The sequence below is a fragment of the Leptospirillum ferrooxidans C2-3 genome (assembly GCF_000284315.1).
GTDB lineage: Bacteria > Nitrospirota > Leptospirillia > Leptospirillales > Leptospirillaceae > Leptospirillum > Leptospirillum ferrooxidans.
The window spans coordinates 1,554,960-1,612,630 of the sequence record NC_017094.1 but is presented as its reverse complement, the minus strand read 5'-3'; the positions used below and the strand labels follow the sequence as shown (position 1 = coordinate 1,612,630).

At 49.5% G+C, this 57,671-nt stretch carries 55 protein-coding genes (1 of these 55 only partly in view); 43 read left to right on the top strand and 12 right to left on the bottom strand.

The window, feature by feature from the left end:
• The first annotated feature begins 378 nt into the window (after positions 1-378).
• The 10 genes from LFE_RS08225 (at position 379) to LFE_RS08185 (ending at position 5,799) form a co-directional block, all read left to right on the top strand.
• On the top strand, positions 379-774 hold the full coding sequence (locus LFE_RS08225) for a GNAT family N-acetyltransferase (RefSeq protein WP_158310257.1): 396 nt from the start codon (positions 379-381) through the stop codon (positions 772-774).
• Entirely contained in the window at positions 771-1,334 is a 564-nt protein-coding gene (locus LFE_RS08220; RefSeq protein WP_014449762.1) for a cysteine hydrolase family protein, read from the top strand. Before LFE_RS08225 ends, LFE_RS08220 begins: the two co-directional genes overlap by 4 nt.
• A gap of 147 nt (positions 1,335-1,481) precedes the next feature.
• Positions 1,482-1,733, top strand: coding sequence for a hypothetical protein (locus LFE_RS13160; protein WP_014449761.1), 252 nt, complete (start codon positions 1,482-1,484; stop codon positions 1,731-1,733).
• Positions 1,717-2,394 carry an alpha/beta hydrolase family protein gene (locus LFE_RS08215; RefSeq protein ID WP_148272598.1) on the top strand — a complete coding sequence of 226 codons (678 nt, stop codon included), beginning with the start codon at positions 1,717-1,719 and terminating at the stop codon, positions 2,392-2,394. Before LFE_RS13160 ends, LFE_RS08215 begins: the two co-directional genes overlap by 17 nt.
• A gap of 76 nt (positions 2,395-2,470) precedes the next feature.
• Positions 2,471-3,229: a GNAT family N-acetyltransferase gene (locus tag LFE_RS08210; protein WP_014449759.1), complete on the top strand. Its 759-nt coding sequence runs from the start codon at positions 2,471-2,473 to the stop codon at positions 3,227-3,229.
• Entirely contained in the window at positions 3,226-3,903 is a 678-nt protein-coding gene (locus LFE_RS08205) for a pyridoxamine 5'-phosphate oxidase family protein (RefSeq protein WP_014449758.1), read from the top strand. The genes LFE_RS08210 and LFE_RS08205 overlap by 4 nt, the downstream gene beginning before the upstream one ends.
• A gap of 38 nt (positions 3,904-3,941) precedes the next feature.
• Complete coding sequence (locus LFE_RS08200; protein WP_014449757.1) at positions 3,942-4,421, top strand: nuclear transport factor 2 family protein; 480 nt, start codon at positions 3,942-3,944, stop codon at positions 4,419-4,421.
• Positions 4,422-4,465: 44 nt separating this feature from the next.
• Positions 4,466-4,828, top strand: coding sequence for a nuclear transport factor 2 family protein (locus LFE_RS08195; protein WP_041774251.1), 363 nt, complete (start codon positions 4,466-4,468; stop codon positions 4,826-4,828).
• 65 nt (positions 4,829-4,893) lie between these two features.
• A complete protein-coding gene (locus LFE_RS08190) occupies positions 4,894-5,346 on the top strand; it encodes a GNAT family N-acetyltransferase (RefSeq protein ID WP_014449755.1) in 453 nt (150 codons plus the stop codon).
• A gap of 21 nt (positions 5,347-5,367) precedes the next feature.
• Positions 5,368-5,799, top strand: coding sequence for a hypothetical protein (locus LFE_RS08185; protein WP_014449754.1), 432 nt, complete (start codon positions 5,368-5,370; stop codon positions 5,797-5,799).
• Between the two features lie 490 nt (positions 5,800-6,289).
• On the opposite strand, the gene LFE_RS08180 is transcribed toward LFE_RS08185, so the two are convergent.
• On the bottom strand, positions 6,290-7,639 hold the full coding sequence (locus tag LFE_RS08180) for an IS1380-like element ISLefe1 family transposase (protein WP_014449753.1): 1,350 nt from the start codon (positions 7,637-7,639) through the stop codon (positions 6,290-6,292).
• Positions 7,640-7,857: 218 nt separating this feature from the next.
• Between LFE_RS08180 and LFE_RS08175 the strand changes: the two genes are divergently transcribed.
• From LFE_RS08175 to pnp, 10 genes are all read left to right on the top strand, one after another.
• The gene (locus LFE_RS08175; protein ID WP_014449752.1) at positions 7,858-8,538 is read left to right on the top strand and encodes a hypothetical protein; all 681 of its coding nucleotides are present in this window, start codon (positions 7,858-7,860) and stop codon (positions 8,536-8,538) included.
• A 442-nt stretch (positions 8,539-8,980) separates the two neighbouring features.
• Positions 8,981-9,958, top strand: a complete 978-nt coding sequence (locus LFE_RS08170; RefSeq protein WP_014449751.1) for a chemotaxis protein — start codon at positions 8,981-8,983, stop codon at positions 9,956-9,958.
• Positions 9,959-9,962: 4 nt separating this feature from the next.
• Complete coding sequence (locus tag LFE_RS08165; RefSeq protein ID WP_014449750.1) at positions 9,963-10,592, top strand: DUF4337 domain-containing protein; 630 nt, start codon at positions 9,963-9,965, stop codon at positions 10,590-10,592.
• A gap of 311 nt (positions 10,593-10,903) precedes the next feature.
• A complete protein-coding gene (locus tag LFE_RS08160) occupies positions 10,904-11,398 on the top strand; it encodes a ribosome maturation factor RimP (RefSeq protein ID WP_014449749.1) in 495 nt (164 codons plus the stop codon).
• 39 nt (positions 11,399-11,437) lie between these two features.
• Entirely contained in the window at positions 11,438-12,781 is a 1,344-nt protein-coding gene (gene nusA / locus LFE_RS08155) for a transcription termination factor NusA (protein WP_050989508.1), read from the top strand.
• Positions 12,782-12,795: 14 nt separating this feature from the next.
• Positions 12,796-15,381, top strand: a complete 2,586-nt coding sequence (gene infB, locus LFE_RS08150) for a translation initiation factor IF-2 (protein WP_014449747.1) — start codon at positions 12,796-12,798, stop codon at positions 15,379-15,381.
• A 449-nt stretch (positions 15,382-15,830) separates the two neighbouring features.
• On the top strand, positions 15,831-16,184 hold the full coding sequence (rbfA, locus tag LFE_RS08145; RefSeq protein ID WP_014449746.1) for a 30S ribosome-binding factor RbfA: 354 nt from the start codon (positions 15,831-15,833) through the stop codon (positions 16,182-16,184).
• A 15-nt stretch (positions 16,185-16,199) separates the two neighbouring features.
• Positions 16,200-17,192: a tRNA pseudouridine(55) synthase TruB gene (gene truB, locus LFE_RS08140; protein ID WP_014449745.1), complete on the top strand. Its 993-nt coding sequence runs from the start codon at positions 16,200-16,202 to the stop codon at positions 17,190-17,192.
• Between the two features lie 30 nt (positions 17,193-17,222).
• On the top strand, positions 17,223-17,492 hold the full coding sequence (gene rpsO / locus LFE_RS08135) for a 30S ribosomal protein S15 (protein WP_014449744.1): 270 nt from the start codon (positions 17,223-17,225) through the stop codon (positions 17,490-17,492).
• A 133-nt stretch (positions 17,493-17,625) separates the two neighbouring features.
• A complete protein-coding gene (pnp, locus tag LFE_RS08130) occupies positions 17,626-19,758 on the top strand; it encodes a polyribonucleotide nucleotidyltransferase (protein WP_014449743.1) in 2,133 nt (710 codons plus the stop codon).
• A gap of 382 nt (positions 19,759-20,140) precedes the next feature.
• Here the strand turns inward: pnp and LFE_RS08120 are convergent, their stop codons facing one another.
• Positions 20,141-21,574, bottom strand: a complete 1,434-nt coding sequence (locus tag LFE_RS08120; RefSeq protein ID WP_014449742.1) for an RNA-guided endonuclease InsQ/TnpB family protein — start codon at positions 21,572-21,574, stop codon at positions 20,141-20,143.
• 23 nt (positions 21,575-21,597) lie between these two features.
• Here LFE_RS08120 and tnpA point away from each other — a divergent pair, with 23 nt between their 5' ends.
• Positions 21,598-22,044: an IS200/IS605 family transposase gene (gene tnpA, locus LFE_RS08115; RefSeq protein WP_014449741.1), complete on the top strand. Its 447-nt coding sequence runs from the start codon at positions 21,598-21,600 to the stop codon at positions 22,042-22,044.
• 606 nt (positions 22,045-22,650) lie between these two features.
• Here tnpA and LFE_RS08110 read toward each other — a convergent pair.
• The 6 genes from LFE_RS08110 to LFE_RS08085 form a co-directional block, all read right to left on the bottom strand.
• On the bottom strand, positions 22,651-23,109 hold the full coding sequence (locus LFE_RS08110) for an IS110 family RNA-guided transposase (protein ID WP_050989507.1): 459 nt from the start codon (positions 23,107-23,109) through the stop codon (positions 22,651-22,653).
• Positions 23,110-23,159: 50 nt separating this feature from the next.
• Complete coding sequence (istB, locus tag LFE_RS08105) at positions 23,160-23,972, bottom strand: IS21-like element helper ATPase IstB (protein WP_014448550.1); 813 nt, start codon at positions 23,970-23,972, stop codon at positions 23,160-23,162.
• A complete protein-coding gene (istA, locus tag LFE_RS08100; protein WP_041774666.1) occupies positions 23,965-25,437 on the bottom strand; it encodes an IS21 family transposase in 1,473 nt (490 codons plus the stop codon). Before istA ends, istB begins: the two co-directional genes overlap by 8 nt.
• A gap of 83 nt (positions 25,438-25,520) precedes the next feature.
• The gene (locus LFE_RS08095; RefSeq protein ID WP_014449739.1) at positions 25,521-25,796 is read right to left on the bottom strand and encodes a hypothetical protein; all 276 of its coding nucleotides are present in this window, start codon (positions 25,794-25,796) and stop codon (positions 25,521-25,523) included.
• Between the two features lie 266 nt (positions 25,797-26,062).
• Entirely contained in the window at positions 26,063-27,520 is a 1,458-nt protein-coding gene (gene ltrA / locus LFE_RS08090) for a group II intron reverse transcriptase/maturase (protein ID WP_014449738.1), read from the bottom strand.
• Between the two features lie 554 nt (positions 27,521-28,074).
• Positions 28,075-28,434 carry an IS110 family transposase gene (locus LFE_RS08085; protein ID WP_014449737.1) on the bottom strand — a complete coding sequence of 120 codons (360 nt, stop codon included), beginning with the start codon at positions 28,432-28,434 and terminating at the stop codon, positions 28,075-28,077.
• 674 nt (positions 28,435-29,108) lie between these two features.
• Here LFE_RS08085 and LFE_RS08080 point away from each other — a divergent pair.
• The 13 genes from LFE_RS08080 to LFE_RS08020 all read left to right on the top strand — a co-directional run bounded on the left by LFE_RS08080 (position 29,109) and on the right by LFE_RS08020 (position 43,391).
• A complete protein-coding gene (locus LFE_RS08080) occupies positions 29,109-30,356 on the top strand; it encodes a M16 family metallopeptidase (protein WP_014449736.1) in 1,248 nt (415 codons plus the stop codon).
• A gap of 1 nt (position 30,357) precedes the next feature.
• A complete protein-coding gene (locus tag LFE_RS08075; RefSeq protein WP_014449735.1) occupies positions 30,358-31,077 on the top strand; it encodes a pyridoxine 5'-phosphate synthase in 720 nt (239 codons plus the stop codon).
• Between the two features lie 42 nt (positions 31,078-31,119).
• On the top strand, positions 31,120-31,503 hold the full coding sequence (gene acpS, locus LFE_RS08070) for a holo-ACP synthase (protein ID WP_014449734.1): 384 nt from the start codon (positions 31,120-31,122) through the stop codon (positions 31,501-31,503).
• Positions 31,500-33,110, top strand: coding sequence for a bifunctional ADP-dependent NAD(P)H-hydrate dehydratase/NAD(P)H-hydrate epimerase (locus LFE_RS08065; RefSeq protein ID WP_014449733.1), 1,611 nt, complete (start codon positions 31,500-31,502; stop codon positions 33,108-33,110). Before acpS ends, LFE_RS08065 begins: the two co-directional genes overlap by 4 nt.
• Positions 33,097-33,891, top strand: coding sequence for a uracil-DNA glycosylase (locus LFE_RS08060; RefSeq protein WP_014449732.1), 795 nt, complete (start codon positions 33,097-33,099; stop codon positions 33,889-33,891). The genes LFE_RS08065 and LFE_RS08060 overlap by 14 nt, the downstream gene beginning before the upstream one ends.
• On the top strand, positions 33,888-34,169 hold the full coding sequence (locus LFE_RS08055; RefSeq protein WP_041774247.1) for a hypothetical protein: 282 nt from the start codon (positions 33,888-33,890) through the stop codon (positions 34,167-34,169). The genes LFE_RS08060 and LFE_RS08055 overlap by 4 nt, the downstream gene beginning before the upstream one ends.
• Entirely contained in the window at positions 34,159-36,681 is a 2,523-nt protein-coding gene (mutS, locus tag LFE_RS08050) for a DNA mismatch repair protein MutS (protein WP_158310256.1), read from the top strand. The genes LFE_RS08055 and mutS overlap by 11 nt, the downstream gene beginning before the upstream one ends.
• Positions 36,682-36,720: 39 nt before the next feature.
• Entirely contained in the window at positions 36,721-37,260 is a 540-nt protein-coding gene (locus tag LFE_RS08045) for a PEGA domain-containing protein (protein WP_041774246.1), read from the top strand.
• Positions 37,261-37,388: 128 nt separating this feature from the next.
• Positions 37,389-38,549 (top strand): hypothetical protein, encoded by a 1,161-nt coding sequence (locus tag LFE_RS08040; RefSeq protein ID WP_014449729.1) that lies wholly within the window; start codon positions 37,389-37,391, stop codon positions 38,547-38,549.
• Between the two features lie 116 nt (positions 38,550-38,665).
• Positions 38,666-39,895 (top strand): YncE family protein, encoded by a 1,230-nt coding sequence (locus LFE_RS08035; RefSeq protein ID WP_014449728.1) that lies wholly within the window; start codon positions 38,666-38,668, stop codon positions 39,893-39,895.
• A 16-nt stretch (positions 39,896-39,911) separates the two neighbouring features.
• On the top strand, positions 39,912-40,733 hold the full coding sequence (locus tag LFE_RS08030) for an enoyl-ACP reductase FabI (protein ID WP_014449727.1): 822 nt from the start codon (positions 39,912-39,914) through the stop codon (positions 40,731-40,733).
• A gap of 281 nt (positions 40,734-41,014) precedes the next feature.
• Positions 41,015-41,953: a QcrA and Rieske domain-containing protein gene (locus tag LFE_RS08025; protein WP_014449726.1), complete on the top strand. Its 939-nt coding sequence runs from the start codon at positions 41,015-41,017 to the stop codon at positions 41,951-41,953.
• A gap of 55 nt (positions 41,954-42,008) precedes the next feature.
• Positions 42,009-43,391: a cytochrome b N-terminal domain-containing protein gene (locus tag LFE_RS08020; RefSeq protein WP_014449725.1), complete on the top strand. Its 1,383-nt coding sequence runs from the start codon at positions 42,009-42,011 to the stop codon at positions 43,389-43,391.
• Here LFE_RS08020 and LFE_RS08015 read toward each other — a convergent pair.
• The gene (locus tag LFE_RS08015; RefSeq protein ID WP_014449724.1) at positions 43,372-43,635 is read right to left on the bottom strand and encodes a glutaredoxin family protein; all 264 of its coding nucleotides are present in this window, start codon (positions 43,633-43,635) and stop codon (positions 43,372-43,374) included. The two genes, LFE_RS08020 and LFE_RS08015, sit on opposite strands and share 20 nt — an antisense overlap.
• A gap of 277 nt (positions 43,636-43,912) precedes the next feature.
• Here LFE_RS08015 and LFE_RS08005 point away from each other — a divergent pair, with 277 nt between their 5' ends.
• Entirely contained in the window at positions 43,913-44,275 is a 363-nt protein-coding gene (locus tag LFE_RS08005) for a Rid family detoxifying hydrolase (protein ID WP_014449722.1), read from the top strand.
• Positions 44,276-44,430: 155 nt separating this feature from the next.
• On the opposite strand, the gene rpmB is transcribed toward LFE_RS08005, so the two are convergent.
• Positions 44,431-44,622, bottom strand: coding sequence for a 50S ribosomal protein L28 (rpmB, locus tag LFE_RS08000; protein ID WP_041774923.1), 192 nt, complete (start codon positions 44,620-44,622; stop codon positions 44,431-44,433).
• Positions 44,623-45,046: 424 nt separating this feature from the next.
• On the opposite strand from rpmB, the gene LFE_RS07995 reads away from it, so the two are divergent.
• From LFE_RS07995 to LFE_RS07980, 4 genes are all read left to right on the top strand, one after another.
• Positions 45,047-46,150, top strand: a complete 1,104-nt coding sequence (locus tag LFE_RS07995) for a GGDEF domain-containing protein (protein WP_014449720.1) — start codon at positions 45,047-45,049, stop codon at positions 46,148-46,150.
• Positions 46,151-46,221: 71 nt separating this feature from the next.
• Entirely contained in the window at positions 46,222-48,354 is a 2,133-nt protein-coding gene (gene recG, locus LFE_RS07990; protein WP_014449719.1) for an ATP-dependent DNA helicase RecG, read from the top strand.
• On the top strand, positions 48,336-48,740 hold the full coding sequence (locus LFE_RS07985) for a hypothetical protein (RefSeq protein WP_014449718.1): 405 nt from the start codon (positions 48,336-48,338) through the stop codon (positions 48,738-48,740). Before recG ends, LFE_RS07985 begins: the two co-directional genes overlap by 19 nt.
• Complete coding sequence (locus LFE_RS07980) at positions 48,737-49,687, top strand: Ppx/GppA phosphatase family protein (protein WP_014449717.1); 951 nt, start codon at positions 48,737-48,739, stop codon at positions 49,685-49,687. The genes LFE_RS07985 and LFE_RS07980 overlap by 4 nt, the downstream gene beginning before the upstream one ends.
• A gap of 17 nt (positions 49,688-49,704) precedes the next feature.
• Here LFE_RS07980 and LFE_RS07975 read toward each other — a convergent pair whose 3' ends face one another.
• On the bottom strand, positions 49,705-51,408 hold the full coding sequence (locus LFE_RS07975; RefSeq protein WP_014449716.1) for a tetratricopeptide repeat protein: 1,704 nt from the start codon (positions 51,406-51,408) through the stop codon (positions 49,705-49,707).
• A 273-nt stretch (positions 51,409-51,681) separates the two neighbouring features.
• On the opposite strand from LFE_RS07975, the gene LFE_RS07970 reads away from it, so the two are divergent.
• Complete coding sequence (locus LFE_RS07970; RefSeq protein WP_014449715.1) at positions 51,682-53,028, top strand: tRNA nucleotidyltransferase/poly(A) polymerase family protein; 1,347 nt, start codon at positions 51,682-51,684, stop codon at positions 53,026-53,028.
• 12 nt (positions 53,029-53,040) lie between these two features.
• Here the strand turns inward: LFE_RS07970 and LFE_RS07965 are convergent, their stop codons facing one another.
• Positions 53,041-53,523 (bottom strand): TlpA family protein disulfide reductase, encoded by a 483-nt coding sequence (locus LFE_RS07965; RefSeq protein WP_014449714.1) that lies wholly within the window; start codon positions 53,521-53,523, stop codon positions 53,041-53,043.
• Positions 53,524-53,841: 318 nt separating this feature from the next.
• Here LFE_RS07965 and LFE_RS07955 point away from each other — a divergent pair, with 318 nt between their 5' ends.
• The 3 genes in view from LFE_RS07955 to LFE_RS07945 are tightly spaced (at most 35 nt apart) and all read left to right on the top strand, a layout consistent with a single transcriptional unit that may run on beyond the window.
• Positions 53,842-56,919, top strand: coding sequence for an efflux RND transporter permease subunit (locus tag LFE_RS07955; protein ID WP_014449713.1), 3,078 nt, complete (start codon positions 53,842-53,844; stop codon positions 56,917-56,919).
• Between the two features lie 35 nt (positions 56,920-56,954).
• Positions 56,955-57,581 (top strand): hypothetical protein, encoded by a 627-nt coding sequence (locus LFE_RS07950; RefSeq protein WP_014449712.1) that lies wholly within the window; start codon positions 56,955-56,957, stop codon positions 57,579-57,581.
• 26 nt (positions 57,582-57,607) lie between these two features.
• Positions 57,608-57,671: the start of a Fur family transcriptional regulator gene (locus tag LFE_RS07945; RefSeq protein ID WP_014449711.1), read on the top strand. Its footprint extends 455 nt past the window's final position; the window shows 64 of its 519 coding nt (coding positions 1-64); it begins with the start codon at positions 57,608-57,610; its stop codon lies beyond the right edge, outside the window.

Genomic DNA, 57,671 nt, shown 5'->3' with positions numbered 1-57,671 from the left:
GCGGTGACGTTCATGACGGGAGAGATCAATATGCCAATCTTTCCCGCTACCCGGTAAGGAAATTCCTTCGGAAGAGATCCGGACATGGTCGATATCAGGGATCTTTGATCCCCATAATGAAAAAGGACCCTTTATCCTTCGCTACCTCTCCGATATTGATGATGGGACCCTGTCGATGGAGAATCTTGTCCGGATGGTGAATTCGTTGAACTGGTACTGTCTTTTTCTTGGATGCTCCTCTACTTCACGACTTCTTGCCGGCATTTGCCATTTTGTGCTTGTAGGATGATAAAGCTTCGACCGCTCGTTTTTGCTGATATAGGGACTATAAGGGGCTGGCCGCCTTACCCGATGGGCTTTGAATGCATGGATTATGCCTTGAGAAGCAAAGGCTGGCTGGCTGGATATATGACGAAGCCGGATACTTGGTGTTTTGCCGCTGAAGAGGCAAGCGAACTTGTGGCTTTTACAATTCTGTCCAAAACGGGACCACTTGAGGCCGAGTTTCGCATTGCTTTGCGGGCCGATCAAATCGGGCAAGGGTTTGGAAGAGCCATTGCAACCCAGACGCTTGCAAAAGGCTTTTCGGAAATCGGGCTTTTCAGAATCCATTTCATCGTGAGAAAAATCAACCCAGGAGCCATTCGATTATACGAACGTCTTGGTTTTGTCGGGAGAGGGGAGTGTTCCAAAAACATCGATGGGAAGGAGACGCTGTTTCTGGTCATGGATATATCGAATGTGTCTTATCAAAAACAGAGGTTGCCCGAATGAACCGCGCATTATTGGTGATTGATGTTCAAAACGAGTATTTTTTCGGAAAACTTCCGGTTTCTTACCCTCATGGGGGCCTGGAAAACATTTTGAAGGTAATGGATGTAGCGACAGAAAATCATGTTCTTGTTGTGGTGATACGACATGCGGCCAAGTCGGAATCTTCTCCTGTCTTCCTGAAAGGGAGTCTTGAGTGGGAGCTTCATCCCGAGGTTGAAAAGCGTCACCGGGACGTGTTGATCGAAAAAAACTGGCCAGACAGTTTTTTTGAAACCACACTGGAAGAGTATCTCAAAAGCAACAAGATCGACCATATTACCGTGTGCGGGTACATGACGCAGATGTGTTGCGATACAACGGCGCGACGCGCCTTCCACTCAGGCTATTCTGTCGAGTTTCTTTCTGATGCTACAGGAACTTTATCCTTTAAAAACGAAGCTGGTTTTGTAACGGATGAAGAACTGCATCGGTCAATCCTGGTCATCCAGGCGAGTCGCTTCAGCAAGGTCATGAAAGCCGACGAGTGGATCGAGGGGATAATCCGAAGACAAGTCCTATAGAATAACCGTTAGAGGGTGGATGGGATCATGTTTTCAGCCGAAACAAGTCAGTCCTTGGGCGTATAAGAGGATATTGCTGAAAGTAGAAATGAAAAAACAGAACGCCATGATTTTCCAGGAAAACAAGACATCAGGAAGGATTTCGGGATGAGACGGACCCGGAAAATAACGATACTGCTTACTGTCCTGGCTGTCTTGCTTGTTCTCGTTCCGACCGTTGCCATCCCCATGATCCGCCGCATGGAAACGCATCACCAATTTTTGCTTGTTCATGGAATGAACGGGCAAGTAAATAGAGTTGAGGTTTACTGGCAGGAGCCATCTGCAGAAGCCGAAGAGGGGAAAAAATCAAAAATACCCGGTCATTATCTATGTGCATGGGATGCAAAAAGGGGATAAGCCAGGAGGACTGGTGTTTGTCAAATCGGGCATTCTTGGCTCTGATGCGAAGAGGGGATATTTCTCCGTGGCGATATCGCTACCCGGTTATGGACAATCGGATGGTGCTCCGGATTTCTGTGGAATGGCCTCACAAAAAAGTCTCGATGCAGGATTGACGTATTTTCGCCAGCGCCCGGATATTGATCCAAAGCGAATAGGGATCGTCGGCATCAGCTGTGGGGCGACTGTTGCGGGGATGGTGGCCTCACGAAACAAAGTTGCTGCTTTGGTGCTGATTTCCGGGTTCTATGATTTTAAGGAGATGGTTCAAAAATGGCAGACCGCCAAATGGAAGATTCCTTCCGGCATCAAAAAAGAACTGGAACATAATATCGCGATGGATGGGGGGATCGAGAACTCCACGGCTCTTCGCTCCCTGCTTCCCCATATTTCACATCTGACAATGCCCGTCCTTGTGATTGCGGGGGGACAGGATCGCATTATTGATGCCGGACAAAGTGAAACGCTGCACCGTCTCCTGGACGGGCAAGGCACTCCGAATATCTTTATCCTTGACGGTACGGCAAACCACCATATTCCAGTGAAGGATTGGCGCAAGCCAGAAAAGGACTTTCTTGATACCCGGCTCTCGAATTCCCTTCGATCGCCAAAGCACTGAAGATACTTCATCAATCTTTATCCTCTTACCCGCAACGGGTAAGAGGATCGATCTCAACCCGTCACGGAGAATGGAAATGGACTCTTTCCTCAATCACCTTGGGCAACCTGTCGGATTTCCGGTCGATAACTGGCAAGCTCCGGATCCGCCGTCACGGGCGCCCCTTTTGGGGCGCTATTGCCGGATCGAACCGCTCGATACCGGACGTCATGCCGTCGATCTCTTTTTTGCCTACGGACTCGATTCGGAAGGTCGTCTCTGGACATATCTTCCCTATGGCCCTTTTGAGACATTGAAGGACTTTTCCCTGTGGATGGAGGAAGTCTCAAAGCCGTCTGACCCGCTCTATTTTGCCATCATGGATTCCGCTACGGGAAAAGCGACTGGGATCGCGGCCTTCTTGCGAATTGATCCAAAAAACGGATCGATCGAAGTCGGATGTCTTTGTTTTTCTCCGTTGCTCCAGCGCACTGCCATCGCGACTGAAGCCATGTTTCTGATGATGGAGTATGCTTTCTCCCTCGGATTCCGGAGGTGCGAATGGAAATGCAATGCGCTCAATGCTCCTTCACGCGCTGCGGCCGAACGGCTCGGGTTTATATTCGAAGGTTTTTTCAGACAGGCAACTGTCGTCAAGGGACATAATCGTGATACCGAATGGTACTCGATTCTCGATTGTGAATGGCCCGATTTGAGGGTGAAGTTTCTCAAATGGCTCGACCCGGAGAATTTCGATTCTTTCGGGCAACAAAAAAACCGGCTTAACCTTCGAAGGAATTCCCCGGAAAGGGATTCCAATATCGACCGGATTGACCGTCAAGAGGAGAAGGCATGACCGATCTGAATCATTTTGCACCATCCGGCAGGATCACTTTTAAACGGAAGCCTCAGAGAGGAACCTACGACCGGGATGCCATTTACGCAATTCTGGATGAAGCGTTCCTGTGCCATGTGGGATTTGTGAGGGAAAAAGCGCCATTTGTGATCCCGATGGCTTATGCCCGGATCGGAGATATGCTGTATCTGCATGGTTCCCATGCCAGCCGGCTTGCCGATGAGGCGCGGACCTGTCAGGAGATCTGCGTCACGGTGACGCTTCTTGACGGACTGGTTCTGGCTCGCTCGGCTCTCCATCATTCCATGAACTACCGTTCTGTGATGATTGTGGGCCCCTGCTCTCTTGTTAAGGAGAATGAGGAAAAGCTCCTTGCCATGGGATCTCTTGTGGAGCATATTCTGCCGGGACGAACGGCCGATTGTCGACCACCGGATGACTCTGAAATTCGTCGGACGGCCATTATCTCCCTCCCCATTCATGAAGCTTCGGCGAAGATCCGGTCCGGCCCTCCTGAAGATGCCGAGAAAGACTTGGACCTTCCTTTTTGGGCGGGAGTGGTGCCGCTTTCCTTCGTTCCGGGAATGCCTGTTCCAGATAAAACAGATGACAATATGCCTGAACGGTCTGCTCTCTACGTCCAGACACTGAAGGAACGCTCAAAAGTTCGCTGAAAAGAAGCGGGTCTTGTTGTGACCAGAAAGGGATTTCAATGACCATTCATGATGAAGCAAGACCACCCTTTCCTCCCTTTACCAAAGAAACGGCTCTCCAGAAGGTCCGGATGGCGGAAGATGGGTGGAACTCAAGAATTCCTGAGAAGGTGGCCCTTGCTTATACGCTCGATAGCCAATGGAGAAATCGCTCCGAGTTTCTGGTCGGACGAGAAGAGATTGTCAGGTTCTTGGCCCGAAAGTGGAATAGAGAGCTTGAATATCGATTGATCAAGGAGCTTTGGGCTTTTGATGGGTCGCGTATCGCTGTGCGATTTGCCTACGAATGGCACAACGATTCGGGAAGCTGGTTTCGTTCCTACGGAAACGAGAACTGGGAATTCACCATGAACGGTCTGATGTCCCGGCGACTGGCATCCATCAATGATCTTCCCATCGGGGAGGAGGAGCGGAAGTTTCATTGGCCTCAGGGTCGACGTCCGGACAATCATCCTGGACTCAGTGATCTTGGACTATGAATGCTGGTGTTAAAGATGCCATTTCTAATATTTGGAGAGCGGCGATGATCGAGAAGGGTTTTGCGGAAAAATTTGCACGGGACTGGATTGAGTCATGGAATAGCCACGATCTGGATCGGATCCTTTCTCATTATTCGGATCAGTTCGAAATGTCTTCCCCTAAAATCATCCAGATTGCAGGGGAGCCATCCGGAACACTCAAGGGCAAGAGGGCGGTCGGAAGTTATTGGAGAAAGGCTCTTGAGCTTATTCCCGATCTCAGGTTCGAGCTTGTTACAACATTGATCGGTGTTGGAAGCATCACTCTTTACTACAAGAGTGCAGGCGGGCAGCTGGCTGCGGAAGTTTTTTATTTCGGTCCCGATCATAAGGTATTCAAAGCCTATGCTCATTATTCCCTGAAATGACTTCCTGTTTCCTTTATGTTTCATCGCAGAGTCATGGATCATCTTGGAAGGTGGAGGGGAAGCTCATGGCTTTGAACAGCCAAAACATGAATGACAACACGACTATCCGGATGATTCCAGGAGAGGAACTCTTTTTGATCATTCCCTTGTTGCGAGTGCTGAATAAGACGATTCCGGAGACTTTACTGCGGGAGCGACTCAGCGAAATGGTTGGGCAAGGGTATCAATGTGCAGGTTTATATGATGAAGGGCGATTGATCGGTATCTGCGGATTGTGGATATTGACAAAATATTATGTGGGAAAACACATTGAACCTGACAATGTGGTCATTCTGGAGGAATATCGCGGCCGAGGGTTCGGCAAGAGGCTCATGGCTTGGGTGCAGGAATATGGCAAATCGCAGGGTGCAATTGCAAGCGAACTCAATTGCTACATGTCAAACGAAAGAGGAAACGCTTTTTGGGAAAGGGAAGGCTACCAGAAAATTGCCTGGCACCTCCAACGTCCGATCCGATGAGAATGCCATTTTGGAGATGAGATGAAAAGTCCGGTTATTCAGATTGAAAGGACAGGGTGCGCAATTGCGTCCGTTGCCGCACTTGCCGGAATCTCCTATCCGGAAATGAAGTCTATTGCCAATAAGCTCGGCATTTTTTCCAACGATAAACGTTTGTGGTCGGAGACATCCTATATCAGAAGAATGCTTGATCGGGTCGGTTTGAACGCTGATTCCGGAGAAGTTCCTTTTTTCTCCTGGGAATCTCTTCCGGATCTTGCACTTTTAGCAATCAAATGGCATTTGGTGAAAGGGCGTCCATTCTGGCACTGGGTCGTGTTCGTCCGAGAAGATGGGCGATCCTTTGTCCTCGATTCCAAAAAAGGACTTCGGAATAATATCAGGATGGACTTCGGTCGTATGAGACCCATGTGGTATATCCGGGTTGATGAGGGTCCTAAGGCAACTGAGTAAAGACTTCTTTTCTCAAAGTAACAAGACAGGATCCAAGTCAGATTTTTTCACAATTATTAAGGATTGTCTGTTCGGCCATGGAGTCGTCTCTTGATCGAGCGGTTTATGGATTTCTTCTGAGCGATATTGGAATGAGGTCCTGTCTGATCGGCATGGGATTTATTGGCGCACTTGACCTATGGGTGCGACCCTTTATAGCTGTATGGTGAATGATTAAGGGTATCGATCCGGTTATTTCTTTCGCCAGGGGGTGGGGTTAGCCCAAAAACCGAAATTGATTTTAAAACCGGCCCTCGCAAGAGGGGTAAAGAGAGGGAGCCTTCATTTTTGAAGGGAAGGATTCCCCACCGCATCCCGATCTAATGGCCAGAAGAGGGAAAACCGGGGTCGTTTTCGGCTTTTTCCGGGTTTTCCCCTCTCTTTTGGACGCAGGTCCCCATCCGATCCGGTCGGGTGCGTTTTCAGGGAGGCGTGGACGAAGAGGGAAGTCTTACGGACTTCCTTCCCGGCACCAGAGCCGCCAGCACCTCTCCCGAAAGCTCCGAAAGGGGGCCAGAACATCCTCCGCCACCTTGAGAACGAGAACGCCCGCATGACGCACCACTTTCCCGGCCATCTGATAGATCTGCCATCGGACCGTCTGGACCTGGGCCCGCTTGAAGCTCTCGGCCAGAATCTGTCCCCGGAACAGGAGAAAGAGGTTGTAGGCCAGCACTCCGATCCGGAAAAAGATCCCGTTGGCTTTCGTGTCTCCACTGGGCATCCGCTCCATCCCGAACCCGATCTTCAGCTCCTTGATCCGGTTCTCGGAATCCTCTCCCCGCTGCTTGTACCAGGCCACGACCCATTCGGGGATCTCCTTGTGGCTGGTGGCCAGGACCTTGTATCGGACATCGGGAGAAGCCTCTTTTTCTCCTTCCTCCTCCATTCCCGGCAAAGGGATCTGCACCCGCCGGCGCACCACGATGAGCCGGAAGGCGTTGTGGGTTTTGTTCATCGTGTGCACCGTCTCGGCGATATGACCGTCCTGATAGGGCCTCCAGTCGCTCTCGGGGATCCTTCCGATCGCCGCCCGCACCGCCACATCCAGATCGGCTCCGATCACGAACCGGATTCCCCGCTCCTGGCAGAAATTGATGACGGAGGCCTGGTACGACGCGCTGTCCGCCCGAAACCGGGCGATCCGGATCCCTGCCGGAAGACGCCGGAGGCAGTCCTTCAGAAACGGAACATGGTCCGCTCCCGGAGAGACGTTCCCCTCCCGAAATTCTTCGTGTATCACCATCCCGGAGAGTTCCTTCACGTGCCCCACCAGAGGCATGTACCCCTTCTCCCCCTTGTAGGTCCACAGGGCTTCGGCCTTTTCCGCCACGATCTGGCTGGCATCGATGTCGAGGGTCACCTCCCGGACCCAAGACAGGCCGGCCTTCTTCCACCTCTTCCGAAGTGTCTTGCCCAGAACCGACAGAACCCGGGCGATGACCGACTCCAGTGCCGACAACCCGGTGTCGGAAGCCCCCATCCGCCGGAGCCACCGGCCGAACGCGTCCGTCGACGGCACCTCTCCGATACCAAGAAGCCCCAACAGTCCCTTGTCCCGGGCGATCATCCGAAGGTCACAAAGGCTCCGTCCTCCGCCTTGCAGCATCAGCAACAGGGGGACCACATAGGACGAGGCTCTGTACCCCGCTCCGCTTCCGGGCTTCCCGAAGGCCCGGTCAATCTTCTTCTTCAGTCCGAGAGACTGAAGAAACTCCCCAAACAGAACCAGCCCCGCCTGAGAGGTGATCGTGTCGTCGGTCGATTCGAGTTTGAATGGAAGAACGGTTTGTCGTACCATGAAGTCGCCCCTTTCGTTTCACCCTTCGGGTGGGTAAATGGTTGTCTTTGACAACATCCATTTTACCAGAAACGACAAGGGGTTTCTTGTTTTTTTCCTCACTTTTTCTCTTTCAATCGCGGTTCTTGGGGTTAAGGGTCAGAATCGAAGCCTGATTTTTGGGATTAGGGAATGGGACAGTAGGAATAGTCGTGCTGTAGTCGATAGAGAGGGGAGAGATGGCCTTTACTCTGGAAGAGGTCGTTCCATGGGGGCGATCTTTTGAGGAATACCGAAACATGTTTGATCTTTCGGACAAAGATCTTGCTGAACGGATTCTGGGTTGTGCTGACGGGCCGGCAAGCTTCAATGCGGAGATGGCAAAGCGGGGAGGAAAGGTGATTTCGGTAGATCCGATTTATCGCTTTTCCCGGGAAGAGATCCAGGGACGAATCGATCAGGTTTTTGAAACAGTACTCGATCAAACGCGTAAAAACGCCCATGAGTTTGTGTGGAAGAGGATTCCTTCGGTTGAAGCTTTAGGTCAGACCCGCCTGTCGGCCATGCAGGATTTTTTGGAAGACTACCCTAAAGGTCTGTCAGAAGGGCGCTACCTTGAGTCCTCGCTTCCTTCTCTTCCTTTTCATGATGGGGAATTTGGAATTGCCCTCTGTTCCCATTTTCTTTTCCTTTATAGTGCACATCTCTCTCTCGATTTTCATCTTCGCTCAATCCGGGAATTGTGCCGGATCGCTCGGGAGGTCCGCATATTCCCCCTTCTCGAACTGGGAGCCGTTCCCTCTCGACACATGGATGAAGTTCAGCGAATTCTTGAAAAACAAGGTTATCAAACTTCGATCGTTCCAGTCGATTACGAATTTCAAAGGGGGGGAACACAAATGTTGAAGATCAATCAATAAGAGCTCTTTTTTTAGAGTTTATTCCACACTTATCTCTGATATCGACGTCAACTGTTAGAAAGCCGGAGCGTGAGGGATTGTTCCAATCGGTCTACCCCTTAGGTTGCGGACTTTTTTCGTGAAGACCTTTTATTTTTGATATTTGTCCATGGACAAAAAGAGCAAATATGCCGATATGAAGGGGGAGGGAGATTCCAAGAAGACTTGATCGATCTCCTTGCTGCAGTGGAATAAGGCTTTTGCTAACTCTGCCGGGCATGTGTTAGATTCAGAAGAGATTTGCTTATGGTGTTTCGGGGATTTTGCCATTTATCAAAGTGCATTGTTAATGCCGAATGTTTTCATCATGGTGTGTTAAGTTGAACCTTGTCTATGGATGTTCTGCTGGTTTTCCCCGTTTGATTTTCTGATCCTGTTACAAAGTGCAGATAAGGAGAATCCATTGAGTCAGATTGATAGTCTCATCCTTCAGGTCGGTACAAACCAGATGGAGTTGGTGGATTTCAGAATGTTTCAGGAGGATGCTGATGGATCCCAGCGTGAAGGGATTTATGGGGTTAACGTATCCAAGGTGATTGAAATTATCCAGCTTCCTGGTTTTATTACACCCGTTCCGGACGGAAACGAATATCAGGAAGGAATCATTAATCTCCGCGGTCAAGTTATTCCGGTGATTAATTTGGCAAAATGGATGAAGATCAAAGAGCCTGCCTGTTTGGCCCAAATGACCAAACAAATCATTGTTACGGAGTTTAGTGCCGTTCGCTTGGGCTTTATCGTTCACAAGGCCGCTCAAATCAGAAGAATCTCCTGGAAAGATATTGTGCCGATCACAATGGCTCGTTCAGGCCGTTCGAAGGAAAGCAAGGTGACCGGAACGGTAAAGCTTTCTGAGGAAGAAGTTCTTCTGATTCTGGACTTTGAGTCGATTGTTGAAGAGATGGGCATCTTTACCCGGCAGGAAGAATATTTGGAGCAGATGCCCCAGACCAAAAGCCTGGACCAACGTTATATTGTAGCTGCTGATGATAGTCCTGTGGCATTGTCAATGGTCGTGAAGGCATTGAAGAAGAAAGGTTTTAGCGTTCTGGAAGCAAAAAATGGCAAGGAAGCGCTCGAGATCCTGAAAAAAGAAGTATCCGCTGATCCTGAGCGTAAAATTGGAAACAGGGTCTCCCTTCTGATTACCGATGTGGAAATGCCAGTCATGGACGGCTATACCCTGACAAAAGAGGTTCGGGCAAACCCTGAGCTGAATTCCTTGACGGTATTGGTCCATTCATCCATGTCGGGAACCGAGAATGTGAGAAAGGGACTTGAGGCAGGCGCAAACGAGTACCTTGTCAAGTTTGACCCGGTTATTTTTGTGGACAGGATTGAAAAACTGCTGACTACTGTTGATCCAAAGGGAAAAAAGTAGTTTTATGGATAATGGTTCGGTTGAGGCCCATGATCTTATTGAGTCTGTTACTGAAGGACTTGAAGAGCGTGAACATAAACGTGATGCATGGAATATTCGTGTTGCGCTGACAACTTCGTTGTTGGCCGTTTTTGCCGCACTTTCAAATCTTGAATCCGAGCAATGGACTTCCGAAGCGATCCTTCTGAAAAATTCGGCCATCTTTTTTCAGGCAAAATCTTCCGATCAATGGTCTTATTACCAAGCAAAAAAAATAAAGCTTCATATGTCTGAAAATCAGCTAAGGATGGAAACTCTCGTTCTCAAAAAATCTCAAGCAACCGTGGAGAAAGAGAAATTTACGAAGCTTATAGATAAATATAATAAGCAAGTGAAGCAAATCAAACACAATGCTCAGGATTTTGAAAAACAGAGAGATGCGCTGAATCTGGAGTCTGACGCTGCTCTTCGCCATCATCGGGCATTTGCCTTGAGTGTAGTTTGTTTTCAGATTGCAATTGTGTTGACTTCCATGGCGGTGATGCTTCGGAGATCTTCTTTGTGGTACACCAGTATGGCACTCGGTGTTTTTGGTATCATCGCATTTATTAACGGGTTTGTGCTGTTCTTCCATTTGGGAAAATTGACAAGATGATAAAAGAACCACGAGTGTTTCGGTATCTCCCTAGAACCCTTTCTTTAGGGCTGTTTTTTTTGGTTGTTGTATCTGCTTGCAGCCATTCGGATGGATCTGCTCAAAAAAAGACTACAACCCAAAATGCGACCGATTCGAAGTCAGCCCAGCAGAGTCAAGAGACGAAGCAGGCAACAGACAAGAATTTGGTTCCGTATTTTAATCGTCCACCAGTTGGGACTCCCATCGAGACGCATTAATATAGGTCACTCTGATTCGTTTTCCCCTTTTCTCCTTTTGACTTTCAAGTTGTTCCATGTTACAAAGACCGGATGAATAATCTTGATCCGACGTTTAATCTTGAACAAGAAATCCGTGTTTTGCTTTCTCCCCTTGGCATTGAATTGCACTCTTTGGATTTGCCAAAAAGGCAAGGGGGGGTTGTCAGAGTCACATTGGATGAGCCGGGTGGCATTAATCTTGATCGCCTTGAAATCGCATCAAGGAGAATCGCTGATCTCCTGGACTTGACCGATCCGATCCCTTTCCGGTATCGATTGGAAGTCGGCTCACCAGGTCTCGATAGAATTCTGAAGGTGCCTGAAGAACTTTTTGTCAATGTTGGTCGTACCGTCAAGATAAAAACAGTGAATCCGGTGAATGGGCAAAAAGTTTTTAGAGGCAAGATTGAATCAGCTGATTCTATCGGTGTTCGTTTGACCGTACCATCCGGGAAGAAGTTTGTTACAGAATCGATACCACTGTCAGAAATCAAGGAAGTTCAGGCCCAGTTTTGGGAGGATGCTCCACCCAAGGAAGAAAAATAGCAGGAGGAGGAATACGGTTGTTTTTTAACCGTTGAAGCCATGGTTAATCAGGAATTGCTAAGTGTTCTGGATCAGCTCCAAAGAGAAAAAGGAATCACTCAGGAGACGTTGGTCAGCGCTCTCGAAGCCGCATTGGTTGCTGCAGCCCGAAAACGGTATGGCGGGGGTGACAACTATCAGGTTGAGGTCAATCATCGCACTGGTGAAATCCAGGTGCTGCAGACCAAAAGGATTGTTGAGCATGTCGAGTCACCAGCCGAAGAAATCTCTCTTGAAGAGGCGAAAGCTTCAGATCCTGAAGCAGAGATCGGTGATGAGATTGGCAGCTATCTTGAGATTGACGACTTTGGCCGTATTGCTGCACAGGCAGCCAAGCAGGTTGTCTTCCAGAAAGTTCGTGAAGCTGAATGGAATGTTGTCACCCGTGAGTTTGGTGGGCGCCAAGGGGATATCATTAACGGCGTTGTCATCGGCCATGAACGAAAAAACTACATTGTTGATCTTGGGAAAACAGAGGCGATCCTGCCTTTTCGGGAGCAAATGCCCCGGGAAAGTTTCCGGAGAGGAGATCGGATCAAATGTCTTTTGCTTGATTTGAGAACGACAAGCAGAGGTCCTCAGATCATTCTTTCTCGCACTCATCCTGATTTTGTGGCAAGGCTTTTTGAAAAGGAAGTCCCAGAAATTTCTGAGGGTGTGATAGAAATTCGCAATGTTGTCAGGGAACCAGGCGAGCGAGCCAAATTTGCTGTTTTCTCAAAGGATCCAAATGTGGACCCGGTCGGCTCATGTGTTGGTGTCAAGGGTGTTCGTGTTCAGGCTGTCGTACGGGAACTCCATGGTGAGAAAGTCGATATCATAGAGTGGAGCCCGGATCCTGCAACCTTCATTTCCAGAGCACTGTCTCCGGCAAAGATTCAAAAAGTTGCGTTCCGTGAGTTGGGTGGTGAAAAAGTTGCGACCGTTATCGTTGCTGACCAGCAGCTGTCCCTCTCCATTGGTAGGCGGGGACATAACGTCAGGCTTGCAGCAAAACTGACCGGATGGAAAATTGATATTTTTAGTGACAGCCAGGTAACGGGGGACTCCGAACTTGCTCAGTCGATCGATCCAGGACGACTGTTGCGTAATAATGCAGAGAGCTCTGATTCAACCCCGAAACTTCTTGAGATAGAGGATCTGCCTGGAATGGGCGGAATTGTGGCTGAAATTCTCAGAGGTGCCGGTTTCGATACTGTGGAAAAAATAGCAAATGCTGATTTGGCCTCTGTTTCCTCTCTTCCGAAGTTTGGACCAAAAACAGCAGCAAAGCTTATTGAAACGGCCAGGGATTTTCTTGGACTTCAAAAGCCTGAGATGAATGTTCACGATACAGAGGAATAAGGGAGTCCTAACTTTTGATCAAGGTCTATGAACTAGCTCGTGAACTGAAACTTGAAAGCAAACTTCTTCTTACAAAGTTGCATCAGTGGGGTATCCAGGCCCAGACCCATATGGCTGCTCTCGATGATAAGACTGCTGCGCAAGTTCGAGCCCGGATCAAAAAGGGTGAAGAGCCTGTGCATGAGAAGAAAAAGCCCATATTGATCAAACGGAAGTCTTCTTCTCCAGAGTCGCTTCAAGTGGAAGAGATCTCTTCTTCAGTGGAATCGGCCCAGCCTGTTTCTGCGGAATCTGAGAAACCATCCCAGAGTGAAGTTCCCCAGTTGAATCTTGTCAATCAGGAGCCATCTCCAGAGGTTGTTCATCCCAACCCCCTTATTCTTGAGACCATTCCTCTGACCAATGAACCGCATCCTTTTCCTGCAGTACCTGCTCCCTCCCCACTTTCTCCACAGAAGGAAGAAAAGAAAAAAGGAGAAAAGGAGGTCAAGCCTGCAGTCGACAAGAAAGCCAAGCTGGCCAAGCTGAATAAAGATAAGTCTCGGAAGACGGACAGACTTTTGTTGCTGACTCAAGAGGAGATTCTTGAAGGAGATGAAGCTCCGGATCTTGAATCGGGTGAGTCCGATGCTGTTGTGCCCCAACAACCTCCGAAGGTAGCGCTGCCTTCACAACCGGTGCGTTCCGCCGTTGTGCCAGGAACTCCACCAAGGGAGTCTGCCTCAAGACCCCCTATGGCGAGGGTCCAGCCGCAACGTCGCTCCCAGTCAGGTGGTTATAAGAAAAAGGATCGCCACCGCGGAACGCAGGTCCTCCCGGAAGGAACAAAAGCCAGGAAGAAAAGCATACGGATTTCTGAGGGTATTACGCTTAAGGAATATGCTGACCGTTTGGGCTTGAAAGCGCAGGAAGTGATCCTGAAATTGATGGGTATGGGTGTAATGGCCACCATTAATCAGCCTATGGACTTGGATGCTGCTGTTTTGATAGCAGAGAGTTTTGGTGTTACGGTCGAAGTCCAGGTCGCTGAAACAGAAGATGAACTTTTGGGGCAAAGCGACGAGGATGAGTCTGAGCATCTTGTTTCACGACCTCCCGTGGTGACAATCATGGGACATACTGATCATGGCAAAACATCGCTTCTCGATGCGATTCGGAAAACAAAGCTTGCTGAGGGAGAGGCTGGAGGAATCACCCAACATATTGGGGCCTACACCATTTCTGAAAAAGGTAGGGAGATCACATTCCTGGATACTCCGGGCCATGAAGCTTTTACGGCAATGAGAGCCAGAGGAACACAAATAACCGATGTTGTGGTGTTAGTGGTCGCTGCAGACGATGGTGTGATGCCCCAGACTATAGAGGCCATCCACCATGCCAAAGCAGCCGGAGTTCCAATTGTTGTGGCTTTAAACAAGGTTGACAAGCCCGAGGCAAACCCTGAAAAGGTGATGCAGGAACTTTCTGTCCATGAATTGATTCCCGAAGCATGGGGCGGTCAGACAATCTTTTGCCCTGTTTCAGCAAAGAAGAGAAGTGGCCTTGATAATCTTCTTGAAATGATTCTCCTTCAAGCCGATGTTTTGGATCTCAAGGCAAATCCCGACAGGCGAGCTCAAGGTGTCGTTATTGAATCCAAACTGGATAAGGGGCGAGGTTCTGTTGCAACTGTTCTTGTCCAGAAGGGAACACTCAAGGTCGGTGATTTTGTCGTTGTAGGTGGGCAATTTGGAAGAGTTCGAACCCTTATCAATGACAAGGGGCAACGGGTTACATCGGTTCTTCCCTCTCATCCGGCTGAAATTGTAGGACTGGATGGTGTCCCCAACCCAGGGGATACCTTTGTTGTTGTGGATGATGAAAAAGCCGGACGCCAGGTCGCACAAAGCCGGGTTCAAAAGCTTCGTCTTGCACAGATGGTCAGGCAAAAGAGAGTTTCTCTTGAAGATCTATACACCCAAATTCAGGATGGAGAGATCAAGGAGCTTAATCTAATCCTTAAAGTGGATGTTCAGGGTTCTATTGAACCCATCAAACATGCCCTTTCAAAGCTTGGAAATGAAAAAGTGCGTGTTCGATTCATTCATGAAGGTGTTGGCGGCATCAAGGAAACGGATGTTCTCCTTGCGCAGGCATCAAGTGCCATCATCCTTGGTTTTAACGTTCGCCCTGATTCAAATGCTGCACAGATAGCCGAGCGGGAAAAAGTTGATATTAAGTTCTATTCGGTCATCTATGACGCGATCGAGGATATCAGGAAAGCGATGGAAGGCTTGCTTGCTCCTACCCTGAAGGAAAAAATTCTCGGAAGGGCAGAAGTCAGGAAGGTCTATAATATTTCGAAGGTTGGAAATGTTTGTGGATGTTATGTCATCGAAGGCATTATGCAAAGGGCAGGAACATCTGTTCGTTTATTAAGGGACAGTGTAGTCATTTTTGAAGGTCGTTTTTCTGCCCTCAAGCGCTTTAAGGATGATGTGAGGGAAGTTGCCACCGGATATGAATGCGGAATCTCGATAGAAAACTATCAGGATATTAAAATGGGTGATATTGTTGAGTGTTTCATGCAAGAGCAAATTGCAGCGACTCTTGACTCCTGAAGTTGTTTTGATCCACTGAGTGATCAGCGCCTGAGAGCATTCTTCAATAAAAATCGGGGACTCGAGTTTTCTTCGGGTCCTTTTTTTTCAATCTGTAAACGCATTGCTCTCTTCTCAAAAGGTTTCTCGATTTTGACTCTTTTCATCTCCCATCAGCACAGTGCCTCTTGATCAACTGCCGCCTCTGGTAAGAAAATTTCAAGATAAGGATCTGATGCGATTCTTCCGGGAAGCAGGCTCCCCTTGCCAATAAGGCCAAATAGGAACCTACTGGGCCTGATTCCGGTTGTTTTGTTGAATTTTTTGCAGTGACATATGAAAAAGGTGAAAAGAATTCTTCTCTTATGATGACTTTTGATAGGAAATCAGGGAGTCTTCCTTAGAATGCCAAAAAGGCATGAATCGATTGGCTAGATCAATTTTTTAAGTTGGCAGGAAAGGGATTGTCTATGAAACCGGGTGGTATGAAACAAGGATTTCGTAGGGCAGATAGAGTTTCAAAAGAAATCAAAGAGGTTGTTGCGATCCTTTTTTCACGCTATGCATCAGAAAGCAGCTTGTCTTCTGTTACCATAACCAATGTTAGTTTATCCGATGATTTAAAGTCCGCAAGAATCTATTATACCGTTTTCCCCGGAGTAGACCGAAAACAAGTTGCAGAAGCCGTTGAACGATCACAAGGTTGGGTACGTCGAGAAATTGGCCGGCAAATTCCAATGAAGTCTGTTCCCAAAGTTCAATTTTTTCCACAAGAAGAGGCTGAAGAATTTTTGGAAAACCCACTTCCTATCGATTTAGAATAAAGCAGACCGGATATCATGAAAACTTTGAATACCAAAGATCAATGCCAGATTCCCCCAATCGTTCCATCCTTCTCCGGCATTCTACTTGTGGATAAACCTCAAGGCATGACCTCTCACGATGTTGTAGCCATCATCCGGAAAGAGACTGGAATCTCCAGAGTCGGCCATGGGGGAACTCTTGACCCAATGGCAACAGGTCTTCTCCCCATATTGCTAGGTTCTTCGACGAAGCTCGCAGAACAGCTTCAGGGGTGGGATAAATCCTACCGATTTGATGTGGTCTTTGGAATTTCGACAGACACAGGCGATGCGGAAGGGAATGTTGTCTCAGCCATCACTCCCCCTTCAACTTTGACTCGAGAGGTGTTATTGGAAGCTTTGATCCCCTTTCTGGGGACGATACAGCAGAAGCCTCCAATGTACTCAGCCATAAAGCGTGACGGAGTTCCCTTATACAAGCTTGCACGAAAAGGGATAGAGGTTGATCGAGAGTCCAGAGCGATCACTCTCCATTCCTTGGATCTCGAAGCGTTTTCTCTGCCAAAGGCCACCATACATGTCAGGTGCTCAAAGGGCACTTATATTCGCACACTTGCAGAAGATATTGGTCTTTCCTTGGGAATTCCTGCCCATGTCAGCCGTTTGATCAGGACAGGGTATGGCCATTTTTCACTTGAGAAGGATGCCTTGCCCCTTTCAGAAATCATTGTAGCCATTCGATCAGGAAGTTTGTCATCGATTCTTTTGCCTCCTGAATCCCTTTTCCCGGATATTCCTACGGTGAGAATTCTTGATCAGTACCTCTCCGGGATTCAAAAAGGGGGGAGTATCCTCGGATTTCAGGTCTACATGCTTGAAGGATTGTTTAATTTTTCTGAAACTATTAGAATAAGCGACCGACGTGGAAAATGCCTGGCGTTGGGCCAGAGCTTGGTATCAAGTGAATCTTTTTCCATTATGCCAAAAGGGCTTCCTGTGGCCAAGGTGGTCAAAAGGGTAGGTGTCTGAAGGTTTGGAAAATATCAGAAAGGTTTTTCGATGGGCTTAACAAAAGAGCAAAAGACAGAAGTCATTTCAAAATTCCAAATTAATCCTGTTGATACTGGTTCAGCTGAAGTTCAGGTAGCCATTTTGACAGCCAGGATCAATCAGCTTGGGGAGCACTTTAAAAAGTTTCCAAAAGATACTCATTCTCGTCGGGGGTTACTTTTGATGGTGAGCAAACGCCGCCGCCATTTGAAATATCTGCAGAATGTAAATGTTGCGAAATATCAGGAAGTCATCCAGAAGTTGGGATTGCGCCGCTAATTCTGAGAGGTGGGCGGATTCAGAGGGGCATGGAGTGCTTGTTGTTGAGCATTGCATGACCATCTGAATACCGCCTTTCATCTAAGTTGTTTTTTGATTCTCCTGTGCTAAACAGGTAAAAGGACTTTTTTATATGAACCCAATTATTGTTAATGTTTCGGTTGGTGGAAAAAATATCCGCCTTGAAACTGGACGTATGGCCAAGTTGGCTGGTGGCTCTGCAACAGTATGGGCGGATGGTACGGTTGTTCTGGCTACAGCAGTCTCCGCCAAGAGCATGAAGCCCGGTATTGATTTTATCCCACTTACTGTTGACTATCAGGAACGTGCTTATGCTGCGGGAAAGATTCCGGGCGGCTTTTTTAAACGAGAAGGAAAGCCATCCGAGCGTGAGGTTCTGAACAGCCGATTGATCGATCGGCCGATTCGCCCTCTGTTGCCGGAAGGCTATTTCTATGAAACGCAACTTGTTGCTTCGGTGATTTCGATCGACAAGGGTGGCGTTGCTGATGTGATGGCCGTTATTGCTGCGTCGACAGCCCTTTATCTTTCTGATGTTCCTTTCCACTCTCCAATCGGTGCTGTTCGTTTGGCTCTGGTGGACGGCAACTATATTGTCAATCCAACGCTGGAAGAGCAAACGAAGTCCCAGATAGATCTGGTTGTCGCTGGAACCCGTGATGCCATCATGATGGTAGAAGGACAGGCGTCTGAGGTATCTGAGGATGTATTTCTGAAGGGAATCGCCTTGGCTCATGAGGCAATCCTACCGATCATTGAAGCTCAGGAAAAGCTCAGGGCCTTGGCCGGTCGTGAAAAAAGGCCAATTCCAGCAAATCCGATTCCCATGGACACCGTTGCAGCGATTCGTGAACGTTTTGGATCTGAACTTGATCAGGCAATGGTCTTGTCTGGTAAGCAGGAACGTCAGGATGCCGTCGACAAGATCTTCTCCCAGGTTCGGGAGGTTTTTTTATCTGGCGATGTTGCTCCGACTCCGGCTCAAGAAAAAGATCTTTCCAATGCCATCCATGAAGTTGAGCGTTTGACATTGCGGGAAATTGTTCTCGAGAAAAAGATCCGTGCGGATGGACGTGGTTTAACCGATATCCGCCCCATTACGATCGAGGTTGGACTTCTTCCAAGAACTCATGGTTCGGCCCTGTTTACTCGTGGTGAAACACAGAGCCTGTCTGTTGCGACTCTTGGGACATCTGACGACGAGCAGCGCATTGATGCACTCGAAGGTGAGTATACCAAGCGGTTCATGCTTCATTACAACTTCCCTCCATTCTCTGTCGGTGAAGCCAAGCCAATGAGAGGTCCTGGCCGTCGGGAAATTGGACATGGAAATTTGGCAGAGAGAGCTCTTCGTCCTGTGGTTCCCACCAAAGAGGCTTTCCCTTACTCCATTCGTCTGGTCTCTGATATTTTGGAGTCAAACGGCTCATCATCCATGGCAACTGTATGTGGTGGTACTCTTGCGATGATGGATGCCGGTGTCCCGATCAAGGCACCTGTTGCTGGAGTAGCAATGGGATTGATCAAGGAAGGCGATCGCGTTGCAATCCTTTCGGATATTCTTGGGGTTGAAGATCACCTTGGAGATATGGACTTCAAAGTGACAGGAACACTTCAGGGTATTACTGCAGTCCAGATGGATATTAAAATATCCGGAATTACTCTGGCATTGATGAAGGAAGCTCTTGAGCAGGCTCGACAAGGGCGACTGCATATCCTTGCAAAAATGAATGAGACACTGTCGGCAACTCGTGATGTTATGTCTCCTTTTGCCCCCAGGATCTTGACCTTAAAGATAAAACAGGACAAGATAAGAGAGGTTATCGGCCCTGGAGGGAAGGTGATTCGCGGAATCACCGAAAAGACTGGTGCCAAAATTGAGATAGACGACTCTGGCCTTATCCAGATTGCTTCTGTGGATGAGTCAGCCGCACAGAGAGCGGTCGAGATGATCAACCAGATTGTTGAAGAGGTTGAGGTTGGTCGAATCTACCTCGGCAAGGTCAAGACGATTGCCGATTATGGTGCGTTTGTGGAGCTTTTCCCTGGTACAACAGGTCTGTGCCACATTTCACAGTTGGCAGATCACAGAGTGGAAAAGGTTCTGGATGTTGTTTCGGAAGGCGACATGATTCTGGTAAAAGCCTTGGAGGTTGATCGCCAAGGAAAAATCCGGCTCTCCCGTAAAGAGGCTGTCTCCGAAGTCGGGGACGGGAGGGAAGTTCGGAGCGGGGGCGGGCAGTAACTGTCCGCTTAAACCAAAATGGAAGGGGGTAATCGCATGGACGTCAATAAAGGTGCGAACGGGCTTATCGTCGTAGCGCTCATGTTGGGAATTTTTTGGGCATGGATGTTGAGCTACGTAGGGACTGATCCCTTTTATCTCCCACTCGGTGGTTAAAAGGATTTTTTCCTAACCACTGTTTTGGGCAATGCCATTATAATGTCCGGTTTTATGAAAGCCCAAGGGGTTGCCCTTGGGCTTTTTTTCATTGTCCTGATGAAACACCTCGGTTGCCAGTTGGGAATATTGAGGTTCTTTTCAGGAAAGCTCAGGAAAAATTTTCAATCGCCCAATGATTTTCTATCACGATCCATTCTGGGATCAGAAATGAACTCTCCCGCTCCTAAGCGCTTTGCGCTGTAGGAGGGGTTTCCGATCTCGCGAGCGGAAGTTCCTCTTTCGCCGAGGATGCGCGAAGGCGTTTGGTCCTTCGCGTCTTATCGTCCTCTCCGGAGGCTTTGACTTCGGACCGTTCCGGCCCTAGTGTTTTGAGTTTTCCGATCCCGCACCGCCGAATCGTCTTCTGCGGGACTTTCCCTTCCAGAAGAAGACGAATGCCCCTCTTGGCGATGACACGGCTGGCGTTGAGATCGGCGTTGTCCGCGAGTCCACAGCGCTGGCAGACGAACCCGGCCTGGGAAGGCCGGTTGTCCGGATGAATGTGCCCGCACCGGGCGCATTCCTGCGAACTGAATTGAGGAGAGACCTTGATGACGAGCTTTCCGGATCTCCGGGCTTTGTAGGACAGGAGCACCACGAACAGACCCCAGCAGGACGACAGGATCGCCCAGTTGAGTCCGGCCTTGGCGCGGGCTCCGTTCTTGGCATACCCTCCCGAATCCTCCTGTTTGGGTTCCGGCCTCTTCGTCATGTTTTTGACTTTGAGATCCTCGACGACGAAAAGGGTCCGGTCGGGATCGGAGACGAGGTCATGGGTGGCCTTGTGGATCACATCTTTGCGGACGTTCTTCGCATATTCGAAGGTCCGGGAGAGCCGGGTTTTGCTCTCCTTCCGGTTGTTCGAGCCTTTGACCTGTCGGGAGAGTTTTCGTTGCCAGCGTTTTTTGGCCCGTTCTTTCTTCTCCATCCGGATCTTCTGGACGGAGGAGAAATCGATCCTTCGCCCATCGCTTGCCATCACCGGAATCGTCACGCCCCGGTCGAAGCCCAGGGTTTTGCCCTCAAGCTCCTCTTCCGAAAACATCCGGAGCCAGGAGATCGTGTCCTCTTCCTTCGGCTCCGGGAGTCCGTCGTCCGAGGAGAAGGAGACGAACCACTTCCCGGCCTCGACCGAGACGTGAAGCGAGGCGGGACGGGAATACGGGGTATGGGCCTTGAAGGGCAGAACCCCCACCGGGAACTTCTTTGTTCCGAGAATCAGTTCTTCGAATTGCGTTTCGTCGTTGGTCCGAAAGCGGAAGAGTTCAGAGGTGATCCAGACCGACTGCCGTCCGTCTTTTCTCTGGAAGACGGGTTTTCTGGCGAGTCCGGAAAAGAATCGTCCCATCGCCTGTTTCCAGCGAACCGCTCCGTTACGGAGTATCTGGGAGGGAACCTCCCGGAGCCAGGAGGTCTCCGGGCCGATGAAACGGGCATACTCCTGATCGACGGGAACGGGCGTTCCCGAAAGAGAGACCGCTTTTTTGGCGAAGGCCCAGTAATACCGGTCCTCGGAGACCTTGGCGTTGTAGATGAACCGCTGGTGTCCGATCCATTGGAGCAGGATCTGTTCCTGGGCGGGAGTGGGATAGGCGCGAAGGCGCTTGCCGGTCTGCATGGGAGCATGATAACTTTGCTTACATGGAAACTCAACCAAACAAGTCAAGATCCAATGCCGTCTATTCTCTCAAGCTGCACATTGTCTTTGTGACAAAGTATCGGCGCAAGACGCTCGCTCCGGATCTTCTGGAATATTTGCAGGGCGCCTTCGGCGAGATTCTGGCGGAATGGCGATGCACCTTGCTGGAATTCGGAGGGGAAGCGGATCATGTGCATCTTCTGGCGGAGATCCACCCGGCACTCAACATCTCCACCCTGATCAACAATCTGAAAACGGCCTCTTCCAGGCGTGTTCGCAACCGATTTTCGGAGCATCTCAAGCCGTTCTACCGGGAACCGTATTTCTGGCATCGGGCCTACTATGTGGGGAGTGTGGGCGGAGCGACACTGGAAACGGTCCGTCGCTATGTGGAAGCTCAAGGAACAACTGAAAAAGCGGGAAGAAGAAAAACAAAATCGTCCGCTTGACCCTCTCTCGGCCTGTGGTCGAAGAAGGGGAATATATGGTCCGGGCAGAAAGTCAAGAGGTTTTCTCTCTTTGACTGTCAGCGTATTCGATAATGCGCACGGCTTCGAAAGCCTGTTCCCCTCAAGAACTCTCGCTGAACTTTCCTCCTGGGGCAGAATTCCGGCTCCCTCTTTTTGGGATCAGGACAAAACTCTCCCCTGAATCCCCTTTTGACGAGGGTCTGTCTTTTTGTGTTTTCTTCCCGGTTGAACGCGTCGAAAGATTCACTGCGCTGACCTCTTTAGAGACTCGATTCTCTACAAGGAGGAATCGGTCGCCCCAATATATTCGGCTTATCGGAACGCATTCCGTAGCCACGATGGATGATTCGCGCCTGCCGTGCACCAGAAGTCATCAATATGAGTGCGGCCTCGATGTTTTGGGCCATTCGCTTTCAGGGCTCTCGGCAGGAGGTGTCCGTTCCGGCCATCGTCAGGTCCTTTGCAACCGTACTACGGGAGGGAAACTCACTTGTTTTTCTTGCCTTGCCGATCTGTTATGTCTTCATCAGGGTCTCCGTGGTGACGCAAGAGAGCGTTCATGCCGGTTTTTCACCTTTGAGCTGCTCATGCGGCCGCCGTGTACACCGTGTCGTTTTTCCAGATCGCCCAGGCCATGCGCGCCATCTTGTTGGCCAGGGCCACGACCGCCTTGTTGCGGGTATCCTTGCGCTTCAGTAGATCCAGAAGCCATGTTCGGAGCTTGCCGTCCTTCATTTTTCCGGATCCACTCAGCTCCGCCGCTCGAAGCGCAGCCTGTGCTCCCTGCACCAAAAGACTTCGCAACCCGCTGTCCCCCCGTTTAGTGACCCTTCCCAGACGCACCTTGTCTCCCGATGTATGCTGACTTGGAACAAGGCCTAAAAAGGCCGCCATATCCCGCCCACTCCCGAAGCGTTTCGGATCCCCGATGACGGAGATCAGGGCGGCTGCAATCAAGGGCCCCACTCCTGGAACTGTCTGAAGACGCCGACCCGTCTCGTTGCTACGGACAAGCATTTTCATCATCGCATCTGTAGATTGCAACTACTTTTGACCCCTTTTTGAAAAATAAAATTGACCCCCCTTCCTCCCGGTTAAAGTGAGGCTTTGATTTCTCCTTCCCCTTGCGAGATAAGCGAAGATGGGGATGGTTTTGCGCTCTTTCGCCGATGGATTTTGTCCCGGACACGATAGCTCGATCCCTGGATAGGGAAAATCCGGGCATGATGAACCAGCCGGTCAATAATGGCCGCCGCCACGACAGAGTCAGGAAAGATCTTTCCCCAGTCTTCGAACCCGTAGTTGCTGGTCAGAAGGATCGATCCTTTCTCGTAACGGATGGAGACCAGCTGAAAGAGCAGGTTGGCCTCTTCCCGGGTAATCGGGGTGTATCCGACCTCGTCGATGATCAGGACATGGTACCGGGAATATGCCAGGAGGCTCGCCGGCAGGGTGCCGTTCCGGACCGACAGAGACAGATCCCGCAAGAGAGCGGGGAGGGTGAGGAACAGAACGCGCTTTTTGGCTTGGCAGGCCTTGATGCCGATCGCCACGGCCAGATGTGTTTTCCCGACGCCAGGCGGTCCAAGGAAAACAAGATTCTCGGCCTTCTCCAGAAAGTCGAGCGTTCCCAAGCGGACCAAGGTTTTTTCCTCCAGGGAGGGCTGGAAAGAAAAGTCGAACTCCTCCAGGGTGCGGAGGAAAGGGAACCGGGCCAGAGTTATTTTGGTGCGGACCGACCGGTCGGTCTTTCCCCGGGTTTCTTCATCCAGAAGAAGAGCCAGGTATTCCTCGTACTGGAGCTGGTTCTTGGCCGCTTCTTCGGCCAGAGGGCGGTAAAGGTCGATCAGTCCCTTTAAACTCAGGGTCCGGAGTTGCTGAGTGATCCGCTGGTGGAGGTCAGTCATGGCACACCTCCTCTCCGAGTCCCCCATAGCAGTCGAGAGAACGCGTAAGAGAGGCTCCCATCGGCAGAGCCATGCCTTCCGGCACCGGAAGAAGACACTCCGGCCGGAGGAGCGGACGGAGAAAGTTTTTATGGAACCCCTGACATGCCTGGGCCTCCCGAAGGACCCGCCGTCCCTCTTCGGGGTCGTACCGCTCCAGAAGTTCCACGATCTCGGAGACATGCCACGTGAAGTTCGGTCCGGTCGCTTCCTGAAGCCCCTCCAGAAAGGGCTCGACCTCTTCCCCGAACCGTTCCCGGAACCGGCCCACCCATCGGGCCCGGAGCCCTTCCCGGCGCTTCTTCCGTCGGGGTTCGGCCTCCTGATGCTCCGGGTGCGGCGGAAGGGGGTCCGGGGAACCGGTTCGAAGAGGATGGGTGAGGAGCGGGGTCTCCCCCTCTCCCCATACCGTCAGCCGGATTCCTGACTCCACGGTCACCCAGACACTCCGTCCACAGAAACGCATGGGAACGGGATAGGCGTGTCCATCCCACCGAATATATCCGTCGGAGCTGACTTTCCGGATTTCGCCTTCGTAGAGGCGCCGGGGATCGACCGGGACCAAGGGCCGAAGAAGGGACTTCTCATGTTCAAAGCGGTCCACCGGCTTTTCGTGAAGGGTCTGGTGACGGCGCTGGTTGAAGGTCCGGGTGAAGGTCTGGAGCAGATTCTCCAGGCTGCCCCAGTCCGACACCTTCTTGCCCCGGAGCCCCCGTTCCTTGAGCGAGAAGAAGGTCCGCTCGACTTTTCCCTTCGTACGGGCGCGATAGGGCTGGCAGGCTTCCGGATCGATCCCGTACAGGCCGCAAAACATCAGGAAGGACTCGTTGAAGCGGACGCCTTTCTCCTTCCGGTTCTCCACCACCATCTGGCTCCCGTTGTCCATCAGAAGCGTTCGGCAGGTTCCTCCGAAAAAGGCAAAGGCCCGTTCCAGCGCTTTCATCACATCCTCCTGGCGGATCGTGGCGGAACAGGAAAAATGGGTCAGCCGGCTGTAGCCCAGAACCACGGCATGGATATAAACCGTCTGGACTGTTCCCCCCCAATCAATCTCCCACTCGGTCCAGTCGTACTGCATCTGCTCTCCCGGCCCCGTTTCCATCCGAACGGTGCTTCGGGCTTTCTCCCGCTCTTCAGATCGAATCCGGGACAAATGGTTGTACAAGGTCTTCAGGGATCCCCGATATCCTTCCGCCACCAGCTCCTCATAGATCCGGGTCCCGATGTACCGCTTCCGAACCATCTCGACGATCCGACCTTCATACGGCGCAATCTTCCGGGCGTACTCTCGTTTGTGAAAAACCGGAGGCTCCGCAGATCGGAGATACTTTTTCACGGTATTCCTTGAAAGCTTCAATGTCCGGGCAATCGCTTTAATCCCTTGCTTGTTTTCCCGCATCATCCGAATCTTCTGCCACAGATACATGCTGACCACCCCTTCCCTCCTCTCAAGATATTCCTGAGAGGACTTTAACAATTTTCTTTTCGAAGGGGGGTCAGTTTTATCTTTCAATAAAGGGTCAAATCTATTTTACGATTTACAATCGCATCGATCTCCCCGATCTTTTCCGTCTGAGACCGGATCTGGGCCTGAAGCTCCCGGATCAGCGTGCGAGTGACCAGCGTCAGGCTGTTTGCTCCGTCGTCCAGAAGCTCTGGAAGCCGGTTTTGGAGAGCCGCAATCCCCAGGGGAAGGACGAAGCCTCTTTCCAGAAGAAACGCCCGGGTCCGGTTTACCAGAGCCGTCCGGTCGTTGATCAGCCCCTGCCGGGCGGAGATCAGCATCGCCAGATCCTGCTGCTCGGGCGTCTTGACGGGAACCCTTGTGGTGCGAGGGCGAAGAGAAGCTTCCCCAATAGCCTCCGCATCGTAGGGTAGCCGGGGACCCTTTCAGGTCCCAAGCCCCCGAGGAACCCGGCGTGAAAGTTTCCCTTCACCGTGGCTCGAACACTCATAAGCCCCTTGAGGGAGCCGGTCGCGCTTTCCAACCTTGGTGGCGCTGTTGAAGACAATGGGATGAAGGCTTCAGGCGCAGGTGCGCTCTTTCCTCTTCACAGTTCAGCCATGCCCCATCTTTCTTCTCCGAATGCTTCTCGCTTCCGCTTGTGGCGGTCCTTGAAGTATGTTTTCCAGATGGGATCGTAGGGGTTGGCTTCTTTCCTGACCTTGACGTGTCTTACGATCTTCGTATCGCTGGCTTTGACCAGCGATACCCAATTTCCCTTGTCGTCTTGGTCCGCAAACACCCAGATTCGTGTCCCGATGGTGTGAAAATAACGTTCCCTGATCCATCGGGCGCTTTTCCTCGGATGTCGGCGTTTGGCCCATTGCCATAACAGCTCGAAAATCTTGGAATCCACATGGGCGAAGGTTTCCTTGGCGACGGCCCCGCGGTGGTAGTTGGACCACCCACGGATCAGCGGATTCAGAAAGCCAATCACGTCGATTTGCTGCGCCTGTTTGTGTCCTTTAACCCAATCCCGGATTTTCGTCAGAATCGCTTTCACATTCTTTTCCGACGGTTTAATCAGGAGCTTCCCGTAATACTTTCGGAAATTCCACCCGAGAAAATTGAACCCCTCGTCGATGTGGGCAATAAAGGTTTTCGTCGGAGACAGGGTCATTCCCCGTTCCGTCAGAAACTCCTGTATGCGCTCCTTGGCCCTTTCCAGAACGTCTTTCGAAGGCCCGGTCAGAATCCAGTCATCGGCATAACGCACGAGATGGAGGCCCTTTCCTTCCGACCATGTTTTAAGCCAGAGATCTAGACCGTCCAAGGCCCAGTTAGCGAGCACAGGCGAAATAATTCCGCCCTGCGGGGTCCCGGACTTCGTGGGTTGGAGTTCTCCTTTGTGAATCACTCCTGCCTTCAGCCACTGTTGAAGCATGGTCTTGTCCATAGGAACGTTGGACACCAACCAGTCGTGGCTGATCCGGTCGAAGCAGGCTTCGATGTCCCCTTCAAGGACCCAGGGAGAGCGTTTGCGACTGGCCAACAGAAGAAAGAGATGTGCTCTCGCATCTGCGGTCGACCGCCCCGGTCGGAAGCCATAGGAGCTTCCGTCCGCCCGCGTTTCCGCCACCGGATCCAGAGCCAGCAGATGAAGCGCCTGCATGGCTCGGTCCTTCATGGTGGGGATGCCAAGCGGCCGCATCTTGCCGTTGCTTTTCGGAATGAAGACCCTTCGGAGCGGTTGGGATTGATATCCCTCCCGTTTCAGGGTCGGCAGGGCTCGGATCTTCGATTCCGGGGTGGACCAGATCACTCCGTCCACACCCGGCGTTGCCTTTCCTTGGTTTTCTGTCACTCGCTTCACGGCCAGAAGTCGACCGAAGAACGAGCGTGTCAGAAGACGCTGGAGGTCTTTGACTTTTCCCCAGTCTTCCTCTTGCGTGGCCTTCACAATGCGCGTCTGAAGTCCTTTTACCACCCTCTCGACTCGGGACCAGTCGATAAGGCCCCAGTGCGTGAAGGAGCGATGGGGCAACGTTGGCGGGGTTTCCGTCATCTACGTCAACCTTTCTCTGCAAAACGTTCAGAAGAATTTGTGATTGAGCATCAGCCGGACGTGGGCCCCCTTTCGGGGCAGGGCATGAACCCCTATCCCGGCGATTACCGCCGGGCCTTCGCTTTTTCCGGCTTCCTTCGCCCGCATGCCCAAGGGCCTTCCTTGCGGTTGGCTTGCCCCGAAGGGCAGGCATACGGGGTTGTCGTGTTCCGCTTGATGAGCGTGCGATGGGGGAAGGTCTCGTCTGTACACCGGCGGGAGTTGTCGTCAGCGTAAATCCTATACAACAGAAGATCTACCAACCCGCTTACCTTTTGGTTCAAGCCTTGGCCAGCAACTTGAGCTTGTCAAACGTAACGATGCTTGCGACGATTCACCTGGGTTGACCTTTCCCGTCTAGCCCTTGCCCCTCCCCGGTCGTTGCTACCAGGTTCGGATTCCTCTCACGACTTGTCCTACGGTTCCCCGCGGGTACGTTTCCGACAGCTTCATACCGGACGATTACTCCTCCCGCATGTGTCGGTGGGCTCCACTGGCTGAACAGTGGGTTCTTCCTACAGAACAGCTCCTGCAAGCGACTTTTCACGTCGCACATTGAAATCATTCTTCTGGGAGGTGGCAAAGGGCTTGACGTGATGCAGAGGAATCAGCATCGGCGTATGCCCCAGAGACTGGCAAACCTGCCCCCAACACTGGGCTCCGCCGCAGGCTTCCATCGCCACGATGACACGGGGAAGCTCCGGGCGAGCCAGCCAGTCCCGGAAGCCTTCCCGATGGAATTTCCGCCGCAGGATCTTCTTCCCTTCGGCATCAAGACCCACCACATGGAACGTGTTCTTGGACAGATCGACGCAAACGGTGACAAGGGTGGATTCCGGAGTGATTTTCGTCTTCTTCGGGGTCTCGACTTTCATGCGTTCTCCTTACATAATTGAAAAGGGTGTTTTGCGTGTGGGGGAGAGGCGTTCTTGGCGCCTCTCCCTATTTTTGTCCCGGAAAGAATACCCGATCGGGAGCCGGCATCCCACCCCAGGCTGCACGGACCATTCCATTATGCGCGGGCAAATGTTCAAGTTTTAAACGATCAAAAAAGAGTTGGCCAACTATCGGGGACATGTTCTCTGGTCTTCAAACCGATAATTCCTGATTGTCTGGGGCATTCTCATTGGCAATGATATAACCTCTCATTGAGGGGGGAATCCAGGGATGGGCAGTGTATACTGTTCTGGGTTCTTTTTAATCTTCAGGGAGGGAATGTTCAGAAAGGATTCTGTGCATGAAGCCGGCAAGGATCCTTTTTTCTCTCTCCCTGGAGTAAACGGGTTGTTTTTTTACGCTCAGTTTGCTCCGTTCTCCTGATTGAAGAGGATAAATATTGGAGTTGTATCCGCTTTCCCAACCGTATCAAACTCAAGTTTTAGTCCCTTGAGATGCTCCGATTGATTTCAACGTTCCTGGCAAGAGGAGCCACTCTTCTGTTTCTTTTTTGGATTGTAGGGATTGTTCAATGTATTCTGGTGAAGAATGAGTCCATATCCTTTTAGTTTAATGCAAGATGACAATGATGTTTTTTTGAAAGGAATTTCAGGTGGGATACGTAACTGCTGTTTTAAAGAATGGATTGCCGGTTTACTGGGATCCGATGCCCGAGAGCCGGGCCGCATCAATTGGGGTATGGGTTAGATCGGGAAGCCGTTATGAGGAAATCTCCCAGGGAGGCATGACTCACTTTCTGGAACATATGTGTTTTAAAGGCACCAAAACAAGAAATGCGCAAGAGATCGCTAATGAGATGGACTTTCTCGGTGGAGAAATGAATGCTTTTACCAGTCAGGAAATTACGTCTTTCTATGCGATGGTTCTTTCTGAAAATGCGCCCAGGGCAGTTTCTTTGCTTGGAGACCTCCTGTGTGAATCTGTTTTCGATGAGGAAGAACTTGAGAGAGAAAAAGGAGTTGTTCTGGAGGAGTTGATGGAGGCAAAAGATGATCCTGAGGATCTTGTTTCAGAACAGCTTTTTTCATCGTATTTTGCCAATCACTCTTTTGGCCGTCCGATCCTGGGAACAGAAGAATCTATTCAAAAGTTTTCCCAGAGGTCCGTCATGGAGTATTTTCAAGAAAATTATCATTCTGGATCGATGTTCATCACCATCGCTGGCAATGTTGATTGGAAACTGATTCTGAAAACACTGGAAAAATCTTTTGGAAAGTCTCCCAAGAAAAAACTGGATCGAATCGCTCAGGATCCCCCATTCGAAAATTTTGGAATATGGGAATCGGATGAAGACTTTGAACAGGTTCATATGAGTATTGGCGTCAGGGGTATTCCCCAGCGTGACCATAGACAGTCAGCTCTGAGGTTGCTCACAACCCATCTTGGCGGTGGAATGAGTTCAAGACTCTTCCAGGAAGTTCGGGAAAAGAGAGGATTGGCCTATTCTGTTTATGCTTCGCCAATGTCTTTTTCTGATGGAGGAATAGTAAGGGTCGTTGCTTCAACACGCCCATCCAAAAGAAAAGAACTTCAGAGTGTCCTTCTTTCGGAGATTGAGAGAGTTGAATCTGTTCCTCTTACTGAAGATGAGTTGGCCCGATCCAAAAATCAGTTGAAATCTTCTCTGCTTTTTGGACTGGAAAGTGTGTCGGGCCGGATGAGCAAGATGGGGCGCAATCTTTTGACTTGGGGGGAAGAGATTCCTGTTTCCAAAATCGAACAATGGATTGATGAAGTGACACCGGAAGATATCCAGTCTTTGGCTAGAGATCTTGAGTGGGGTAAGAATTACGGTATTTCTGTGATGGGACCGATCTCAAAAACCAAAAAAGGCCACTGATGTGATTGTGTTGGGGGTCAATATAGATCATGTCGCGACATTACGAAATGCCCGAGGGGGAAAAAATCCCGATCCTCTTTTAGCAGCGGAAGTCGTCCATTCCTCAGGGGCAGGTCAGGTTGTTTGTCACTTGCGGGAAGATCGTCGACATATTCTTGATCAGGATCTGGTGGATCTTCTCTCCTGGGGAAAGTTGCCGATTAATCTGGAGATGGCGCTTACATCGGAAATGCAGAAAAAAGCCCTGGACTCAATCCCTCAACTGATTACTCTTGTTCCGGAAAGAAGGCTTGAAAGAACGACTGAAGGAGGGCTTTCTCTCGATCCTGAATTGAGCCAAAAGATTCAGGGATTTCATAAGCTGACTTCCGGAAAAAACATTCCGTTGTCCTTGTTTTTGGATCCCGATATGGAAGAGGTCAAGAAAGGTTGCGATCTTGGTGTTGAACAAATAGAACTTCATACAGGGCCCTATGCCAATTCTTTTGGCAATGGGCCGGATTCCTATGAGCTGGAACGGTTAATCGAGTGTTCGTTGTATATTGCTTCGAGCGGTGTAAGACTTGCGATGGGACATGGTCTTGATAGTGTCAATCTATCGCCACTCCTTTCAATCCCGAATTTGGCTGAGGTAAATATTGGCCACAGTATCATTTCCCGGGCGGTTTTTGTCGGACTTTCGGCGGCCATTGGCGAATTACAGGAACAATTGAAGCGGTGAAGGTGCCGATCTGCCGGGCCATCCTTTGCTAGGAAAAGACCATTGGAAAACATTGTTTCCATCGGGACGGACCTTGTGTCCATTGACAGGATACGGGAGCTGACTGAAAAGTATGGCAATCGCTTTCTTGAACGTATTTATACAAGAAGGGAAATTGCGGAGTCCTCTCTTTCCCCGGCGTATCTTTCAGGGCGCTTCGCAGTCAAGGAAGCTGTTCTCAAGGCCATGGGGACCGGTTTATCTTCAGGTTTAAACTGGCGGGACGTTGAAACGATCCGGATGCCATCGGGAGCACCAACCGTTTGTCTTTACGGTGAAGCGGCAAGAAGAGTCTCTGCGATGGGATCCGGGAGGATAATGGTCTCCATATCCCACGAGCGGGCGTATGCTTTGGCGTTTGTCGTTTTTTTGGGGGAGTCTCCATGAAGGTTGTTATTCCTTCCGAAATGTCCAGAATGGAAAAGAGAACCATTCAGGAAGGTTTTCTCAGCGAAGATCTTTTGATGGAAAGAGCTGGCTTGGCCGTCGCTAGAGGCGTTTTGGCTCTTTCTCCATTTCCTTCCAGTGTTGTCGCAATGGTTGGAAAAGGGAACAACGGCGCTGATGCTGTTGTCGCATTAAGGCACCTGGCTCTCAAAAGCATCAAAACGGCAGCCATTCTCTTATATCCGGAGGGAGAACACTCAAAAGCCCTGAGTTTGGCTTTAAAAAGACTTTCCGTAGCTCAAGGTGGCCGACCGGACGGGATCCTCCATTTTTCTCCCCAAACATCCATCCATAAACTCAGACATGCAAGTGTGATCATTGACGGGATTCTTGGTACAGGCTTCAAGGGAGAACCCGCCAATGAGGTTCTTGTCGCGATTGAAACCATGAACGCCCTTCATGTTCCTGTCCTGTCTGTGGACATCCCCACCGGGCTTGATGGCGAAACCGGAAGGGGAGAGAAGGCCGTTCAGGCGAATCGGACTGTTACCTTCGCCTTTCCCAAATGGGGGCTTCTGGTTGATCCGGGATGTCGTTACACAGGAGATCTGGTTGTTTCTGACATTGGCCTTTATCCTTCACTCTCCTTTCCGGCTCCTTCCCGTCAGCTTATTCTCCCCGAGGATATGGCGACTCTTTTACCCAAAAGGCCACCTTCTCTTCACAAGGGACAAGCTGGCCATCTCCTTGTCTGGGGAGGTAGCGATGGAAAGTGGGGAGCCCCGATGCTCTCCGGTCTCGGTGGCCAGAGGGCAGGAGCAGGGCTTCTCACGCTTCTCTTTCCGCATACGGGACCCAAGACATCTTTTTTCCCTGAGCAGATGATCAGGTCTTTGCCGGAGTCTTTTTCAGAGGGATTGTCGGCAATTTTTGACAACATTGATGTTGTCGCAATGGGGCCCGGTTTGTCTCCTGGATCCGAGGAACTTCAGATTTCCCGATATGTTCTGGATGAGTTTTCGGGGCCTGTTGTGGCAGATGCCGGAATCTTTGACTTATACCGGAATTTTCCCATGAGTCTTGTGCGATCAAATGGAGCTCCCCTGATTCTGACTCCCCATCCCGGAGAGTTTGCTCGTTATCTGAATCTTCCTGTTTCCACTGTTTTGGAGCACTCAACAGAACTTCTGCTGGAATGGTCCGAAAAACTATCAGCCATCATTCTTCTGAAAGGCTACAGAACAATCATCGCTGCTCCTGACGGTCGAATGACCGTGAATATGACAGGAAGTCCGAACATGGCGACAGCGGGTTCGGGAGATGTTCTGACCGGAGTGATTTCCGGTTTGCTCGCTCAGGGAACATCCCCTTATGAAGCGGTGATCTTGTCTGCATATCTCCATGGTTTGGCTGGAGCGGAGCTTGCGAAGTCAAGATCCATTGGTATTTTGGCCAGGGAGCTTGCCGATTCAGTTGGTCTTGTCCTTTCAGCTGCTGCCACGGAAATGGACCAATCGGTTCCTCATGATCCGTGGGGTGATATTCTTCTCACCAGGCCAGCAAGACCAATCCTTCCCACTACAGGCGGACCCTATGAGAAAATCTGATGGCAAAGACATGGATGGACTCCTCGTCCACCTGCGTTATCTTTCAGACCTCTATCCGGATCTTCCCGTGTCTAAAACTATCTCTCCCAAGGTGGCTCTCGGGAAAGGCGCCGATTCTTCCCTGCAAGATCAACGAAAAGATCTGGAGGCAAAAGTCGATCCTGCGGAATCCTTACCACTTAAAACTCCTGCAAGTCGATCCGAGGCACTTGATTCTTTGGCTGTCAAGGTTTCTGAGTGCAGGGCCTGCCCCCTTGGTGATTCCCGGACCAATCCAGTTTTTGGAGAAGGAAATTTCAACGCCAGGCTTCTCTTCATCGGTGAGGGGCCAGGGGCGGAAGAGGACCGGACCGGAAGACCTTTTGTAGGGAGGGCTGGAGAGCTCCTTGATAAAATGATTGTTGCGATGGGGCTCTCAAGGGAGGAGGTCTTTATCGCCAATGCCGTCAAATGCCGTCCACCGTCGAACAGAACCCCAGCTCTTGTTGAGAGGGAGGCTTGCAAACATTTTCTCCTCGAGCAAATCAGGATCGTTTCTCCTGAAGCCATCGTTCTGCTAGGCCAAACTGCGATCTTCCAGGTGATTTCGAATGAGTCGGCCATATCCTCGGTAAGGGGGGTTGAAACACTTCTGCAGGATTTTCCCGGAATCAGGATCATGCCGACATATCATCCCGCCTATTTGCTCAGAAATCCCCAGGCAAAGGCAGTCGTCTGGAAGGATTTGCAGCAGGTCATGAAGTGGCTTGACCTGCCACTGCCCGTTTTGAGGGAAAAGTGAAGGCGATCAATGGACTGTTCTTGTTGCTCATAGCGTTCCTTGGAACCTTTTTTGTTCTCGAGAACGATCACGATACGGTTTTTGTCCAGATCCCGTTTTGGGGGCAATCGAATCCCGTTTCTGTGGGCGTTTTGGTCCTCCTTTGTTTTTTGTCCGGAATATTCGCGACTCTTTTTTTTATCCTGTTAAGCAAAATTGGCAGTTCCCTGAAGAAGCGTTTTTCAAGGCAATCTCCTCATGGAGGTGGCCAGCATGGTGAAGGGGATCATGGACACTGAAGAAATGGCATCTCAAAAACGATGGGTTTATCCGGACACTCCATTGTTTCGGCAGTATCAGGGGTTAAGGGAAAAAGCAGGGGAAGCCCTTCTTTTTTTCCGACTGGGAGACTTTTACGAATTGTTCGGAGACCAGGCGGTGGAGGTTTCCAGAGTATTGGGGCTCACCTTGACTTCGAGGGATCGGAATAAATCCAATCCTCTGCCCATGTGCGGGATTCCGGCCCGTTCTCTGGAACTTTACCTTCCACGTCTCGTATCTCTGGGATACCGGATTGCCATTTCGGAGCAGACACAGCCGGATTTGGAGTCCGACGGAATGTTTGCAAGAGAAATTGTGAGAATTGTGACAAGATCGACTTTGATCGAAGATCCATCGCTTGAAGGGGGACAGACAAAAAATGGTGTCTGTATCGTCCGGATGGATGAATCGGTTGCGATATCGAGTCTGGATCTCTCAAGCGGACATCTTGCTGTGTTTGAACCGCAGAATAAAGGAGATCTTGATGCCATTCTGGACTGGATGGCCTCAAAGTCGCCTGTGGAGATTCTCATCGCAGACAACGAATTGTCTGTCGCCTTGTCCGGAATAGACCATCAGAGAATGTCTCCTTCCGAAATTCCTTTGACAGAATTGCTCGATGTCCTTCCTCAAGGTTTCGAGTTTCCGGTCCTTTCTCCTGCATCGGAACGGGCGCTTTCCACACTGATCTCTTATGTTGCCTCGCTCAAGGCCGGGATCATCCACCATCTGACAGGTGTTACGGTCGAGAAAACGGTGGGTACCCTTGTGATCGATCGCGCATCGATACGCCACCTCGATCTTGTTCCGGATCAGGAAGACCGGAAAAAAAATGGAAGTCTTCTGGAGGTTCTGGACCAATCCCGCTCTTCACTGGGGAGCAGAATGCTCAGACGTTGGGTCTTGGCGCCTCTTTCCGATCGGGAGACAATCCTGTTGCGACAATGGATTGTGAAACGCATGGATGAAAACCCACGATGGGCTGATAGGATCGGGGATATTCTTGGTTCAACGGGGGATATTGAGAGAATTTTAGGAAGAATCGGAATGAAAGGCCGATTGCCGCGAGATCTTGGAGGGATCAGGGATGGAATCCAGGGGGCTATCGAGCTTGCCAAGATGCCAGAATGGACCGAACTGCTGCCGGATCATAAAAGAGATGCTTCGATCGAGATCCTTTCGGCGATGGTTCTCCGGTTGTCCGGAGCTCTGGTGGATGATCCGCCTGTTTCCTGCGGAGAGTCTCCGGTCATTCGCGACGGTTTTGATGCGGAACTGGATGGCTATCGGCACTTTGAAAGGGAAGGCGATCAGGATCTTTTGAAAATTGAAGAAAGAGAGAGACGTTCGACGGGAATCGATACCTTGAGAATCCGTTATAATCAGGTTGCCGGTTATTATATTGAAGTGACCAAGGGGCAGGTATCAAAGGTCCCTTCCCACTATTTCAGAAAACAAACATTGACGGGTGTCGAGCGATATACACTTCCCGAGCTGATGGATTTTGAGCAGCGGATAGCGGAATCCCGCTCAAGGGCTCAACAAAGGGAGTTTGCCCTTTTGGATGAGCTGACGACACTGGTGTTGTCTTTGTCGGCCCAAATTCAGAGAATGGCGGAGTTTCTCGGAACGGTTGATGCATTGCTCTCCTTCGCCAGAGTCGGAAAAAAGAGACAATACGTTTTGCCATCATTTTCAATGGATGGTGCCATGTCGATTACAAATGGACGACACCCGATTGTTGAAGCCAGACTTATGTCGGGGACCTTCATGCCGAACGATACCAACCTTGGGTCTGGGACATTTGTTCTCCTCACGGGTCCAAACATGGCAGGCAAATCAACATATATGAGGCAACTGGCCCTTATCCAGATCATGGCCCAGATGGGAGCACCTGTTCCGGCGGATTCGGCGGTCCTGCCAATTGTTGACCGGATACTGACAAGAGTGGGTGCGAATGATCATATTCTCGAGGGGGAGTCAACCTTTATGGTGGAGATGAAGGAGGTTGCCAGGGTATTGAGGGATGCGACCTCCAAAACGCTTGTCATTCTTGACGAGGTCGGAAGGGGTACCGCTACCTTTGATGGAATGGCCATTGCCTGGGCAGTCTCCGAATATATCCATGATCACATCCGCTCCATGACACTCTTTGCCACACACTATCATGAACTTCATGCCCTGACGGAAAAGGGACAACGATTTTTGAACCAGTCTGTCGCTGTCCGGATCGAGGGAGGCAAGATTTTCTTCCCTCACAGGATCAGCTCGGGTCACTCTTCAAAATCCTACGGCATTGATGTTGCAAAACTGGCAGGGGTTCCGGAGGTTGTGATTGAACGGGCAACACGAATACTCGAACACTGGAATCGTCAAAAGCCATTCAAGGCGATTTCCGACGGGCTTTCCCAATTGCCTGAGAAGGATTCCGGTGCCTTGCCTCTTTTTAACTGGAAGGTGCGCTCTGATAAGCCCACTCAATCCTCATAGCGGTGTATGCACACTGGTTTTCATCGACTCGGAGGCAGCATGTCCAGAAATCCTTTCACCTTTTCCATTACTCTTCTAGTGGTATTTTCCCTGTCTCCGATCATGGTGTATGCAGATGGATCGGGTGATTCGACTTCCCAGTCTCTTTTGAAGGAGATGAAGAATCGTTATTTGAACCAGGGGAACCAGATGGTATCGCCAACGCTTCCACCATCACCTGGGGCCGGACTCCCGCCACCTCCTTCCTCTCCTTCGATTCCTCCCATGAATGGATCAGGGGCGCCTTCCACTTCCAATGGACCAGTCTCTCCGGACGCATCTTCTCCGATTCCGGATCAGACACATACCCTTTTACGGATTTCATCAAATCCCTCCGGAGCCAAAATGCAGGTTGACGGGGTTCTGATTGGAGATACTCCCGTTTCTTTTGAGGCCCATGCAGGGATGAGCGGAACTGTCTGTGTCACTAAAAACGGGTTTTATTCAAAGTGTTTTTCTGTCTTTTTCCAAGGCGGAAAGACTATCAGGACACAGATATCGCTGGAGAGGGTTCCTCCGTCCAATCCCTTTGCTCCATAGGGGCAAAGAGCTTTGGATGTCGGGCTGGACCAGACTTGCTGTCCCGCACTTTTCCTTTTAATATATGCGACGACTTATTAAGCATCAGGATTGAACCTTTTCACTGGAAATGCGGAGAAAATTGAACGATGTCTGATTCACATGATCATTCCCATGACACTTCGGATGAAGATTTAAACGAGCTCATAAACAGTCTCTCTCAGGTGATCGATAAGGGGACGCCGGAGGTTGTGCTTGAAAATGTTGAGGATGATGATGTCGTCTCAGAAGCCTTGGCGACACTCTATGAGATGGATTCGTTGGGGGTTATTTCCTCATTGCCATCGATCACCCCCGACTGGTCTCTGGCAATCAGGAGATTTTTGGAGACCTATTCCGAAGGTGTTGAGGTCGAAGATGACCTGGTCCAGATCGGGGGCACTTCGGAAAACAGTCGCTTTATGTATGGATTTGGAATCATGATTGATGGTCTCGAAAGACCGGATCTCTCCCTTTCTCCCGATACTCTTGAGAAAATTCAGGAAAAGCTTTCAAGTGTTTTTCAGCTGCGATCGAAATCGATGCTCTACCTCCACCCAACACTTGCCCTGTTACCTGAACTCTATCTTTTCTCTTTTGAGGAACGACGTGAGTTTTTTCTTGAAGTTCCCGAATCACAGACGCTTTTGCCTGATGGACTGGGTTCCGTGTCTGAAGAGGGTTCTTTCTTGTCCGCTCCGGTTGAGACCATTCTTGGTGAAGAGCATCCTGTCGTCAGATATCTGGGAAGCTCCCAAGAACTGCACGAAGGTGAGTCGGGGTATCCCGTTTTTCTTATGGGATCTGTTATTTCGCAGAATTCTCCTATGGAAGGTGGAATTCAGGAGTTTCTAGAGGGGGATGATACGGGATTGTTTGATGCGATCCTGTCTGAGATAGGAGAGATGCTGGATCCTGAAAATGAAAATGCGGATGACCTCCCTTCTGTTTCCATTTTGCCGTGGTCACTTCTCTTTCCGATGGGGGTTTCTCTTCATTTTCAACAGCGGGTCATGGAGTTTGTCTACCGGATGAACCTTTCCGGGAAGGAAACTTTGGAAATGGTTCCTTTCTGGGAGAATGGATTTCTCTGGATTCATGCTTCTCTTAAAGGAAAAAATGAGGGCCATGATTTTCTTGTTGTGGATGAATATGTCCTTGAGTTCTTGGAAGAACTGATTGAGCCGGTACTGACGGAAAGTCTTCCTGTTCGCCTGAAATGGCATCCATTGCCAAAGGACGGGAGAGGACTGTCTCTTGGACTTGTCTAGGAGACTTTCTTGATCGGTCCCGGGTTTTAAAGGGTTTTATGCAGTTGGGGAAAAAGCGAATTCTGCTTTTCGGTTATTGGTTTTATGATTGATTTTCATGGTCCCCGAAGGATTAAATGAAGTTCAAAGGTGTCATCTCTCTTTTGTTTTTGCTGCTTCTGTGCAGGGCTTTTTTGCCTGATGATTCATTCGGAGGATCGGTCCTTCAGGCAAATGTGCCCACTGGCACTGTGTCTTCGGTCAAGATAGAATCCCGGCCCTTATATCGCCTCTCCTACCCAATCCAGACAATGAGGATGGGGTACAGCAAGACAGCGCATCTGGTTTTCCTGACACTGATGAAAAGTGGTCAGGTCCTTGTTCTGGACAGCCGAACAGGAAAAGTGATCAAGACGATCTCCAACGTAGTGAAGCCACTTGATGCGACATTCGACTGGAAGAAAAGGAATATTCTTGTGACGGAAGGGGACTCCAGGGAGTTCCATGTCATACCGCTAGATGATCCATCGAAGATGAAAGATTTACCAACGGGACTTAATCCGACAGTGATCAAATACCGGGGGGATTTTGGAACATTCCTTCTCGCTGGAGCCGTTCATATTCTCTATCGACTGGACTCCGCTTCCTATCAGGTCGAACGCTGGACCGCTTTCGGAGACCGGATCCATGAAATCACTTTTTTGGGTAAAGGGCTCTACATCCCGTTGCTCCGGCATTCCCGGATATTGGTTGTCGACGGGAAGACACTTCAGGTGACCCATCAAGAGACGCTGGATCTTTGTGAACGACTGACCACAGTTTTGCCACTCACCGGTGGAGGTGTTGCAGCCCTTTGCGAAAACGAGCTTCTGGTCCGGAGACAATCCGGAGGAGCGTTTCATCACAGATACAGTGATGATTCTCCTGGGACAATGGTGGGTCCTGTCCAGTCAGAGTTCCTGTTGATCTTTTACCCGGATGCAGAGGAGATGGTCCTGACAGACTTGAGAACACTTAAACCTGTTCAGAGAGTTTCTATTGACGGCCGTCCGATGTGGTCTCTTCTCAATCATGATGGAACCGGGGTTTTTGTGGTTGTTTCGAACCCATCTACCGGTATCGTCAGCTTTGAGCGATTTTCCCTGAATCCTATTTATTCCCAAAAGGTTGCTGTGGGTAAAACGAAAAAGATTCTCCCTCAATTGGTGAATCCTGTTCTTCCGGCATCAGGCTCACTCCCCATTTCGGGAAAAAACAGCGCATCTGCACCTTCCATCAAAACGGCTCCTCCTTCGGGGAGTTCTCAAAAGGGGGTGCTCCCTTCTTCTGCAAAGACACGGGGAACGGGTACTCCCCCCAACAAATAGAATTGGAGGTAAAGTCATGACTGAAACAGTTCTGGGTAATCAGATGCTTAAGGGGCGTCACATTCTGGTCACAGGAATTGCCAATCGTTGGTCCATTGCCTGGGCAGTGGCAGAAGCGGTTCTCCGTGAGGGCGGAAAAATCACACTGACCTACCAGGGCGAGACCCAGCTTGGAAATATCAGGAAGATTCTTGCCGACATTCCTGGTGGAGACAGCGTTCTGGTTGAGCCGCTTGATGTGTGTGACGAAGAGCAGTTGACCTCTCTTTGTTCGACACTTGAAAAGGCTGGAATTTTTCTGGACGGAGTGGTCCATAGCATTGCTTTTGCCCTTAGGGAAGAGCTAGATGGACATTTTGTCGATACCAGCCGGAAGGGTTATCTTTTGGCACAGGAGATCAGTGCTTTTTCCCTTGTGGCTCTTTCAAAGGCGCTTCTTCCTCGCATGAATGACGGAGGAGCCATTGTTGCAATGACCTATCTGGGCTCCGAACGTGTGGTTCCTCACTACAATGTCATGGGAGTGGCAAAGGCTGCCCTTGAATCGGCTGTTCGTTATCTGGCCTATGATCTGGGTGGTCGAAAAATCCGCGTCAACTCACTGTCGGCCGGACCGGTTAAAACCGCTTCAGGTCGTGCGATCAAAGGGTTTGGAGATATGGTGAAGACCGTTTCCGAACAGTCGGCGATCAAGGAGCAACTGACCGTTTCTGAGGTTGCAGATGTTGCGGTTTCTCTTTTGTCACCTTATTTCAGGGGTGTTACAGGGGAGCTGATTCATGTCGACAAGGGGTATCACGCTTTAGGAATGGTTTTGCCGGGTTCATCTCCCGCCTAGACATCATCACCAATCAGCATTCTGCTTATCGTCGAACTCTTCTTTCTTGAACAATCGAGGGAGGGTTCGACGATTCACTTTCTGGCAATTTCCATTTGTGTTTTCTGTCTAACGAGTCTCCTGTTCCAATTGTAAGATCTATTTATTGTAATATTTTTATATTTTTTAAATCTTTTAAATGCTTATTTTGAGTTATTTGATTTGATCGGATTGGTCTTGGGGAGTAGTATGGATTTCAGCTCTTCTTCATTAACAAAGAATCTTATTTACGGGAGGGAATCATGACGGAGCCAGTAGTGTTTCGAATGGGCATTCCGGTTCTGGATCATTCGGGAAAACAGGTTGGAACCCTGGAGCAGCTTGTTTTTCACGAAACCCAAAAAAAAATTGTGGAGCTTGTTGTCCGTGAACTATCCGGGCTCCGGCGCTTGCCCATGGATTTGGTGTCCGAGATCTCCCCATCATCGATTCATCTTAAAAAGTCGATGAATTCAGATGGGCTCTCGAAATGGCCCATTTTTCACCCGGAAGACTATGAGGAGGTTCCATCATGGTTTTTTCCTCCAGGTGCCCATATTGAGATCGGAGCGCTTGTTACGCTTAAGCCCTGCGATTTGAGGGAACTAGGAGAAGATCATGCGATGAGCCGTCGGGACTTCATGGCAAAATCAACGGTTGTCGTGGCATCAATGATCGGTGTCAGTCTTGTTGTTCCCATAGGTGGGTATATCCTGACTGCAACCCAAACAAAAGTGGTAGATCATTGGATTGACCTTGGAATCAATCTGAACGCACTTCCTACGGATACGCCCATTTCACATCCATTTTTTGGAACTTCAGTGAGTGGGTGGATGAAGGTTCCTGTTTCCAGATCCGTCTGGCTGATCCATCATTCCAATCCCAATGCTCCGGATTCCAAATCGGAAGACCAGATCAAGGGGATGGATTCTCCTCTGGAACTCAAAAACTCTGATCCCAGAATTACCGTTCTTTCTCCTGTTTGCCCCCATCTTGGCTGTGCTCCCCAGTGGACGCCAGAACAGAAAGAATTTATTTGTCCATGCCATCACTCCATCTATCAGCTCAATGGAAACCGTGTTTCCGGTCCTGCTCCAAGACCTATGGATTCTTTGCCCGTTAGGGTTTCCAAAGATGGGGCGATATCGATTGTTTATGAGCAGTTTGTTGTCGGGATTCCTAAAAAGGTCAGATTGTCCTGACTTGATGCCACGGTAGTCTTGTCCAAAATCCTTTTAAAAATAGGAGGGTTCTTTCATGCATCCTTCCCGTCCGAACCGTTTGGTTGAGTACCTGGATGAACGGATCAGAGTTCGCTCCCTGATGCAGTTTCTTCTGGCAGAGCCTATGCCGGGAGGCGCAAGATGGGCTTATATTTTTGGAAGCATGGTCCTTTTCTCCCTGATCATACAGTTTGTGACAGGTGTCATGCTGGCCTTTGACTATGGTGGGACTCCCGATCATGCCTGGGACAGTGTCAACTATATCGATCACCTGAAATATGGAACGCTTCCGGTTGGACGATTGATCAGAGGATTCCATTACTGGGGAGCATCGGTCATGGTCATTCTGGTGGGAATCCACCTCCTTCAGGTTTTTATCTGGGGGGCTTACAAGCGACCAAGAGAAGTCATGTGGCTTGTTGGTGTCGTTTTACTGGCACTGACGATGGTAGCCGCTTTTACCGGCTACCTTCTGCCTTGGGACGAGCGAGCTTATTGGGGAACGATTGTCGGAACAAACATGATGGGGATCATTCCGGTTGTTGGTCCCGTAATCAAAAGTGCCATCCGGGGAGGAACCGGCTTGGGAGCCTTGACCCTGTCGCATTTTTTTGCCATCCATACGATGGTTCTCCCATCTCTCTTCATCGGCTTTTTCGCTTTGCACATGGTTATTTTTCGCCGGGTCGGCCCTGCGGGGCCATTCCGGGGATCTCCATCCGAGCTTGAAGAGAAAAAAGAGTATTTTTATCCAAGACAGGTGTTGATGGATTCTCTCGGAATGCTTTTTATCTTTATCCTGGTCGCCACGCTCGCTGTTCTTTTTCCTCCGGGACTGGAAGCGATGGCCAATCCTGCGAACTCCAGTTACTCGCCGACCCCTGCATGGTATTTTGACTGGATTTTTGAGCTTTTAAAAATGATTCGCCCTGAAATTGCAGGTGTTTTGGGAGTCCCACTGATCGTCGGGATTCTTCTGGTGGTTTGGCCATTTTTTGATAAAAGCCCCGAACGCTCTCCTTACAAGAGACCGGTCGTTGTTTCAACCATTCTTTTAAGTCTTGGGCTGATCATTGTCCTGTCGTTGGAGGCAGAAGCAGGATACAAGCCCATGGTGGCACTTGACAGAACTGCCATGGCTCGGGGGAAAATCGTTTTTGACCATAGTGGCTGCATGGGGTGCCATATGGTCGACGGAAAAGGGGGAAAGGTTGGCCCGGACCTTTCGGAAGAGGGGCTTGTTGGCCATTCGGAACATTGGCTCAAAGTCCAGTTTGTCAATTCGAAGGCCCACTTCCCTCAATCCCCGATGCCGGATTTTACGTTTTTGAAGCCGGAACAGATTCATGATCTGGCGCAGTATGTTTCGTCTCTTGGAAGAGCCGGATGGCCTGATCCTACCGCTCCGACTCCTTAAGGGCCCGAATGATGGATGTTGCCCTCTGCTTTTCTGGCATCCCCGAGAAGTAGAGCCGGTTGTTGATCAGAGTCGATGGGACCATCTGGATCTGGTGTTCTTCCCGAAGGCAGGCGCCTTCTGGAGATTCGATATCCACTTCTGTGTATTCGATGTCCTGATCATCGGACAGTAGCTCCCAGAACCGTTTTACGGGGGGGCAAGTCGGGCACCAAGTTGCGGTGAGAAGAATGACTTTGACCATGGTTCCTCCAAAATCTGTATGGTGTTTGTGGGGTGTTCCGATAGTGTACTGGAATGTTCACTCGTTGTCTCAGTATTTTGGAGGTTAAATGCTTGACCATTTGTTTTTGGGTGCAATTGGAGGCGCAATCTTTGGCTTGTTTTTATCAAGGGTCAATCGGAAAGGATTTTGTTCCGGTGTTGTGTGCCGGATGAATGGAGACCCTAAAGTCTCTATCCCTTGGTATGCAATGATCGGAGCTTTTTTGGGCGCAACATTTAGAGGAGATTAGGCAAGCATGAATGATTTTCCCGTTCCCGTTGGACCGTATCAGACAGCCAGAAAACATGGTGGATTCCTTTTTCTGTCAGGGCAAATTCCTCTTGATCCGAATTCCGGAAATCTTGTTGAGGGTGGTATCTCGTCACAAACAGAAAGAGTGATTCTGAATATCGCTGGTGTATTGAAATCGTATGGTATCGACTGGAAATCTGTTTTGAAGGTCACCGTATATCTGACAGATCTGAACGATTTTGCGGAGATGAACGGCGTGTATTCAAGATTGATCGGAGAGCCTTATCCGGCCCGTTCAACGATCGGTGTCGCTTCTCTGCCAAAATCGGCAAAAGTCGAGATTGAGGTGACCGCGGCATTATCGTGAGGAATTTTTTCGTTGATGGACGAAGTTTGATTCTTATTGATTTTTCAAGACGAATGAACACGGGATGTGGAAGTAGAAGCACTTTTGTGATGAAGGAGGAGCCGTTCCGTGTTTGCTCCTCCAATATCTGTTTCAAAAAAGCGGAGTAGGGCGAACTAAAGGGCTTTTTGGACTTTTCCGCTTCGAATGCAACGGGTGCAGACCTGTAACCGCTTTGCTGCTCCGTTGATCAATGCCCTGACTGGCTGCAGATTGGGACGAAATGCCCTTTTGCTGACCCTATGGGAGTGGCTGATCTGGTTTCCCATGACTTTTGTCTTGCCACATACTGCACATTCTTTGGCCACGATTTTACCTTTCTTTAAACGGGATCCATCCACAAAACCCCTTCATTCTAGAGAGAAAAAGAATCGAAATCAAGTGATTTTGGATGAGACTTGGTGTCTCTGATTTCAGACAACCCGATTGAGAGACTCTTGTCCTTGATCAGGAAGATGAATCTTTCTGATCAAGGACAGAATTGGGCCTTTGCGTATGAGACTCTTTTTACGAATATTTATTATTATGGGTGTAAATGTTTTTAACAAAAACGATTTTTCATTGAAATCCTTGATATTTTTTTATGTTGGACTAGAATGATTGTCAAAATTTTTTCATTCTGAACGTAATGTTCCCTTGTGCGCTTCTTGTTCGTGATGGAAATAGTTTCCTGGTGGTGGCTGTTATTTTATGTCGGGTCTTTTTCCTTTAAAATGAAGGAGATTTCTGGAAGTGGGAGATGCTACGAGCAAGAAGCCCTCAGAATTAGCCGCACATACTCTTCGTCAGCTCAGCCGGGACGGACTACCCCCTACTCCCTGGAATTATGCTGAAGTCTATTTTCAGATGGAAGCCTCTCCGGGTAATGAAGCCCTGTCCGATCTGATCGAGGTTTCTTCCCTTTTTGCCCAGATGGAGGAGGATTCCTGGTCGCTGAGGCAACTCGAAGGCTTAAGCCGGTTGATCCCCAAGGTCCATCTATTGTCAGATACGGAGGTTGGTCGGGAGGTTCATTTTATTTTGAAAGATATCCTGACCCGGAACAGAGGTTTTCTGAAAGAGGTCCTGGAGGATAAGAAACAGTTTCAGAAGACCGTAGTGTTTTTGAATCAAATGGTTTCCCAGATTTCCGGTACGCTGGAAAGTGCTTCTTCCAGGCTTGAAAAAAATGTTGAACGCCTCAATCAGTCCAAATCACTGGAGGAGGCGAGAAAGATTTTTGAAAAGATTACTGACGAGTCGAGAGAACTTCTCTCCACAATCAAAAAAATGGGAGCCGATATCGCCACGGCGAACAAGCAGCTGATGGTTTCATCGATTGAAGCCAATCTCGATCCCCTGACAGGTATCTTGAACCGTAGGGGACTCCAGCGAAAACAGGGAAACTTTGTCGGAATGCCAGTGGTTTTTATGGTGTTTGATGCGGATCATTTCAAGGCGCTCAACGATCAGCACGGACATGCGGCCGGGGATCTTTTTCTCAGGCAAGTGGTGCTATTTGTCTCGAGGCAACTCGAAAATATGAATTTCTCTTTTTGTCGTTGGGGTGGGGATGAGTTTCTTGTTGTCTTTGAAGGTGAGTCATTGGAAACGATTCTCGAAAAAGCGGAAAGCATTCAGAAGAATCTTGACCAAGGGGTTCCTTCTCCCACGATTTTTCTTCCTGGAACAAAAAAAAATCGGGTAACCCTCAGTATCGGTCTTTCCGGTGGTGACTACCGGTACCTTTCTGATTTCGATCGATTCTTTTCATTGGCGGACAAAGCTCTCTATCAAGCGAAGCAAGATGGACGGAATCTTGTTCGGGCCATCCATCTTGATGATTATTCCGGATAGTCCAGAGGGAGATTTTCTTTGAGTGCTTGGTGTCCTGCGTTTTTGGCTTACATGATCCCGGCTGACAGGACGTGCTGACCCCTGCCACCTCTATCTCATCCCTTCCTGATGTTGGACCCAGGCGAGGAGAGCGGCTCTCCAAACTTGGCATCCGGACGGTTCTCGATCTTTTGTACACGCTTCCTTTCCGCTATGAAGACAGAAGAGGTGTCCCCTCGATTGAAAACCTGAGGGAAGGGGAACCGCAGGGATTCCTTGCAACGGTCAGCTCCATCCGCAAAAAAGAGATTCGCAAGCTCAGGGTTCCTGTCATAGAGGCAATCCTTTCAGATGGTTCCGGGTCGATCAAGGCAGTGTGGTTTGGTCAGGAGTACATCCTGAAAGCGCTACCGGAATCTGCGCATGCTTTTTTTTTCGGACGAATCGAATATTCGGAGTTCGATCGTTCCATTGTTGTCAAAAGCCCTGTCTTTGAAAAAGTCGATCCGGGACAAAAAGGCCGTAAAAGCTTTCATGTCAACCGGATTGTACCTGTTTACAGAGAGTCTCTTGGTTTGACATCGTCTTTCTTTCGAAAGCTGATGGGGGAAACGCTCCTCTCACTGTGGGGGAGTGATTTCGATCCTCTTCCCGAAAGTATCCGGAAAAAATATGTATTTGATTCCTGGCTCAAAATGATTGTCGGACTTCATTTTCCTGCTGATATTCCTTCGGGTGGTTCTCTTGAATCCTTGCTTGACCCCTCTTATCCTCCCCGAAAGCGTCTGATCTATGAAGAGTTTTTTCTCCTCGAGTTTTTGATGTTTCAGAAAAAAGCCGATATCCGGGCACAGGGAAGATCCAACCAATACCGGATCGCACCGGAGGATTTCACCCATTTTTCCTCATCTCTGCCCTTTTCTTTGACCAACGCGCAAAAGAAGGTGATGGGAGAGATTTCGGCGGATCTTGAAAAGGATTACCCGATGAATCGCCTCCTTTTGGGTGATGTGGGATCCGGAAAAACCGTTATTGCGGCTTGGGCACTTTATCTTGCCATCAAATCCGGATTCCAGTGCGCGTTAATGGCTCCAACCGAAATTTTGGCGAAACAGCATGAAAAAACATTGTCCCACCTCTTTTCACCCCTCGGATTGACTCCATCCCTTTTGACTAATAGTGTCAAGGGATCTGAACGGAAAGCCATTGTTTCAGGGGTTCATTCCGGGCAGATCTCCCTTTTGGTGGGAACACAGGCGTTGATTCAGGAAAGTCTGAACTTTTCTTGCCTGGGACTTGTTGTGATCGATGAGCAACATCGTTTTGGTGTTGATCAGAGACGGACCCTGATGGGGAAGGGATCACAGCCGGATACCCTTCTGATGACCGCGACCCCGATTCCCCGATCTCTGGCACTGTCGTATTATGGTGACATGGATCTTTCCATTCTTGATGAAAAACCACCGGGGAGGCTTCCTGTCCAGACAAGAATTTCCCGGTCGGACAACGATTTTTGGGACAGGATCGTCCGTCCGTTTTTGGAGAGGGGGGAGCAGGTATTTGTTGTTTGCCCCCTGATAGAAGAATCAGATGTGATCGAAGCAAAGGATGCGAGTAGCCACTGGGAGTTTTTGTCGACTTATTTTTCACCTGTTGAAGTGGGACTCCTTACGGGGAGGATGCCTTACGAGAGTCGTGAGGAAATGATGTCCCGCTTTCGGTCGGGGGAGATTTTGATGCTTGTTTCCACAACAGTGATTGAGGTAGGTGTTGACATCCCGAATGCCACAGTCATGGTTGTCGAGAGCGCTGAACGCTTTGGACTTGCTCAGCTTCATCAGCTTCGCGGGAGAGTTGGCCGGGGATCATTGCCCGGTTTTTTCTTTCTTCTTCCGGGTGAGGGGGCCAGTGATGAGGCGATTGCCAGGCTTCATGTCCTGGAAGAGTCGGATGACGGATTTCTTGTGGCGGAGGAGGACCTTCGCTCAAGAGGGCCAGGGGAGTTTCTTGGAACTCGCCAGTCCGGAGCGCCGGCCTTTATCTGTGCAGATCTTTTGAGAGATTTTGATACGCTACAATCTGTCCGTATGGATGTCCGAAACTTCCTCCAGGAAGGTGACAGCCAGAGAGCCGATCATCAAAAATGGGTCTGGGCATGGACAACTGTGACCGACTTTATTCGGTCACGATACACAGGAGTTGAAGAATGGATCAGAGTTCGCTGAAAAAAGGATCCCAGATCTCTTCCATGAAAGAGGATTTTTTGAGGGGACTGGGTTTTTCCAGAAGATGGAGCCAGGTCAGTTTGTTCCAGATCTTCCACTTTCCGGAAATTCTGCGAGCCGGAATAGCCATTCGGCAAAATGAGAAAAAACTTGAGGCGGCAACCCATGAACTTGGTGAATTTGTCTATCAGAGAAAAGCTCAGGAATCTCTAGATGAAGGGGAAGTGATTGAATGGGATCTGCTCCGGGGTAGGGTGCTGCTCTTCATGGAAGAGCGGAACCGCTTGCTTCGGAGAGGGGGAAAGAGCGATTTTCCATTCACCGGCTCCGTCGGGGAGAGTAAGGATTCGAATCTGTCGCAATCATCCGGGGGGGAGAAGGAGTGAGTTTATCGAATCATCGCATATGTCTGGTGGATGTCGGGACCAATTCCGTGAGAATGATGGTTGCGGATGTTTCCAACCAGCGAATCTCCAAGGTGATACTGACGGATGGAAAAATTACCCGTCTGGGGGAGGGGCTCCATGATACAGGGATCGTTGGTGAAGCTGCGCTTTCCCGTACAGTTGAATTGATTGCCCAATTCTTATCGACTGCGGCTCCGTTCAGACCGGATCTTGTCCGTCTGATCGGGACATCAGCGGTTCGTCAGGCAAGCAATCAGGCTGATGTCCTAAAACGGGTGTTTGAAGCAACGGGGGTTCCGCTTGAAGTGATCGGTGGGGAAACTGAGGCAATTTGGACCTACCACGGTGCATTGGGAAATCTTTTTGATCTGACACCTCCGTATCTGGTAATCGATATTGGTGGAGGATCGACAGAACTCATCTATGGAGAGACCCTTACGGAAAGTTTGAGGGCCTATTCTGTCGAAGTGGGTGTGGTCACTCTCACAGAGAGAATGATTCACTCTGATCCTCCCAAAAAGGAGGAATTGGAGAATGCGAGAAGGGAAGTCAAAAGGTCTTTTGAAGGAGTCATTTCAAAGCTGTTGCCATTTCTGACGTCAAGTGTGACTTGTGTCGGAACCGCTGGAACCGTCACAACCCTGATGGCTTTTTCGATGGGGATGAGTTTATATGACCCGAAAAAGATCCATGGCCATGGCCTTCAGAGATCCCGAATCACCGAACTTGTGAGCAGACTCTCATCCCTGACCCTTTCCGAACGACTCAAGCTTCCGGGAATCGAAAAGGGGCGGGAAGATCTGATCCTTTCCGGAGGGATTATCCTCGATGTCCTGATGGAGCAGCTCAATCTTGCAGGTTTGATTGTTTCTGATTCAGGATTGCGAGAAGGGGCCCTTTTGAAGACAGCGAGTCTGTTAAAATGAACGTGTGTGTCATATCCTCAGCGGGATAGAGCTTTTTCTTCGAGCAGTCGCTGATAGTCGGGAAAGAGGGCAATATTTTCCTGTGATCGCTGCATACCTTCCTGCAAGCACTCAATGGCTTTTTGCCAGTCATTTTGTCCAAGGTGAAACTCGGTCATGACTCTGAAAAATCCCGCTTTTGGTCCATGGTGGGAGATGAACTTTTCTCTTAGAGCATGAATTTCTTCAACAGATGTCCCTTTTTTCAGATAAAGCCTCCCCAAGGTATAGAAAAGGGTCACTGGCTCTCTGGAGTTCTGGTAAACTTTTGTGGCCGCGTCAATCGCCTTTGGAATGTTCCCTGTCATTTCATAACACAGTGAAATCATCCAGAAAAGAACTTCACTCAGGGGATCAATTGTGACCACTTTTTCAAGCATGGGAATGGCATCGTTTGTTTTTCCCCGGAAGTAGGTCGCAATGGCTTTAATGGCGATCGTTTCTGTATCTTCTTTTAAAGGTTTTATTCTTTTGAGGAATGTGTCAAGGAATGATGCTGTTCGGTATCGGGAGGGAATCCTCTTGGGGAAGAAAAGGTCCATCCAGGCCATAACTTCCATGAAGACGAAAGGTTCCCCGCCTTTTTTTTCAATGAGCCGGAGTATTTCCTCTCCCGTTTCGGGAGTCGGGTGAATCTCGAACCCTCGGAGGTAGGCTTCAGTCGCCTGTCCCCATTTCTTTTTTTGCACATAAAGATCACCGAGATTTCGAAAAGATGGGGCATGCTGATGTTGGTGAATGATGGTGCTTGCCCGGTCAAGATCTCCCATATCCAAAACGATTTGTCCCATGAGCAGGCTATGCTCGGGATTGTCGGGCTCAAGTTCGATGGCTCTTCCGATGGATTCGAGTGCTGCCAGTGGTTTTCCGTTCAGTTTATGTGCCATGGCCATTGTGTGACGAAGGGAGGGGGAGTCGCCCTCAAGATCAAGCACTCGTCGAAAGGAATCGATTGCCTGGGCATATTCATTGTTGTTCATGAGGACTCGACCCATTTCTCTGAGAAGAACAGGAGATTTGGTAAAGATTTTTTCGAGTCCCTTGATTTCCTTTAGGGCTTTTCTTTTTTGATCGGCAATTTCCAATGCGTGGACATACAGAATTCGGCTGTCAATGTCAGAAGGGTTCCGATCGGCAATTGTCCGATATCGGGTGACAAGCTCTGGGTAATCCTCGACAAGAGCAAGTCTTGTAATGAGTGCTCCCCATGCCATGATCGCCTCTACTGGAGGTGTTTTTGTCCGGACCAGGGCATTCAGACGGTCGAGAGCCAGCCACCATTTTCCTAAAAGTGCAGAAACAATGCCTGCTTCGAGAAGGATGAATTGGTTTTCGGGAAATCGTTCTAGCCCTTTTTCAAGTAACCAAAGGGCCTTTTGCAGATCTCCCGCATTCATTTTGAGGGAGGCAAGATAGAGAAAGGACTCTGGACAATTGGAGTTTGCCGGTTCAAAGGAACTCCAATAAAGATCTTCAGCCTCCCGGGTTCGGCCGGAGAGTTCGAGTATCTTTCCTTTTTCGGCCTTGATTCTGGATGATTCCGGATTTTTTTGAAGAGCTTCGTCGATCAGGAGGAGCGCTCCCTCAAGATCTCCCCTGTTGACCATTTCTCCGACATGATGAATGAGCAGGATGGTTTGTCTGGGTTCTTCCTGGGCTTTTTCAGATATTTCCGGAATCATGCGCTTGCCTCTCTCCTCGTTTAAGCTCCTGACGAAGGCTCCTTTTGGAGATTTTACAGTGTGTTCGGGAATTCTATCAAATCTGTCCGGATTGCTCCATCTGTTTTGATCACTCCCTGTTTTTAGGACAACTCATTTAGCTTTTTGAATAACGTTTGTCCTGTCGGGAAAAGGTTGCTATTTTTAGGGTCCCATGGTGGATTCCGCCGATTGCCTTGGTCGATGGAACATTGTCCAGCTTTTGCTTGTACAGTTTTTCTAAAGGAGAAACGCTTGCATCAACGCGAGGAACGGGGAGGGGAATTTATGGTGTCCAATCTTCTCGGTGTTTCCCGACTGATCTTCAAGTGGATTCCCCCCCCTCCAGATGGAAAAGCTTTTCTGGTAGGGGGCCTTGTTCGGGATTTTTTACTTTCCGGGTATGGTCCTCCTGATCTCCGGGATGTGGATATCTGTCTTTCGGGAGATGTCTTGAAATGGAGTGAACGAATTTCTAAAAACCTCTCCTGCGAGGTCATTTTTGAGCCAAGGTTCAATACGGCAAGGTTCTGGGTAAAACACGGAAGAGATATTCATGTCGATATTGCGATGGCAAGAACGGAAGTTTATGAAAGCCCTGGAGCTCTTCCCATTGTGACTCCAGCAACCCTCCTCGAAGATTTGGGGCGAAGGGATTTTTCCATTAATGCGATGGCATGGCCACTCGAAGAGGTTGGAGATTGCCAGGATCGGCTGATAGACCCGTTTGGTGGCCGAGAAGATATTCATTCTGGAGTATTGAGAGTTTTACACAGAAACTCTTTCCGGGATGATCCTACCCGAATGTTTCGGGGTTTCCGTCTGCTTTCCCGTTTTTCCTTTAAGTGGGAAGAAGGGACTCAATCGCTGCTCTCTGAAGGTGTTTCCCAAAAGAGCGTCCTCACGATTTCAGGAACACGTATCCGAAAAGAGTTTGTCAGAATTTTTCTTGAAAAAGAACCTGTTGATGTCTTGAAGCGGATTTATCTATCGGGATTGATGTGGTCCCTTTTTCCAAAAGCCATTTGGAGCCAAACTCTGGAGGGTTCTCTTCTGGAGGTTGTTTGGCTTGTTAAAATGATCTTTGGGGGGAGCGTGTCTTCTCTTCTTCCCTTGAAGTGGTCCTTGCTCAGGGAGTGGTGTCATGGAGAAACCTTTTTTTATCTGCCCATTCTGAAGGAGCTTCCTTCGGAGGATCTGGAGTCTGGAATCCGGTTTTTCGGTTTGGAGGGAAAGGTAGGGAGCATCCTGAAGGATGTCATATCGGAGCCTTCCGTGTCTTCCGGAAAAGAGATGAACCCGGGCAAGTTTTTGAGGGTCATTTCCCAACATGTTGTTGAAACGGGCTCCCGGTACGGGTGGCTCATGCCCCAATCTCGAATGGACGATCGGAAGAATCTTTTGTCAAGGTTAAGTTCTTTTTCAGAAAACATTCTCAAGAGTTCGTTTATTTCCGGAGAGGATTTACTGCGGATGGGGATCCCTGGCGGGAAGCGGGTCGGTGAAATGCTCAAATCTGTTGATGAACGCGTGAGGGAAGGGAAAATTACCTCCCGGGAAGAAGCGCTCCAATGGGTCCGGAGTGAAATGCTCCGGACCTGAGCCTTGGGGGTGCTAGCGGATAGTGTGCTGAATGATTTTATTCAGGGATCCGTAACTTGCATCACCGGGAATAACCTTTGCGATTACACCTTTTTGATTGATGATTGCAACCCATGGTTCTCCATGAACGCGCCAGTCGTGGACAGTCTGCTGTTCCGAATCCTCATAGTCATCGATATGGATAAAAGCCATCCGGCTTCTGTAGAGATCCATCAATCCACCAATTAGTCGGGCTTCATGGACGCATGGCGTGCAATGGACCGGGGCTCCAAAAAAAATCAGGAACGGACGATGGTGGAACAGAGCATGGCTGACGCTTTCCCGGTGAAGATGGTCCGGCACATTCATCGTGCAGAGATCCGTGTAGCGTTCACCGATCCTGAGCACGGGATTGTGGCTGATGGGGGCCATTGTTCCTTCCTTCGGGAAGGAAAGAAACCAGTTGCACCCTCCGATCAAGAGGAAGCAGACAAACAGGAAACCCATTTTTTTCATCAGGATTCATCCTTTTTCACTGTAACGTCAGGTCACCCGATCCGGTGGAAAGACAGCCGGGAATGGAACCCTTTTCCGGAAAATCAAATCTTTCTGATCTCCCCCTTCTCTGCTATAGTAGGCCACCAGAACAGTCAGATCAAATTCTCCCAAGATTGGGGAAGGTGAACTTGCTTGCCTTCTCAGGAAGTGTTTATGGGAACAGGGACTCTCCATGAGCCGTCTGAAGAGTCTAAAGACAACCATGATTTTGATCATTCCTTTCGTGTTTCCCAATCTCGGGATTGGTCGTGAATCCGAAACGGTATCCGGGGGCCAATGTTTCTTTCAACATTCGCAATCAAAAGACCAGTTACAACCCTGATTATCTTTATTGCGCTGATCTCATCGGGCCTATACTCCTATTTTTCCCTTGGGCGAAATCTTTTTCCCAGGGTGTCTTTCCCAATCCTTTCCGTGACATATCTTCTGCCTGGTGTTTCTTCAAAGGTCCTTGAAAAGACAGTGGTTCCTCCGGTTGAAGAAGCCCTTTCAAGTCTTCCGGGTCTCAAGCATCTCCATGTGGTCAGCCTTTCCGGGGTGGTTTCCCTGACTGCAATTTTTTCGGAACATTCCGATCCCCGTCTGATTTACCCAAGACTTCAGGAAAAGGTTGAAAGTGTTTCACCAAGCCTCCCTTCTGGAACGGCTCCACCAATCATATCGGTCGTCAATCCGACCTCCTTGCCACTTTTATGGGTGATCCTCCCGATTCCGGACTCAATGGATTCTCGTGTCATAACGGATTGGGCGATGATGAATCTGGTCACCCCCATCAGAAAGCTTTCGGGGGTTGCAGATGTGAAGCCGATCTTTCCTGCAAGGGAGGTCCTTCATATCAGTTTGCACAGGAAGGAGCTCACAAAGTATCTGGTTCCGGTGACATCGGTCCTTGAATCCCTGAAAAAGGTCGGACTGTCCATTCCGGCAGGAACAATGACTTCCGGCAAGGAAGAAATAATGGTTGAAACACTCGATTCCGAGTCGACTGTGGCATCTCTTTCTTCCCTTCCTGTTCCGGATGGGAAAGGCAGGACGATTCCACTCTCAAGGATTGCGACCATTTCCATCGGTCCGGTCAGGGAAACCGAAATTTTCAGGATCGATGGAACGCGAGCCATCGGGTTGAGGATATTCAAGAAAAAGGGTGCTGATGGATTGTCCCTTTCCGGCAAGATCCGAAAGATCATACTGGAGAGGAAAGCCGTTGCTGCCGTTTCTGGTGTAAATGGACAATCGATCGTTCTTGATCCCGTTATTCGCATGGACCGCTCGGAGATGATTCGGAAAAACAATCGGGAGCTTCTTGAGACGCTTCTCTTCGGTGGTGCTTTAACCGTATTGGTAATTTGGATCTTTTTAGGGAGCTTCAAGACAACAATGATTGCCTCCATTTCGATCCCATCATCGGTGATTGCGACATTTCTGATGATGAAAATGGCTCACTTCTCTCTTAATAATATGACAATGCTGGGACTCTCCCTGGTTGTCGGAATCCTGGTGGATGATGCGATTGTTGTCCTTGAGAATATTCACCGCCATGGGCAGATGGGGAAACCCTTTGATCAGGCTGTTTCAGATGGTGTCGGGGAAATCGGGATGGCGGTCATGGCGACCACTTTTTCCATCATTTCTGTCTTTGCCCCTGTTGCCTTCATGCATGGCATTATCGGAAAGTTCTTTTTCGAGTTTGGTCTGACCGTTTCCTTTGCGGTGCTTGTTTCCATGCTGGTTTCTTTAACCTTGATTCCTGTGATGATGAATTTTTCTTCCGGATCAGGGATGAAATCTGTTTCATCAAGAGTCCTTGATGGGAAAATGGATGCACTGATTTCAAAATATCGCGCCCTTTTGATAAAAGCTCTTGATCATCCCGGTTCTGTTGCCGGGGTGGGTTTCTTGTCGATTGCGCTTGCTGCGGGGATTCTCTATTTGTTGGGCGCTGATCTTGTCCCACGGACAGATGATGGAGCTTTTGTCGTGAGGATGACGGCGGGAGAGGCTTCTTCGATCGACTTTTCCAAAACAATTTTTAAGGATGTTGCTTCAAAAATCCGACAACAAAAAGGGATCGACTCTGTTTTTTACCAGATTGGAAATTCTTACGGTGGTTCGTCCAACAGAGGATATTTCTATGTATTGATGAAGCCATTGTCCATGAGGAAAACTTCGGAAGAAGACGCTATCGTTCATTTGAGGAAGCTTCTTCTGACCTACCCGGCCATTGATTTTTCGATAGATCATCTTTCACCTCTTGGTGGTAATGGAACGGATGTCCCAATTCAGATCATTCTTCAGGGACCGGACAGAAAGAGGCTGGCATCATTGGTTGAGAGCCTCCGTATGGACCTTGAAAAAACAAAGGGGTTTGTCGATATCACGACGCGGGAAGGTGAGCGACAGAAGCTTTTGGCTGTTGTCCCCAAGAAAAATCTTCCAGCCGGGAGTAGTGCAAGTGAATTGGGCGGAACTCTTCATCTTTATTTGGCAGGCATGGATACCGGATGGGCCAGAGTCGATGGCCGGACCATTCCCGTCCATCTATCCATGATTTCCAAGGATCTGAGTTCTCCTTCGGATCTGGAGTCCTTGCCGATGATGACCTCCACCGGAAAAGTCATCCTTTTGGGGGATATGGCAAGGGTGGAATCAGCTGTTCAGTTTAAAAGACGAGTTCGTGATGACCGGATGCCATCGGTGACCCTTGAATCCAATCTTTCGGGAAACATCCCTCTCAAGACGGCATTGGATGACATCACCCAATGGAAAAAAGATCATCTCCCCGGAAATTACCGTCTTCGTTTCGGGGGATCGGGAGATGTCATGAACAATGCGATCGGCTCTTTCATGATGGCTATTGGATTGGCCATTATCGCTGTCTTTATGGTGCTTGCCTCCCAGTTTGAAAGTTTTGTCCAGCCATTCATTATTACACTCTCGATTCCTGTCTCCTTGTCCGGAGCAGCGTTGGCTCTTTATCTGACAGGCAATTCCCTCAACATCATGAGTGCGATGGGGCTGATCATCCTCTTTGGACTTGTGGCAAAAAATGCAATACTGATGGTGGACTATACAAATACTTTGAGAAAAAGAGGCTATTCGCGAAGGGATGCGCTTTTGGCAGCCTGTCCTGTAAGGTTAAGGCCTATATTGATGACGACTGTTGCCATGGTCGCTGGGATGTCTCCAATGGCACTTGGTATCGGTTCCGGTGGTCCGTTGCGTGCTCCAATGGCACTGGTTGTTATGGGTGGATTGATCTCTTCCATGTTGCTGACATTGTTTATCGTTCCTGTTGCTTATGACTTTTTTGCCCGTTGGAATGTTTTTTCTCAAAAAAATGAAGTGAAGGACTAAACAGATTATTGATTGCCTTGGTGGAGGGTGTTTGAATGCGATTTCGTCCGGGAAGTGTGAAATGGAGTTTTTTTTCTGTTGCTTTTTTTGCCGGGATACTCTTCCTGTCCGGATGTCAGACGGTGAAAAAAACGACAACCCTGTCCTCTCTTGGTTTAACTCCGGACGCAGCACCAAACGGTGTTATCGTCAGGGTTATCAATCGGTTTTTCAATCCTAAAGTGATTCCCTACGAATTTCCTTACACGATTGCACTCGATCCATCCCATCCTTTTGTTGTCCACTGTGAGCATAATCGCGTTGTCAAGGTTCCGGATCAGTACAAGTCTGTCGTGATCCGTTTTATTGGCAGAAGCAATGGATATATTCAGGCTGTTGAGTTCAAGTGGACGGACTGGGAGGGGCATGTGACCCGGAGGTATTTTTTTCATCAGGATATTGACAAGTTTCTGCATGTTCTGTCACCTGTTCCGGTTAATTCGGCAAAAGGTTTTGGAATGGGGAACTATTTGAACGGGTGTACGGATCCCCTTTTGATCGTGACAGTCGATACCTATCCAGGGGTTGTCAACGAGTTCAATTTTCTTGGTGACTTTATCGAGAAAGTCCTGTACCCGCAGAATCCGCTGAAAGCGTTTTCTTTTGTCAGATTGTCAAAATAGGTTCAACTTTTTGAGAAGGGGCTTTTATGGGGGTTGATGGAAGGGAAAAGCGTTTTTCATATGAGGATATGACAGCATTGCTGGCAGAAA

What these genes read in the sequence shown, in the direction of transcription:
- LFE_RS08220 (WP_014449762.1), top strand. Translation starts at nt 771, where the DNA reads ATGAACCGCGCATTATTGGTGATTGATGTTCAAAACGAGTATTTTTTC.
- LFE_RS13160 (WP_014449761.1), top strand. Translation starts at nt 1,482, where the DNA reads ATGAGACGGACCCGGAAAATAACGATACTGCTTACTGTCCTGGCTGTC.
- LFE_RS08215 (WP_148272598.1), top strand. Translation starts at nt 1,717, where the DNA reads ATGCAAAAAGGGGATAAGCCAGGAGGACTGGTGTTTGTCAAATCGGGC.
- LFE_RS08210 (WP_014449759.1), top strand. Translation starts at nt 2,471, where the DNA reads ATGGACTCTTTCCTCAATCACCTTGGGCAACCTGTCGGATTTCCGGTC.
- LFE_RS08205 (WP_014449758.1), top strand. Translation starts at nt 3,226, where the DNA reads ATGACCGATCTGAATCATTTTGCACCATCCGGCAGGATCACTTTTAAA.
- LFE_RS08200 (WP_014449757.1), top strand. Translation starts at nt 3,942, where the DNA reads ATGACCATTCATGATGAAGCAAGACCACCCTTTCCTCCCTTTACCAAA.
- LFE_RS08195 (WP_041774251.1), top strand. Translation starts at nt 4,466, where the DNA reads ATGATCGAGAAGGGTTTTGCGGAAAAATTTGCACGGGACTGGATTGAG.
- LFE_RS08190 (WP_014449755.1), top strand. Translation starts at nt 4,894, where the DNA reads ATGGCTTTGAACAGCCAAAACATGAATGACAACACGACTATCCGGATG.
- LFE_RS08185 (WP_014449754.1), top strand. Translation starts at nt 5,368, where the DNA reads ATGAAAAGTCCGGTTATTCAGATTGAAAGGACAGGGTGCGCAATTGCG.
- LFE_RS08180 (WP_014449753.1), bottom strand. Translation starts at nt 7,639, where the DNA reads ATGGTACGACAAACCGTTCTTCCATTCAAACTCGAATCGACCGACGAC.
- LFE_RS08175 (WP_014449752.1), top strand. Translation starts at nt 7,858, where the DNA reads ATGGCCTTTACTCTGGAAGAGGTCGTTCCATGGGGGCGATCTTTTGAG.
- LFE_RS08165 (WP_014449750.1), top strand. Translation starts at nt 9,963, where the DNA reads ATGGATAATGGTTCGGTTGAGGCCCATGATCTTATTGAGTCTGTTACT.
- LFE_RS08160 (WP_014449749.1), top strand. Translation starts at nt 10,904, where the DNA reads ATGAATAATCTTGATCCGACGTTTAATCTTGAACAAGAAATCCGTGTT.
- nusA (WP_050989508.1), top strand. Translation starts at nt 11,438, where the DNA reads ATGGTTAATCAGGAATTGCTAAGTGTTCTGGATCAGCTCCAAAGAGAA.
- rbfA (WP_014449746.1), top strand. Translation starts at nt 15,831, where the DNA reads ATGAAACCGGGTGGTATGAAACAAGGATTTCGTAGGGCAGATAGAGTT.
- truB (WP_014449745.1), top strand. Translation starts at nt 16,200, where the DNA reads ATGAAAACTTTGAATACCAAAGATCAATGCCAGATTCCCCCAATCGTT.
- rpsO (WP_014449744.1), top strand. Translation starts at nt 17,223, where the DNA reads ATGGGCTTAACAAAAGAGCAAAAGACAGAAGTCATTTCAAAATTCCAA.
- pnp (WP_014449743.1), top strand. Translation starts at nt 17,626, where the DNA reads ATGAACCCAATTATTGTTAATGTTTCGGTTGGTGGAAAAAATATCCGC.
- LFE_RS08120 (WP_014449742.1), bottom strand. Translation starts at nt 21,574, where the DNA reads ATGCAGACCGGCAAGCGCCTTCGCGCCTATCCCACTCCCGCCCAGGAA.
- tnpA (WP_014449741.1), top strand. Translation starts at nt 21,598, where the DNA reads ATGGAAACTCAACCAAACAAGTCAAGATCCAATGCCGTCTATTCTCTC.
- istB (WP_014448550.1), bottom strand. Translation starts at nt 23,972, where the DNA reads ATGACTGACCTCCACCAGCGGATCACTCAGCAACTCCGGACCCTGAGT.
- istA (WP_041774666.1), bottom strand. Translation starts at nt 25,437, where the DNA reads ATGTATCTGTGGCAGAAGATTCGGATGATGCGGGAAAACAAGCAAGGG.
- LFE_RS08095 (WP_014449739.1), bottom strand. Translation starts at nt 25,796, where the DNA reads ATGCTGATCTCCGCCCGGCAGGGGCTGATCAACGACCGGACGGCTCTG.
- ltrA (WP_014449738.1), bottom strand. Translation starts at nt 27,520, where the DNA reads ATGACGGAAACCCCGCCAACGTTGCCCCATCGCTCCTTCACGCACTGG.
- LFE_RS08085 (WP_014449737.1), bottom strand. Translation starts at nt 28,434, where the DNA reads ATGAAAGTCGAGACCCCGAAGAAGACGAAAATCACTCCGGAATCCACC.
- LFE_RS08065 (WP_014449733.1), top strand. Translation starts at nt 31,500, where the DNA reads ATGAAGGTTGTTATTCCTTCCGAAATGTCCAGAATGGAAAAGAGAACC.
- LFE_RS08060 (WP_014449732.1), top strand. Translation starts at nt 33,097, where the DNA reads ATGAGAAAATCTGATGGCAAAGACATGGATGGACTCCTCGTCCACCTG.
- mutS (WP_158310256.1), top strand. Translation starts at nt 34,159, where the DNA reads ATGGACACTGAAGAAATGGCATCTCAAAAACGATGGGTTTATCCGGAC.
- LFE_RS08045 (WP_041774246.1), top strand. Translation starts at nt 36,721, where the DNA reads ATGTCCAGAAATCCTTTCACCTTTTCCATTACTCTTCTAGTGGTATTT.
- LFE_RS08040 (WP_014449729.1), top strand. Translation starts at nt 37,389, where the DNA reads ATGTCTGATTCACATGATCATTCCCATGACACTTCGGATGAAGATTTA.
- LFE_RS08035 (WP_014449728.1), top strand. Translation starts at nt 38,666, where the DNA reads ATGAAGTTCAAAGGTGTCATCTCTCTTTTGTTTTTGCTGCTTCTGTGC.
- LFE_RS08030 (WP_014449727.1), top strand. Translation starts at nt 39,912, where the DNA reads ATGACTGAAACAGTTCTGGGTAATCAGATGCTTAAGGGGCGTCACATT.
- LFE_RS08025 (WP_014449726.1), top strand. Translation starts at nt 41,015, where the DNA reads ATGACGGAGCCAGTAGTGTTTCGAATGGGCATTCCGGTTCTGGATCAT.
- LFE_RS08020 (WP_014449725.1), top strand. Translation starts at nt 42,009, where the DNA reads ATGCATCCTTCCCGTCCGAACCGTTTGGTTGAGTACCTGGATGAACGG.
- LFE_RS08015 (WP_014449724.1), bottom strand. Translation starts at nt 43,635, where the DNA reads ATGGTCAAAGTCATTCTTCTCACCGCAACTTGGTGCCCGACTTGCCCC.
- LFE_RS08005 (WP_014449722.1), top strand. Translation starts at nt 43,913, where the DNA reads ATGAATGATTTTCCCGTTCCCGTTGGACCGTATCAGACAGCCAGAAAA.
- LFE_RS07985 (WP_014449718.1), top strand. Translation starts at nt 48,336, where the DNA reads ATGGATCAGAGTTCGCTGAAAAAAGGATCCCAGATCTCTTCCATGAAA.
- LFE_RS07975 (WP_014449716.1), bottom strand. Translation starts at nt 51,408, where the DNA reads ATGATTCCGGAAATATCTGAAAAAGCCCAGGAAGAACCCAGACAAACC.
- LFE_RS07965 (WP_014449714.1), bottom strand. Translation starts at nt 53,523, where the DNA reads ATGAAAAAAATGGGTTTCCTGTTTGTCTGCTTCCTCTTGATCGGAGGG.
- LFE_RS07955 (WP_014449713.1), top strand. Translation starts at nt 53,842, where the DNA reads ATGTTTCTTTCAACATTCGCAATCAAAAGACCAGTTACAACCCTGATT.
- LFE_RS07950 (WP_014449712.1), top strand. Translation starts at nt 56,955, where the DNA reads ATGCGATTTCGTCCGGGAAGTGTGAAATGGAGTTTTTTTTCTGTTGCT.